The 57,671-nt window shown below is 29.7% G+C and carries 48 protein-coding genes (2 of these 48 only partly in view); 35 read left to right on the top strand and 13 right to left on the bottom strand.

From position 1 onward, the window contains the following. Positions 1 to 67 carry the 5' portion of a glutamate--tRNA ligase gene (gltX, locus tag FHR24_RS01460; protein ID WP_167182816.1) on the bottom strand. The gene continues 1,448 nt to the left of window position 1, outside the view, so only the first 67 of its 1,515 coding nucleotides appear in the window; it begins with the start codon at positions 65 to 67; its stop codon lies off the left edge, out of view. A gap of 141 nt (positions 68 to 208) precedes the next feature. On the opposite strand from gltX, the gene ybeY reads away from it, so the two are divergent. The 4 genes from ybeY to FHR24_RS01480 all read left to right on the top strand — a co-directional run bounded on the left by ybeY (position 209) and on the right by FHR24_RS01480 (position 4,298). After that, positions 209 to 622, top strand: coding sequence for an rRNA maturation RNase YbeY (gene ybeY, locus FHR24_RS01465; RefSeq protein ID WP_167182832.1), 414 nt, complete (start codon positions 209 to 211; stop codon positions 620 to 622). Between the two features lie 73 nt (positions 623 to 695). After that, positions 696 to 2,573, top strand: a complete 1,878-nt coding sequence (gene mnmG / locus FHR24_RS01470) for a tRNA uridine-5-carboxymethylaminomethyl(34) synthesis enzyme MnmG (RefSeq protein WP_167182835.1) — start codon at positions 696 to 698, stop codon at positions 2,571 to 2,573. A gap of 96 nt (positions 2,574 to 2,669) precedes the next feature. Then, on the top strand, positions 2,670 to 3,293 hold the full coding sequence (locus FHR24_RS01475) for a SanA/YdcF family protein (RefSeq protein ID WP_167182838.1): 624 nt from the start codon (positions 2,670 to 2,672) through the stop codon (positions 3,291 to 3,293). Continuing rightward, positions 3,294 to 4,298: a class I SAM-dependent methyltransferase gene (locus tag FHR24_RS01480; protein ID WP_167182842.1), complete on the top strand. Its 1,005-nt coding sequence runs from the start codon at positions 3,294 to 3,296 to the stop codon at positions 4,296 to 4,298. A 309-nt stretch (positions 4,299 to 4,607) separates the two neighbouring features. Here FHR24_RS01480 and FHR24_RS01485 read toward each other — a convergent pair whose 3' ends face one another. The 3 genes from FHR24_RS01485 to FHR24_RS01495 all read right to left on the bottom strand — a co-directional run bounded on the left by FHR24_RS01485 (position 4,608) and on the right by FHR24_RS01495 (position 7,713). Continuing rightward, a complete protein-coding gene (locus FHR24_RS01485) occupies positions 4,608 to 6,614 on the bottom strand; it encodes a hypothetical protein (protein WP_167182845.1) in 2,007 nt (668 codons plus the stop codon). Positions 6,615 to 6,663: 49 nt separating this feature from the next. Beyond that, positions 6,664 to 7,029, bottom strand: coding sequence for a hypothetical protein (locus FHR24_RS01490; protein WP_167182848.1), 366 nt, complete (start codon positions 7,027 to 7,029; stop codon positions 6,664 to 6,666). Between the two features lie 90 nt (positions 7,030 to 7,119). Further along, entirely contained in the window at positions 7,120 to 7,713 is a 594-nt protein-coding gene (locus FHR24_RS01495; RefSeq protein ID WP_167182851.1) for a hypothetical protein, read from the bottom strand. A 146-nt stretch (positions 7,714 to 7,859) separates the two neighbouring features. Between FHR24_RS01495 and FHR24_RS01500 the strand changes: the two genes are divergently transcribed. From FHR24_RS01500 to FHR24_RS01515, 4 genes are all read left to right on the top strand, one after another. Then, complete coding sequence (locus tag FHR24_RS01500; RefSeq protein WP_167182854.1) at positions 7,860 to 8,375, top strand: RNA polymerase sigma factor; 516 nt, start codon at positions 7,860 to 7,862, stop codon at positions 8,373 to 8,375. Between the two features lie 51 nt (positions 8,376 to 8,426). After that, positions 8,427 to 9,332, top strand: coding sequence for a FecR family protein (locus FHR24_RS01505; RefSeq protein ID WP_167182857.1), 906 nt, complete (start codon positions 8,427 to 8,429; stop codon positions 9,330 to 9,332). Between the two features lies 1 nt (position 9,333). Next, positions 9,334 to 11,910, top strand: coding sequence for a TonB-dependent receptor (locus FHR24_RS01510; RefSeq protein WP_167182860.1), 2,577 nt, complete (start codon positions 9,334 to 9,336; stop codon positions 11,908 to 11,910). 260 nt (positions 11,911 to 12,170) lie between these two features. Further along, complete coding sequence (locus FHR24_RS01515) at positions 12,171 to 14,231, top strand: hybrid sensor histidine kinase/response regulator transcription factor (protein WP_167182862.1); 2,061 nt, start codon at positions 12,171 to 12,173, stop codon at positions 14,229 to 14,231. Positions 14,232 to 14,509: 278 nt separating this feature from the next. On the opposite strand, the gene FHR24_RS01520 is transcribed toward FHR24_RS01515, so the two are convergent. Then, a complete protein-coding gene (locus FHR24_RS01520) occupies positions 14,510 to 15,637 on the bottom strand; it encodes a DNA polymerase III subunit (protein WP_167182864.1) in 1,128 nt (375 codons plus the stop codon). Between the two features lie 94 nt (positions 15,638 to 15,731). On the opposite strand from FHR24_RS01520, the gene FHR24_RS01525 reads away from it, so the two are divergent. The 6 genes from FHR24_RS01525 (at position 15,732) to FHR24_RS01550 (ending at position 24,739) form a co-directional block, all read left to right on the top strand. Further along, a complete protein-coding gene (locus tag FHR24_RS01525) occupies positions 15,732 to 16,412 on the top strand; it encodes a hypothetical protein (RefSeq protein ID WP_167182866.1) in 681 nt (226 codons plus the stop codon). A 130-nt stretch (positions 16,413 to 16,542) separates the two neighbouring features. Further along, the gene (locus tag FHR24_RS01530) at positions 16,543 to 17,730 is read left to right on the top strand and encodes a phosphoglycerate kinase (RefSeq protein WP_167182867.1); all 1,188 of its coding nucleotides are present in this window, start codon (positions 16,543 to 16,545) and stop codon (positions 17,728 to 17,730) included. A 97-nt stretch (positions 17,731 to 17,827) separates the two neighbouring features. Further along, a complete protein-coding gene (locus FHR24_RS01535; RefSeq protein WP_167182869.1) occupies positions 17,828 to 18,865 on the top strand; it encodes an aldo/keto reductase in 1,038 nt (345 codons plus the stop codon). Positions 18,866 to 19,024: 159 nt separating this feature from the next. After that, the gene (locus FHR24_RS01540) at positions 19,025 to 21,520 is read left to right on the top strand and encodes a glycoside hydrolase family 2 TIM barrel-domain containing protein (protein ID WP_167182871.1); all 2,496 of its coding nucleotides are present in this window, start codon (positions 19,025 to 19,027) and stop codon (positions 21,518 to 21,520) included. Between the two features lie 104 nt (positions 21,521 to 21,624). Beyond that, the gene (locus FHR24_RS01545; protein WP_167182873.1) at positions 21,625 to 23,898 is read left to right on the top strand and encodes a TonB-dependent receptor; all 2,274 of its coding nucleotides are present in this window, start codon (positions 21,625 to 21,627) and stop codon (positions 23,896 to 23,898) included. Positions 23,899 to 23,902: 4 nt separating this feature from the next. Continuing rightward, entirely contained in the window at positions 23,903 to 24,739 is an 837-nt protein-coding gene (locus FHR24_RS01550; protein ID WP_167182874.1) for a DUF4249 family protein, read from the top strand. A gap of 53 nt (positions 24,740 to 24,792) precedes the next feature. On the opposite strand, the gene FHR24_RS01555 is transcribed toward FHR24_RS01550, so the two are convergent. Beyond that, complete coding sequence (locus tag FHR24_RS01555; RefSeq protein ID WP_167182876.1) at positions 24,793 to 25,986, bottom strand: hypothetical protein; 1,194 nt, start codon at positions 25,984 to 25,986, stop codon at positions 24,793 to 24,795. A 63-nt stretch (positions 25,987 to 26,049) separates the two neighbouring features. Then, complete coding sequence (gene trpS, locus FHR24_RS01560) at positions 26,050 to 27,018, bottom strand: tryptophan--tRNA ligase (RefSeq protein ID WP_167182879.1); 969 nt, start codon at positions 27,016 to 27,018, stop codon at positions 26,050 to 26,052. A 144-nt stretch (positions 27,019 to 27,162) separates the two neighbouring features. Here trpS and trhA point away from each other — a divergent pair, with 144 nt between their 5' ends. Beyond that, the gene (trhA, locus tag FHR24_RS01565; RefSeq protein ID WP_167182882.1) at positions 27,163 to 27,807 is read left to right on the top strand and encodes a PAQR family membrane homeostasis protein TrhA; all 645 of its coding nucleotides are present in this window, start codon (positions 27,163 to 27,165) and stop codon (positions 27,805 to 27,807) included. A 1-nt stretch (position 27,808) separates the two neighbouring features. On the opposite strand, the gene FHR24_RS01570 is transcribed toward trhA, so the two are convergent. Further along, positions 27,809 to 28,282 carry a CYTH domain-containing protein gene (locus FHR24_RS01570; RefSeq protein WP_167182885.1) on the bottom strand — a complete coding sequence of 158 codons (474 nt, stop codon included), beginning with the start codon at positions 28,280 to 28,282 and terminating at the stop codon, positions 27,809 to 27,811. A gap of 190 nt (positions 28,283 to 28,472) precedes the next feature. Between FHR24_RS01570 and FHR24_RS01575 the strand changes: the two genes are divergently transcribed. The 9 genes from FHR24_RS01575 to purD are packed head-to-tail and all read left to right on the top strand — an operon-like array spanning position 28,473 to position 40,330. Beyond that, positions 28,473 to 29,735 (top strand): MBOAT family O-acyltransferase, encoded by a 1,263-nt coding sequence (locus FHR24_RS01575; protein WP_243846484.1) that lies wholly within the window; start codon positions 28,473 to 28,475, stop codon positions 29,733 to 29,735. A gap of 2 nt (positions 29,736 to 29,737) precedes the next feature. Continuing rightward, positions 29,738 to 30,844, top strand: coding sequence for an alginate O-acetyltransferase AlgX-related protein (locus tag FHR24_RS01580; RefSeq protein WP_167182891.1), 1,107 nt, complete (start codon positions 29,738 to 29,740; stop codon positions 30,842 to 30,844). Then, positions 30,844 to 33,219, top strand: coding sequence for a type IX secretion system anionic LPS delivery protein PorZ (gene porZ / locus FHR24_RS01585; RefSeq protein ID WP_167182894.1), 2,376 nt, complete (start codon positions 30,844 to 30,846; stop codon positions 33,217 to 33,219). The genes FHR24_RS01580 and porZ overlap by 1 nt, the downstream gene beginning before the upstream one ends. Continuing rightward, on the top strand, positions 33,219 to 33,941 hold the full coding sequence (recO, locus tag FHR24_RS01590; RefSeq protein WP_167182897.1) for a DNA repair protein RecO: 723 nt from the start codon (positions 33,219 to 33,221) through the stop codon (positions 33,939 to 33,941). The genes porZ and recO overlap by 1 nt, the downstream gene beginning before the upstream one ends. Beyond that, entirely contained in the window at positions 33,941 to 36,370 is a 2,430-nt protein-coding gene (locus tag FHR24_RS01595; protein ID WP_167182900.1) for a TonB-dependent receptor plug domain-containing protein, read from the top strand. The genes recO and FHR24_RS01595 overlap by 1 nt, the downstream gene beginning before the upstream one ends. Before the next feature lie 41 nt (positions 36,371 to 36,411). Continuing rightward, complete coding sequence (rnpA, locus tag FHR24_RS01600) at positions 36,412 to 36,795, top strand: ribonuclease P protein component (protein ID WP_167182903.1); 384 nt, start codon at positions 36,412 to 36,414, stop codon at positions 36,793 to 36,795. A gap of 27 nt (positions 36,796 to 36,822) precedes the next feature. Beyond that, on the top strand, positions 36,823 to 38,469 hold the full coding sequence (locus FHR24_RS01605) for a DUF6909 family protein (RefSeq protein WP_167182906.1): 1,647 nt from the start codon (positions 36,823 to 36,825) through the stop codon (positions 38,467 to 38,469). 7 nt (positions 38,470 to 38,476) lie between these two features. Further along, entirely contained in the window at positions 38,477 to 39,052 is a 576-nt protein-coding gene (locus FHR24_RS01610; RefSeq protein WP_167182909.1) for a sugar transferase, read from the top strand. 3 nt (positions 39,053 to 39,055) lie between these two features. Continuing rightward, the gene (gene purD / locus FHR24_RS01615; protein WP_167182912.1) at positions 39,056 to 40,330 is read left to right on the top strand and encodes a phosphoribosylamine--glycine ligase; all 1,275 of its coding nucleotides are present in this window, start codon (positions 39,056 to 39,058) and stop codon (positions 40,328 to 40,330) included. A 70-nt stretch (positions 40,331 to 40,400) separates the two neighbouring features. Here purD and FHR24_RS01620 read toward each other — a convergent pair whose 3' ends face one another. Beyond that, positions 40,401 to 40,736 carry a single-stranded DNA-binding protein gene (locus FHR24_RS01620; RefSeq protein ID WP_167182915.1) on the bottom strand — a complete coding sequence of 112 codons (336 nt, stop codon included), beginning with the start codon at positions 40,734 to 40,736 and terminating at the stop codon, positions 40,401 to 40,403. A 157-nt stretch (positions 40,737 to 40,893) separates the two neighbouring features. On the opposite strand from FHR24_RS01620, the gene FHR24_RS01625 reads away from it, so the two are divergent. After that, positions 40,894 to 41,241, top strand: a complete 348-nt coding sequence (locus FHR24_RS01625; protein WP_167182918.1) for a hypothetical protein — start codon at positions 40,894 to 40,896, stop codon at positions 41,239 to 41,241. A gap of 4 nt (positions 41,242 to 41,245) precedes the next feature. On the opposite strand, the gene FHR24_RS01630 is transcribed toward FHR24_RS01625, so the two are convergent. The 3 genes from FHR24_RS01630 to FHR24_RS01640 are packed head-to-tail and all read right to left on the bottom strand — an operon-like array spanning position 41,246 to position 43,847. Then, on the bottom strand, positions 41,246 to 41,722 hold the full coding sequence (locus FHR24_RS01630) for a threonine/serine exporter family protein (protein WP_167182921.1): 477 nt from the start codon (positions 41,720 to 41,722) through the stop codon (positions 41,246 to 41,248). A gap of 1 nt (position 41,723) precedes the next feature. After that, complete coding sequence (locus FHR24_RS01635) at positions 41,724 to 42,488, bottom strand: threonine/serine exporter family protein (protein WP_167182924.1); 765 nt, start codon at positions 42,486 to 42,488, stop codon at positions 41,724 to 41,726. After that, positions 42,489 to 43,847, bottom strand: coding sequence for a serine hydrolase domain-containing protein (locus tag FHR24_RS01640; protein ID WP_243846485.1), 1,359 nt, complete (start codon positions 43,845 to 43,847; stop codon positions 42,489 to 42,491). Positions 43,848 to 43,964: 117 nt separating this feature from the next. Here FHR24_RS01640 and FHR24_RS01645 point away from each other — a divergent pair, with 117 nt between their 5' ends. The 3 genes from FHR24_RS01645 (at position 43,965) to FHR24_RS01655 (ending at position 46,673) form a co-directional block, all read left to right on the top strand. After that, positions 43,965 to 45,179 (top strand): aminotransferase class V-fold PLP-dependent enzyme, encoded by a 1,215-nt coding sequence (locus FHR24_RS01645; protein WP_167182927.1) that lies wholly within the window; start codon positions 43,965 to 43,967, stop codon positions 45,177 to 45,179. A gap of 34 nt (positions 45,180 to 45,213) precedes the next feature. After that, a complete protein-coding gene (locus FHR24_RS01650; protein WP_167182930.1) occupies positions 45,214 to 45,672 on the top strand; it encodes a DUF1569 domain-containing protein in 459 nt (152 codons plus the stop codon). Positions 45,673 to 45,743: 71 nt separating this feature from the next. Beyond that, positions 45,744 to 46,673, top strand: coding sequence for a methylenetetrahydrofolate reductase (locus FHR24_RS01655; RefSeq protein WP_167182933.1), 930 nt, complete (start codon positions 45,744 to 45,746; stop codon positions 46,671 to 46,673). 84 nt (positions 46,674 to 46,757) lie between these two features. Here FHR24_RS01655 and FHR24_RS01660 read toward each other — a convergent pair whose 3' ends face one another. Continuing rightward, the gene (locus tag FHR24_RS01660; protein WP_167182935.1) at positions 46,758 to 47,756 is read right to left on the bottom strand and encodes an aspartate-semialdehyde dehydrogenase; all 999 of its coding nucleotides are present in this window, start codon (positions 47,754 to 47,756) and stop codon (positions 46,758 to 46,760) included. A 418-nt stretch (positions 47,757 to 48,174) separates the two neighbouring features. Between FHR24_RS01660 and FHR24_RS01665 the strand changes: the two genes are divergently transcribed. The 7 genes from FHR24_RS01665 to FHR24_RS01695 all read left to right on the top strand — a co-directional run. Then, entirely contained in the window at positions 48,175 to 48,837 is a 663-nt protein-coding gene (locus tag FHR24_RS01665) for a succinate dehydrogenase cytochrome b subunit (protein WP_167182938.1), read from the top strand. A 12-nt stretch (positions 48,838 to 48,849) separates the two neighbouring features. After that, entirely contained in the window at positions 48,850 to 50,862 is a 2,013-nt protein-coding gene (locus FHR24_RS01670; RefSeq protein ID WP_167182941.1) for a fumarate reductase/succinate dehydrogenase flavoprotein subunit, read from the top strand. Positions 50,863 to 50,876: 14 nt separating this feature from the next. Beyond that, the gene (locus tag FHR24_RS01675; RefSeq protein ID WP_167182944.1) at positions 50,877 to 51,617 is read left to right on the top strand and encodes a succinate dehydrogenase/fumarate reductase iron-sulfur subunit; all 741 of its coding nucleotides are present in this window, start codon (positions 50,877 to 50,879) and stop codon (positions 51,615 to 51,617) included. A gap of 163 nt (positions 51,618 to 51,780) precedes the next feature. After that, positions 51,781 to 53,022 carry a SulP family inorganic anion transporter gene (locus FHR24_RS01680; RefSeq protein ID WP_167182947.1) on the top strand — a complete coding sequence of 414 codons (1,242 nt, stop codon included), beginning with the start codon at positions 51,781 to 51,783 and terminating at the stop codon, positions 53,020 to 53,022. A 218-nt stretch (positions 53,023 to 53,240) separates the two neighbouring features. Continuing rightward, complete coding sequence (locus tag FHR24_RS01685; protein ID WP_243846486.1) at positions 53,241 to 53,798, top strand: RNA polymerase sigma-70 factor; 558 nt, start codon at positions 53,241 to 53,243, stop codon at positions 53,796 to 53,798. A 130-nt stretch (positions 53,799 to 53,928) separates the two neighbouring features. After that, entirely contained in the window at positions 53,929 to 55,110 is a 1,182-nt protein-coding gene (locus FHR24_RS01690; RefSeq protein ID WP_167182950.1) for a FecR family protein, read from the top strand. Positions 55,111 to 55,311: 201 nt separating this feature from the next. After that, a protein-coding gene (locus tag FHR24_RS01695; protein WP_243846487.1) for a TonB-dependent receptor crosses the window boundary here: on the top strand, positions 55,312 to 57,671 show its 5' portion. Its footprint extends 910 nt past the window's final position; only the first 2,360 of its 3,270 coding nucleotides appear in the window; its start codon is at positions 55,312 to 55,314; its stop codon lies off the right edge, out of view.

A 57,671-nucleotide genomic window follows, 5' to 3' on the forward strand; every position in this document is an offset into this window, starting at 1 on the left:
TTCTTACTCCTCCAATATGTAAAGGACCTGTAGGGCTTGGTGCAAATCTTACACGTACATTTTCCATGGTTACTTTTTTAGAATTTTATATTTGTTTTAATTGCTTGCAAATATACTTTATCTACCCATTAATATGATTGATATACTTTAATTTATTGTCTTTCAATGTACCAAGTTATTTAGTACCTTTGCAAATCAAATTTTTACAATGATAGATTTTACTTACGAAGCTGATTTTGAATTGGTTAATACAAAGCAACATGTAGAGTGGATACAAAATGCTTTATTAGAAGAGGGTTTTGAAGAGGGAGATATTAATTATATTTTTTGTGATGATGAATATCTTCATAAATTGAATGTAGAATTTTTAAAACATGATACTTTAACAGATATAATTAGTTTTGATTATACGATGGGTAAATTAATTTCTGGTGATATTTTTATATCTGTAGAGCGTGTTTTTGATAATGCAAAAGATTTAGGTATTGAGTTTAGTGAAGAAATTAATCGTGTTATGATTCACGGTATTTTACATTATTGTGGTTATAAAGATAAACAAGAAGACGATGTAAAATTGATGCGTAGCAAAGAAGAATATTATATATCTAAAATTGCTAAATAGTTCCACGTGGAACAAATATAAAAAGATAAATAAGATTGAATTTTGATTCGGTTTTTTAATAGAAAATAAATATATGAGTTTATTTACGGATACTTACGATGTAATTGTTGTTGGAGCAGGTCATGCTGGTTCTGAAGCTGCGGCAGCTTCTGCTAACATGGGTGCTAAAACTTTGTTGGTAACTATGAGTTTACAAAACATTGCTCAAATGAGTTGTAATCCTGCTATGGGTGGAATTGCAAAAGGACAAATTGTTAGGGAGATAGATGCATTAGGTGGATATAGCGGAATTGTTACTGATAAAACAGCTATACAGTTTAAAATGTTAAATAAGTCTAAAGGTCCTGCAATGTGGAGTCCAAGAGCACAATCTGATAGAATGCGTTTTGCGGAGGAATGGAGAAATATGTTAGAGCAGACAGATAATTTAGATTTTTATCAAGATATGATCAAGGGTTTGATTATTGAAGATGGAGAAATTAAAGGTGTAAAAACAGGATTGGGTTTTGAAATTAAAGCAAAATCTGTAATTATTACTGCGGGTACTTTTTTAAATGGATTGATTCATATTGGTGAAAAATCTTTTGGAGGAGGTAGGTCTGGTGAAAGTGCTTCTACAGGAATAACCGAAGATTTGGTAAAAGTTGGTTTTGAGGCTGGAAGAATGAAAACAGGAACACCACCAAGAGTAGATGCTAGATCTTTAGATTTTTCTAAAATGATAGAACAACCTGGTGATGAAAATCCTGAGAAATTTTCTTATTTAGAATCTACCAAACCTTTAGTGGAGCAACGTTCTTGTTATATGAGTTATACTTCTCAAGAAGTGCATGATTTGTTGCGTACCGGTTTTGATAGATCTCCTATGTTTAATGGTAGAATTCAATCTACTGGACCTCGTTATTGTCCATCTATAGAAGATAAAATTGATCGTTTTGCAACAAAAGATAGACATCAAATTTTTGTAGAACCAGAAGGTTGGAAAACAGTTGAAATTTATGTGAATGGATTTTCTACTTCTTTACCAGAAGATGTTCAAGATAAAGCACTTCGTAAAGTTGCTGGTTTTGAGAATGTAAAATTCTTAAGATATGGATATGCAATAGAGTATGATTTCTTTCCACCAACTCAATTAACACATTCTTTAGAGACTAAGTTGGTAAAGAATTTGTTTTTTGCTGGACAAATTAATGGTACTACTGGTTACGAAGAAGCAGGAGCACAAGGTTTAATGGCAGGAATAAATGCTGCTTTAAAAGTTCAAAAGAGACCTCCTTTTATTTTAAAAAGAGATGAAGCTTATATTGGTGTTTTGATTGATGATTTGATAACGAAAGGTACAGAAGAACCTTATAGGATGTTTACTTCTAGAGCAGAATATAGAACTTTATTACGTCAAGATAATGCAGATATTCGATTAACTCCATTGTCTAACGCAATTGGTTTGGCTTCTGATGATCGTTTAGAAAGAGTAAAAGAAAAAGTATTAAAATCTGATTTATTGGTTCAGTTTTTACACGATACAAGTATAAAACCGGAAGCTGCTAATCCTATTTTAGAAGCTAAAGGATCGGCAATAATCAATCAATCTGTTAAAATGTTTAAGGTAGCTTCTCGCCCTCAAATAGATTTTAAAGACGTGATTACTTTTCCTGGAGTATCAGAATTTGTAGCGCAAAATAATATTAATGCAGATGCTCTAGAGCAGGCAGAAGTAAAGGTTAAATATGCAGGTTATATAGAAAAAGAAAAGAACAATGCAGATAAGTTACAGCGTTTAGAAAATATATCTATCCCTAAAACTTTTGATTATTATAAAGTTAAATCATTATCTACAGAAGCTCAACAAAAACTAACTAAAATACAACCTGTAACTATTTCTCAAGCGAGTAGAATTAGTGGTGTTTCACCATCTGATGTTTCAGTTTTATTGGTTTATATGGGAAGATAATATATAAAGTTCCACGTGGAACAAATAGATAATTAAAACCAATATTTTTATAATAAAATATTGGTTTTTTTGTTTCTTTAGTATGAATTATTTAAGATGAAAAGAAAACTTATATTTTTAGCCATTGTTATAATTACATCTGTTTTTTTACCTAATTACATTGTTAATATAAAAACAGAAAATGAGGTTTATAATGATGTGAATATAATTCCAAAAAACAAAGTTGGACTTGTATTAGGTACTTCTAAGTGGAGTAAAGGAGGGGGTGTTAATTTGTTTTTTAAATATAGAATAGATGCTACTGTAGAACTTTATAAAAAAGATAAAATAGATTTTGTTTTGGTTAGTGGAGATAATGCATTAATGGAATATAATGAACCAATTTTTTTTAAAAATGAATTGGTAAAAAGAGGAATACCTGCAGATAAAATCTATTTAGATTTTGCAGGATTTAGAACTTTAGATTCTGTTATAAGAGCTAATAAAGTTTTTGGACAAACATCCTACACTGTAATTTCTCAAGAATTTCATAACAAAAGAGCTATCTTTATAGCTTCATTAAATAACATAGATGCAATAGGATATAATGCAAAAGACGTAAGTAATGATTATGGTTTTAAAGTATATTTGCGTGAGTATTTAGCAAGAACTAAAGTTTTTGTTGATGTGTTGTTTAATGTAAAACCTAAATTTTTAGGACCTAAAATTGAAATAAAATAAATGGCATTAGAAACTTATATAAAAACTAAAGATTTTTCTGTTTCAAAAGAAAATTTTGATTTATTATTAGATGATAGAATTGATTTGTTAATAACAAACCCAAGGCCTGAAAAAGAAAAACTAGGGAAATACTACGAAACTGAAAACTATATTTCTCATACAGATCGTATAAAATCGGTAACAGAAATTGTATATAGTTTGGTTAAAAAATATACATTAAATAAGAAGTTACAACTATTAAACTCTTTTACTACTAAAGAAAAAAAACTTTTAGATATTGGTTGTGGTACCGGAGATTTTTTAAATGTTTGTCAAAAAGAAGGATGGAAAGTAACCGGAATTGAACCTAGTGAGAAAGCAAGACAAAAAGGTTTAGAAAAATTAGATAAAGGAACTTATATTTATTCAGATGTGCATGCTTTTTTTGAAGAAGACTTTGCTGGTGAAGAAAAAGATTTGGATTACAAACAAAGTTATAAGCAAACAAAACTATATCATCATTCTGAACATGAAACTAAAAATGTTGAAAAAGAAATTTTAAAATTTGAGGAATCTTATACTCCAGAAAATAAACCTTATCAATTTGATGTAATAACCTTATGGCATGTTTTAGAGCATGTACATGATTTGGATATGTATATTTATAGATTAAAACAATTGTTAAAACCAGATGGGGTATTGGTAATTGCAGTTCCTAATTATAAAAGTTACGATGCAGAAATTTATAAAGAACATTGGGCTGCTTTTGATGTACCAAGACATTTGTGGCATTTTTCTCAAACTGCTATTCATAGATTGTTTGCAACCGAATTAATGAAAGTGGTAAAAACTATTCCTATGAAATTTGATGCCTTTTATGTTTCTTTATTAAGTGAAGAATATAAATATGGAAAAAAGAATTTTATAAAAGCTGTAATTAACGGAATGAAGTCAAATAAAGAAGCAAAACGAACAGGAGAATATTCTTCTCTAATATATATATTAAAAAACATGAAAAAAGAATAATAAAGACTTTTAAGCGTTTATTAAAAATATATAAATAAAAACCCTTATTAAAAATAAAACCCCTCTTAAAATTGTTTTAAGAGGGGTTTTATTTTATGATACAATCTATTGTGAAAATAAAAATAATCAATTTTTCTTATAGTAGATAAAAAGCGATCGAAGAAGTATATACTATATTAAAACCATGTTATTTTTTAGAATTACTATTTCTTAAAATAAATAAATTTTTAAATGAAGTTTATTTAGCAATCTATTTTTTGCTAAATATTTAGATATTATTTATTCATTTTAAAATGTTTATAATTCTTTTTAATCTACTAAAAATTTATAGCTAAGTCCCTTTTTGGTTGTAAGTATATAAATTCCGTTAGTTAAGTTTTTAATAGAAATCTTATTACTTATTTCGCTGTCAAAATCTATAATTTTTTGTCCTGTTATCTTGTAGATATTTCCTTTTAAAGGTGAATTAGTTTTGTTAAATAATATATAATCGTTCTCAATTTTAAAAATATTATTTGATAGATTATCTATATAACTATTAGATAAAGTCTCATTATTAAAACTTACAATTTTATTAGAAATAGATGCATATGCTGTGTTTGTATCTACTGTAAGACCATTAAAAGAACTACAATAGGTGGTGTTATAAGTGCTTTGTTCAAAAACACTTCCATTAACAGCAATTTTTTCTATACTAGCGTTTGGATTTATACTGTTTAAGTTAACTTTTTTAATTTCTTGATTAATTGATAAATAAAGAATACCATCATTAATAGTATAATGTTGTATGTATTGATTGTTTGCATTTAAAAATACAGAAGGAGTATTTGTTAAATTATTTAGGTCTCCTTTTAAAATTTGATTGTCATCATCATTAGTGTAATAAATATCATCTCCAGTTATAGCAAACTCTTCTATGTAATAATTAAAACTAAGACCAGTATCTGTAACGGTATTGTTTGTGGTGTTTAGTGTATGTATTGTTACAATAGGATCATCATTGGTATCATCTATTTTACTAAATAAAATATCAGTTCCATTAATTTCTAGAGCCTGTATGGTTTCTGATTCTAAGCTAGAGCTTAATATAGTTGTTGCAGTAAATGGAGTACTAGATAAATTTATTTTTTTAATATCAGAAGAAATAAAATCGAAGGTAGAAACATTTATTGTTCTTGATGTAAAATAAAGGTTGTTATTAAGAATTATAAACCTTTGTAAAATTTCATAATTATTTCCGGTTTTTAACGCTGTGTATATTTCTGTTTTAGCTTTTGTGTTGATGTCTATTTTAGAAATACCTTTTATTTGCTCTATTAAATAAAGATCATTATTATGCTTTGTTAATTGCCTAGGACCCTCTAAATTATTTACAAAATTATTAAGTGTTGAGCCTGAATTTTCACAATTAGAATCACTTGATATTTCTTCTGTTTTTACAATTAGGCCACTGTCTGCAATAGTCATATAAGCAACACCTTTGTAAATAAAAACATCATTAAAATTTTTATTATTTACTCCATCTTTATAAGTGGTGTTTTCTATAAGTGCATATATGTCTATGTTTACATTTTTATCGTATAAATAACCTTCATAAATTTTATTGTTAGCAGCTATAAATAGCCCATCATTTATTACTTGTATACCTGTATTTCCATTTATGGTTTCTCCTAAATTTAAAGGTAAATAAGAAGGAGTATTTGCTGTGATATCTACAAAATTAACACCTCCATTTCTGGTAGAAATAAGAATTAAATTTTTAAATATATCGATACTGGTTACCACACCATTAAAGCTTGTAATATTGCTGTAGCTTGATGCTGGAATAGCGGTGTCTCTAACAGATAATATACTAAGATCATTTATTTCATCTTCAGTAATTCTATAAAGTAAACTGCCATTAAAAGTTGCAGCACTTACATAATTATTTTCTGTTTCTAAAAGAGTGGTGTTTGCTAAGTTGCCTAGCTCAATTTTTGTTATTTTACTTGCTACAAATACATCATCTACAAAGTTTACTTTTTCATGACCCACATAAATAAAACCATTATTTATGTTAAAAAAAGTAATATATTCTTCAGTAGTTTCTGTAGCGCTAGGTGCAGTAAAAATAACATTAGCACTTGGGTTTTCTGTAGTTATATTATAGCTTAATATTTGTGTTTCTGTAGCTACATATAATATGTCATCTAGAATATTTAAGTCGTTAGGACTGTTTAAATTAGTAACAATTTCTGTTAGGTTGCTGTATTCAGTTTGCGCTTTTATAAAACCTGTTGTTAAAAGCATTAAAATTAAAAGTAGTGTTTTTTTCATAAAATGGGATTTATCATTTTATGCGAAATTTAAGTATTAATATATTTACTTATATAATACTTAAGTACCATCCTAAAATTGTTAAAATCATATAAATTCCTAGGTTGGCTGCTCCTTGAAAATCTCCAGCGATTCTTTGACCTAAAAGTAAAATTAAAATGGTGATGGCACTTATTTTAAAATTAATAACAATTGGAAATAAATAACAATTTAGCAAAGTAGAAAAGAGTCCTGTAAATAAAACAATAGTTGTTACAGAATTTATACAAACTAAAAACCACCAAAATAGATTTGCTAATTTTTTGTTTTTTAAGTGATTTGCTAAAAATAAAGTATAGCCCTTTTTATCTTTTAATTTTTCGAAAAGAGAGTAGCCAAAAGAAATAAATAAAAAGCATAAAAGAGATAAAGTCATTACATGTGTTTAATGCAAATTTGACTAAAAATAAAAGGGCTTGCAAATTTTTTAAATTTACAAGCCCTTTTTATTCTAGCAGTTAAAAAATTATTTTTTCTCTGGTTTTTTACCTTCAAAATAAGCTTCTAAATCTTCTTGACTTTCAATTTCTACAACTGTTTCGTCTTTTTCTTCAATAGAAATAGGAAATTCAAAAGCGGGTTTAACTCCTTCTTCTAAGGTTTCACGATACGCTTTCATTGCTTCTCTATCTTCAATAACTGTGGTTGTTTCATCAGAATTAATAATATTTATAGGAAACACTAAATGTAATGGGAACCTTCTGTGTTTTCTTTTATTAAAAAGTATCATTAATTCCTTTTTAGATTCAATTATAACTTCTTCTCCGTTTATTGTAATGGTAATAGGAAATTCTATTTTGGGTTCATTTGTTGTTTCTCCATAATCATTTAATTCTTCATCAGAAGTAATAATTTCATCTTCACCATTATCATTTACCGTAGTAATTGGGTAACTAATACTTAATGTTTCAACTACAGATGTTAAATCGTCTTGGGTAAGATCGTCGCTTAATTGAGAACTAATTTCTGATTCATTTTCAATAGAAGAATCGTTGTTTTCACAACTAGCAAATAATAAAGTTGCTGTTGCAATTGCTAAAATAGATTTTGATAATTTCATTATATAAATTTTTTTGGGTTATATATCTTAAACCGATTAGTTTTAAAATACCCTACCCTAATTTTAATATTTTTTAAATAATTACTGTTATTATTAAACTTATTCTAATTTTAAATGATTTATTTTGGATAATATAATTATATAATATGTTAAAAAAACCTTCAGTTTGTGAAGCTAAAATTTATGAATCTCTCTATAAAAAGTACAGTAAATCTTTATATAGCTTTATGTATTTTAAGTGTGGAGATAAGGATAGAGCAGAGGATTTAGTACAAGAAGCTTTTATAAAATTATGGAATAATTGCGCAAAAGTAATTTATAACAAAGCAAAATCTTATTTATATACCATAGCCAATAATCAGTTTTTAAACGAAGTAGCTCATTTTAAAGTAAAATTAAAATATCAGCAAAATGCGAATGGTGAAGATGCTAATATAGAAACTCCAGATTTTGTTTTAGAGGAGAAAGAATTTATGAATAAACTTGAAAAAGCAATAGATAATTTAACTCCTGGTGAGCGTGAAGTTTTTTTATTAAATAGAATAGAAGATGCTAAGTACAGAGAAATTGCTGAAATGTTAAATATATCGGTAAAAGCTGTAGAAAAAAGAATGCACGGAGCTTTGGTTAAGCTTAGACAAACTATAGGAAAAGATATTTAAATATAAAGTAGGGTAAAAGACTTGTAATTGGTTATATATATAAAGCACGGAATGAATAAAAATTACCATATAGACGATACTTTTTTAGCCAAATGGTTAAATAATGAATTAACAGAAGAGGAATTAACAGCGTTTAAAAAATCTGAAGATTATGCGTTGTATCAAAAAATTGCTGATAAAAGTAGACAGTTTAAAGTTCCTGTTTTTAATCAAAATAAAGTATATCAAAAAATACAAAATCAGTTAGAGCAACAAAATTCTGTTAAAAAATTAGTGCCTATCTGGTTTTATGCAGTGGCAGCTTCTGTCCTAATTTTATTAGGAACAACATTCTTTTTTACAAATAAAACCAATTATAATTCTGCAATAGGTCAACAAATTTCTTATGTTTTACCAGATGGATCTAATGTTCAATTAAACGGAGAATCTTCTATTAGTTTTAGTAAAAGACAATGGGAAAAAGGAAATAGAAACTTAGAATTAGATGGAGAGGGGTTTTTTAAAGTTAAAAAAGGATCTGTATTTTCTGTAACAACCAAAGAGGGGGTAGTTACAGTTTTGGGGACTCAATTTAATGTACAAACAGTAAAAAAATATTTAGCTGTAGAGTGTTATGAAGGAAAAGTTAATGTAAAAAGTGACTTAGCAGAATTTGTATTAACACCAGGTAAAGGAGTTAGATTTTTAGATAATAACACAAAAAAATACAATACAGTAAATACAGAACCTAATTGGTTAACAAAACAATACCAATACAATGCAATTCCGTTGTCTGTGGTTTTTAAAGATATAGAAAATGTATATAAAGTTAAAATTATAAATAAAGGCGTAAATTTAGAAAATAAATATTCTGGGGTTCTTATTAAAAAGGATTTAGAAAAAGCTTTAAACGTTATTTCTAAGTCTATGAATTTTAAGTATGTTGTTAAAAGAAATGAGGTAATTATTTCTAACTAAAATGAAACATTTTTTATGCTATTTTTTATTTTTTACACTAGGTGTTTTTTCACAAGAAAAAACAAGTTTAAAAAATGCTTTATTTCAACTTTCTACAAAGTATAAAATACAGTTTTCTTACAAAGATAGTAGTGTAGAAAAATTTAAAAATATTTCTTTTAATAACTCACAATCTATTGATAGTATATTACTTAGTTTGTCTTTACAAACACAGTTAGTTTTCGAAAAAATAGACAATAAAAACTATGTTATTCGTTTTTTAAATACTAAAAAAAAATCGATATGTGCTTATGTAGTAAGTTCAAAAAAACACACAAAATTACCATTTGTAACCGTTTATTATAACGCTCAAAACAAGTATACAAACGCAAGTGGTTTTTTTAAAATAAAAAACGTTATATCAGATGGATTTATCACTTTAAGCTCAGTAGGATATCAATCTAAAACAATAGCAATAAATACGTTTACTAAGGAGTGTAATATAATTGTTTTAGAAGAAGAAATAAACTATTTAAACAAAATTGTAATTACAGATTATTTAACTAAAGGATTCTTAAAAAAGAAAGATGGAAGTATTACGTTAAATTCTAAAAAAATGGGAATTTTGCCCGGTGTTATAGAACCAGATGTATTACAATCTTTACAATTAATACCAGGAGTACATAGTCCTAACGAAACCGCATCTGGAATACATATAAGAGGAAGCACCCCTGATCAAAATTTGGTGATTTTTGACGGGATGAAAATGTATCATTTTTCACATTTTTTTGGATTTATTTCTGTTTTTAATCCCTATATAACCAATCAGGTAAAGTTATATAGATCTGGAACCCATGCAAAATACGGAAACAATGTAGGTGGAGTTTTAGACATTAGTGTAGACAATCCTTCTCTCCAAAAAACAACTATCGGTTTTGGAACTACTTTTACACATTCTGATTTTTTTATTAAAACACCTTTATTTAAAGACAAGGTAGGTATCGTTTTTTCTGCCAGAAGATCTATTACCGATTTTATAAACAGCATTACTTATCAAAAATATTCAGAAGTTGCATTTCAAAACAGTAAAATTTCTGAAGGTTTAGATGATGAGAGTTTAAAAATAGTAAATGCAAAGAATAATTTTTATTATGAAGATTATCACACAAAAGTGATGGTTCAGCCAAGCCAAAACAGTAAAATATCTTTCAGTTATTTGTACAATTTAAATGATTTAAATTTTACAGGAAATACACCAAATATCAACCAAAATTTTGAGGATGATATTCGCATAAAAAATCAGGGTTTTAGAATAGATTGGAAACAAGGATTGCTTAAAAACGGAATACATCAAATAGGATTTACATCGACCAATTTTGATAAAAATTACCAAGGTTTTAGAGATAGAACATTAAGAAACGGAAATAGTGAAATAGCAAATTATGGAAAAGAAAATGGAGTTAAAGAACATAGTTTTGAATATCTTTTTGAAAAATTAACGACTAAAAATAATAGTTGGCAATTAGGATATCAATTTCATAAATACCATGTAAATTATCTTTTTTACAGAGAAATTCCAGGTGATAGTAATACAATAAATGACCTTATTGATGAACAAGCCAATAGCTCTGCTTTTTTTACAGAATACCAATATAACAACAAGCATAATTGGCTGTTAAATTTAGGTATAAGATTACAGCGTTTTAACAAACCCAGTAAGAGCTATTTAGAGCCAAGATTAAATGTAAATTATAAACTAAATAAAAGTTTAAATGTTAGTTTTTCTACAGAAGTAAAGCATCAATCTATAAGCCAAGTAGTAGATTTTAGAGAGGATGGTTTAGGAGGTGTTTTTGATCGTTTTTGGACCTTATCTAACACTCAAACATTTCCTGTTTTAAAAAATACTCAAATAAGTTTTGGAGCTAATTATCAAAAAAATAACTGGACTTTTGATTTGGAATTTTATCAAAAAAATATAGAAGGTATTGTATTGTTGATAGATGAAAATATAAAATCAGAAAAATATTATAGTGGAACAAATATCGTTTATGGAATTGATTTTTTGATAAAAAAACAATGGAATAATTATAATACTTGGGTTAGTTATACCTGGTCTAATAGTCAATATCAATTTAAAAATTTAAACAATTCTAATAAGTTTGATGGGTCTTATGACATTCCCCATAATTTTATTTGGTCTCACACATATAGTAAAAATAAAATGCAGTATTCTTTAGGATGGAGATTTAGATCTGGATTGCCTTATACTGTAAAAACAGCTGTTCAAAACAAGAAAAATGAAGGACTTAAAATTAATTTTGAAGATTTAAACACAGAAAGATTATCCAATTATCAAAGAATAGATTTTTCTACAGCCTATAAATTTTACATAGGAAAAAAGAAGAAATACAACGGTGTTTTAGGATTAACACTTCAAAATTTATTAAACAAAAGAAATATTTTAAGTAAAGATTACGAAATACAAACCGTAATTATAGAACAAGGAACTAGTAGAGAAGAAAAGCAAGTTTTGGTAGAAACCAATAGTCTTTCTATGGGGTTTGTACCTAATGTTATGTTTAGAGTAAATTTTTAAAAAGAGTCCTACGCGTATTAATATACCCCTATATTTGCGTAGGACTTAAGGTATCCCTTTTTTCACTTAACACCCTTGCAGGTTTAACAACATAATTAAGCTGTATATTAGTAAGAAAATAATCCTAACTAATTATTAAACAAATTAACTATTTATCTTAATCATTAATCATTCAATTTTAATCACAAATTGGTCAAAAAATAGAAATAGATAAAAAGGGTTGTTTGTGAAAAATAATTGTCAATCAGATGTTTAACCGTATGATTAAAAATATTTCTATCATAAATAGACTTTTTATAGACAGTAATATGTCTAAAACTACTTTAAAAAGGGTAAACCTTTTATTGCTGTTTTCTTTTGTTTGGATGCTAGAAGCTTTGGTGTCAATTCCACTATCCTCTACTCAAAGCAATCCAGAATTGGTTGTTAAAGGACATGTGTTTAATTTAATTACAGTAAGTATTGTTTTGGTTTTTTTATATTTTAAAAAATACAATTGGGCTCTTGTTGTATTTATGCTTTCGGTGGTTTTAACCATTTTATTATTCACAAATTTTATTACACCAGGAACTTATTCAGAAATTCATTACTTGCATGTTCCTTTGTTAATGCTTGTGTTAACAGATAATAAAAAGTTAATATTTATAAGTTTAATAATATCTTATTTAGGTTTTGTGTTGCCCAATAAATATTTAAATATTTATTCAGATTCAAATTATATGGATCCGTTTTCTAGCTTTATTTTCTTTTTAATTTCATTTTTATTAGTTTACTTTTTTAAGGTAAATAATCTTAAAAACGAAAAATTATTAGAAGATAAAAAAACAGAATTAGAAGAATTAAATAAATTTCAATCTCAATTTTTTATCAATATTTCTCACGAAATTAGAACACCATTAACAATTATAAAAGGGGAGGTTGATAAGTTAAAAGAAATACCATCAGCTAAAAAAATAGAAGAAAAATTAAACCAACAAATAGATAGAATTAAAAATATTGTAGATGATGTTATAGACCTTTCTAAAATGGACAACACTTCTTTTAATTTAAATTTAGAGTTGGTAGATTTAAAAGATATTATCACCAAAGTATTTGTGTCTTTTCAGCCTTTGTTTGATCAAAAAAAAATACAATTTAAGTTTATATCTTCATTAGAAAGTTACATCATTAATGGAGATGAAGTATACTTAGAAAGAGCCATTAACAATTTGGTGTTAAATGCATATAAATTTACAGACTATAAAGGAACTGTAACATTAGAACTTATTACAAATGATGATACGGTGTCTTTAATGTTAACGGATAATGGAATAGGAATATCTAAAAAACACATTTCAAAAGTATTTAAAAGGTTTTATCAGGTAGATAATGATATTAATAAAAGTGGAGGTAGTGGTGTTGGGCTGTCTTTTAGTAAGGAGATAATAGATTTACATAACGGAACATTTGTAATAAATAGTAAGCCTTGTGTAGGAACCAATATAGAGTTAAAATTTATAAAAGAAAACACACCTGCAAATGCGAATTATAAAGTTGTTATAAACACAGAAAAGACAATAACGCAGCAGTTAGATTTACAAAACGAAACAAGTAACAACTACACCGTTTTAATTGTAGACGACTCTTATGATTTAAGAATTTATTTAAAAGAAATTTTAAACAATTACAATTGTATAGAAGCTAAAAACGGAATGGAGGCTTTGTCCATATTAAGAACTTCTAAAATTAAATTTGATTTGATTATAAGTGATTATATGATGCCTAAAATGGATGGTTTAGAACTGTTAACCAACATCAAATCTTTTTTGCATACAATTCCCGTGTTAATGCTTACAGCAAGAACAGATCAACAAAGTAAAATAGATCTTTTAACGTTAGAGGTAGATGATTATTTAAACAAACCTTTTGAAAAAGAAGAGTTTTTAATAAGGGTTAAAAACCTATTAAAACAAAACAAAAAAAGAATTCAGTATTTAGAAAAAGAAAACATATCTAAATCAGAAATAAAAGTAAATAGTGTTTGGGTAAAAAAGTTAAAAACTTACATAAAAGAAAATTACTCAAACCCTAAGTTAAATCAAGAAGAAATAGCAGAGCATTTTAATTTGTCTAAAAGTTCTTTTTATAGAAAAGTAAAAATAGAAACAGGTTTAACTCCTAATGGATTTATTACAGAAATTAAATTGCAAGAAGCTAGAAGTATTGTAGAAAATAAAAAAGAAATTACGTTAAAGGAGCTTTCATTACAGGTAGGATATTTGCATACCTCTTATTTTGTAAATAAGTATGAAAAAAGATTTGGTAAACACCCCTTAAAATAAAGTTATTCCTTTTTTGGTAGACAAAAAGACCGATTCATTAATTTAGAAAAGTAATATTTTTCATTACAATTTGCACACCTGTAAACAGCTACTAATATTAAAGAATGATAAGCTTTTCTCTTCCTGCTTTTATATCTTTGTAAAGATCCACAAGAGGGACATTTTTTTTTTCGCAACATTATTACCTTAAATTTAGGGTGGTAAAACATTACAAAGATAAACATAAAATTACTTATGTATTTACTATTAACACATTAAGTAATTATAAACAAGTTGGTTTATTCTTTTGCATGTAAAAGTCTAGTTAGTTTTATAGAGGTGTCTAGTAATATTAATTTTGCATTACCATTTCTTTCAACATGGTAAATAGCATCATTTAATTCTTTGTTTATAGCTTCTATATTTGCACTATGAATAAAAGGAGCAAACTTATCAATACTAAATCCACTAGTTTCTGGCTGCATAAAGACCAATTCCTTCGCTCCGTAATTCCATAATAACGCTTGTCTAAAAAATTGCAAACAAAAATTTAAAAATTGTTTTTGTTTTTCTCTACCCATAGCACCAATAGTGTCGGACCAAGCAATTAAATCTTGAATTACACTTGCGTTACCTTTTGCTTTAAAAGCAGCTCTAACCCAAAGAATAAATAATTGTTCAAACTCTAAATCATCTCCTTCTTTTTTTAAAAGTTCTAAAGCTTTTTTATAATTTCCTTCTGCTCTATGTGCAATTTTTTGAGCTTCTGCCGGAAAAGAATTTTGTCTCTCTATCAAAGCATCAGCAATATTTTCTTCACTTAATAATGGAAACTCTAAAAGTTGACAGCGAGAAAGAATGGTGTTAATTAACAATTCTTTTTGTTCTACCACCAAAATAAAAATGGTTTTTGCAGGTGGTTCTTCTATTAGTTTTAACAATTTGTTGGCAGCAGCGTTGTTCATTTTTTCTGCCATCCAAATAATCATAATTTTGTAACCACCTTCGTAAGATTTTAACTTTAAAGATTTTACAATTTCCTCAGCTTCATCTACCCCAATTTGACCTTGTTTGTTTTCTATTCCTAAATGTTGATACCATTGAAACAAACTTCCATAAGGTTGTTCTTTTACAAAAGACCTCCAATCTTCTAAAAATAGTTTACTAACTGGGTGTTTTTTAACTTTATCATTAATAGCGGTAGGAAAAGAAAAATGCAAATCAGGATGTTGTAATTTTTCTGTTTTTAGGTTGCAAGTTTCATCATTATTACACAAAATATATTGTGCATAAGCAATTGCTGTAGCCAAGGTACCAACACCTTCTTTACCCACAAAAAGCTGAGCGTGTGCAATTCTACCATTATCAACCGTAGTTTTTAAATGGTTTATAATATGTTTCTGACCAATAATTTTGTTAAAAAGCATAAGCAAATATAGTAGATTCTAAATTCTTACAATAGATATACAACTGACAAGAAAAAATTAAAAATCTTTTTTATCTTTAAGTTAAATTAATATCATGAAATACAATGTTTTATGTTTTTTGTTAATGTGGCTTACTCTCTGTTTTTCTCAGAAAAAAGAAGTTAAAGGTACCGTTGTTACTTTTAAAGAATATCCGCTAAATAATGTAAAAATAAAATCTAGCAAAACCAATCATGTGGTGTATACAGATAGTTTAGGTCATTTTAGTATAAAATGCAAAAAGAAAGATTATCTATACTTTTATGCCGATGGGTTTTTTCAAGATAAAATAAGAATAGATTCAGACGTGCAAAGTCCAGTAGATATTAACCTCTATTATGATGAAAATAGTAGTGGTTCATTTTTAAGAGCAACCAAATCTAAACACGTTGCAACAAAAATATTAACGCACGCTTTAGAATACAAAAGAGCACAAAATAATATTTTAGAAACACTAGCCTCTATATTTGATATTATTCAATACAAATACCCCGGAGCCAAACTAATGGACTATAACGGAACCACACAAGTATTGTTAAACGCTAGAGGAGAAAATTCTTTATTTGCAGACATTCATGCACTATTAGTTATCGATGGATATGTTGTAAATGACATTTCAGGAGTAATGCCTATGGAGGTTAAAGAGGTAAAAATCCTTTTAGGAAACCAAGCAGCACACTGGGGAATGAGGGGAGGAAATGGAGCAATAGAAATTAGTACAAAGTACAGTCCTTAAATTAAAAAAATAATAAGGTGATAAGAATTTTTAACGCTTATTATAACGTTTTAGTTAATTTACTTATTAAGTAAATTTATAAAAACAAACAAGTATTATATTTGTAATCAATCAACTTAGATTTGACAATATGAAAACAATTAAAGATTTTAATTTTCAAGGTAAAAAAGCCTTAGTAAGAGTAGACTTTAACGTTCCTTTAGACAAGGATTTTAACGTTACAGACACAACAAGATTAAAGGCTGCTAAGCCAACAATTATTAAAATTTTAGAAGACGGTGGTGCTGCTGTATTAATGTCTCACTTAGGACGTCCAAAAGGAGTAGAAGATCAATTTTCTTTAAGACATATTGTTAAAACTACTTCAGATATTTTAGGAGTAGAGGTTAAGTTTGTACCTGCAACAGTTGGAGCAGAGGCAGAAGCTGCAGTTGCTGCCTTAGAGCCAGGAGAAGTGTTGTTATTAGAAAACTTACGTTTCTTTGCAGAAGAGACTAAAGGAGATGTAGCTTTTTCTGAGCAATTATCTAAACTAGGAGACGTTTATGTAAACGATGCTTTTGGTACTGCTCACCGTGCACACGCATCTACAACTATTGTAGCGCAATTCTTTAAAGATAAGTTAGCTGGTTTTGTAATAGAAGCAGAATTGGTAAATGCAGATAAAGTTTTAAAAGGAGGAGTTAAGCCTGTAACAGCAATTATGGGAGGTGCTAAAGTTTCTGATAAAATTTTAATTATCGAAAAATTATTAGACGTTGCTGATAACATTATTATTGGAGGAGGAATGTCTTACACATTTGCAAAAGCAGAAGGTGGTAGTATTGGTAACTCTTTATGTCAAAACGATTTATTAGACTACGTTTTAGAATTAGAAGAAAAAGCAAAAGCAAAAGGAGTTAAATTAATTTTCCCTATTGATAACTTATTAGGAGATGATTTTTCTAACACGGCAAATACACAAGTTGTATTAAGAGGAAACATTCCTGATAATTGGGAAGGATTTGATATTGGACCTCAAACAATAGAATTGTTCTCTAAAATTATTAAAGAATCTAAGACTGTAATTTGGAATGGACCAATGGGAGTTTCAGAAATTCCTTTATATGCAACAGGAACTATAGAAGTTGCTAAAGCGGTTAAAGCTGCAACAGAAAATGGTGCATTCTCTTTAATTGGAGGTGGAGATTCTGCTGCTGCAATTAACAACCTAGGTTTTGGAGATGATGTATCTTACGTATCTACAGGTGGTGGAGCATTATTGGAATACATGGAAGGTAAAACATTACCAGGTATTGCTGCTTTAATGGAAGTTTAAGAAAGTTAACATACTTTTATAAATAAAATCAAAAACGTTTCGAATTTTTCGAAGCGTTTTTTTTATGTAATTTTAATCACTTAAATTTAAGATGAATATGAAGTATACAAAAATCCCTAATACAGACATTAAAGTTTCTAAAATTTGTTTAGGAAGTATGACTTGGGGGGAGCAAAATACCGAAGCTGAAGGTCACGAGCAATTAGACTATGCTTTTGATAATGGAGTTAATTTTATTGATACTGCAGAATTGTATTCTATTCCAGGTAGAAAAGAAACTCAAGGAAATTCAGAAAGAATTATAGGGACTTGGTTAAAAAATCAAAAAAGAGAAGAGCTTGTTATTGGAAGTAAAATTACAGGACCTAACCCTGGGCTTTCATACATTAGAGAGCCACAACAATACACAAAGAAATTAATTCTAGAAACTGTAGAAAATAATCTTAAGCGTTTACAAACGGATTATATAGATGTGTATCAGTTGCACTGGCCAGACAGAAATGTTAACTTTTTTGGAAAGCTAAATTACAAGCACAACCCAGAAGAAAAATGGGACGACAAGATTGCTGAAATAGTAGAAGCAATGAATATTTTAATCAAAGAAGGAAAAATTCGTCACTATGGATTGTCTAACGAATCTCCTTGGGGAACAATGAAACATTTAAACGAAGCAGATCAAAAAGGACTGTCTAGATGTAAAACGATGCAAAACCCATATTCGTTACTAAACAGAAGTTATGAAGTAGGAATGGCAGAAGTAGGAATGAGAGAAAATGTTGGTTTATTAGCATATTCTCCTTTAGCTTTTGGAGTGTTAACAGGAAAATACTTTAACAATAATTTACCAAAAGGATCTAGAATAGAAAAATTCCCAAACTATAACAGATATAGCAATCCACAAGCTATGTTTTTGGCCGAAAAATTTAGCGAATTGGCTCAAAAACACAATTTAAGTTTAGCAGAACTATCATTGGCTTTTATAGAACATCAGCCTTTTGTTACTTCTACAATTATTGGGGCAACCAAAATGAGTCAGTTAAAAGAAAATATAGATACTATCAACATTAAACTAGCTAAAGAACTTTTAGAAGAAATAGATGAGGTTCATAAACTGCAACCTAATCCAGCTCCATAACAAACCATAAAAAGCACCTTAATTAAGGTGCTTTTTCGTTTAAAGAGAATAAAGTGTAATTATCAGTTAATAAAAATTAAGATATTGCTCTGTTAATAATAGATTTTTGAGGTTCTGATGTTATTATGATAATTATAAGACAACAAAACCAAAACCATTATGAAAAGTTTATACACACTACTTTTTTTATTTATGAGCTTTACAAGCTTATTTTCTCAGCAAATAGATCTTTTAAAAAATTGGAAATTTTCCAATTATGATTACGGAGCTGCTTTTCAAGAAAATTTTAACGATGCCGATTGGGAAACTGTAATCGTGCCCCATGATTGGGCTGTAAAAGGAGATTTTGATTTTGCCAATGATTTGCAATTAACCATGGTGGTGCAAGATGGAGAATCTAAACCAAAATACAGAGCAGGTAGAAGTGGAGCTTTGCCATATGTTGGTATTGGCTGGTATCGTACTAAATATAAAGTTACCGCTGCCGAGTTAAAAGAAAAAGTACAGTTACTTTTTGATGGTGCCATGAGCAATGCAAAAGTATATATAAACGGAAGTTATGTAGGGGAAAGACCTTTTGGATACATATCTTTTTACTTTGATATTACTCCATTTTTAAAAGAAGGAAAAAATAGTATTGCTGTTCGTTTAGAAAACTTTAACAGTCAGTCTCGTTGGTACCCAGGAGCTGGTTTGTATAGAAAAGTATCGGTAATTAAAACCAATAAAACACACGTTAAAACTTGGGGAACTTTTGTGTCAACACCTCTAGTTACCAAAAGAAAAGCCATTGCAAATCTAAATTTAGAGTTGTTAGGAAATGGAACTTATACTATCAAAAATCAAATTGTAAACCCTAAAGGAAAAGTAGTTACTACCAAAGTACAAAAAGTAATTATTAAGGGAGAAACTAATGTTAAAGAAGATTTTAAAATAACCAGACCTGCATTGTGGAGTATAGAAAAGCCTAATTTATACAAATTAAAAACGTCCATTTTAAAAGGTGATACAGAAATTAATACCTACACAACTACTTTTGGAATTAGAGATATTAATTTTAAGGTGGATGGTTTTTATTTAAACAATAAAAAAGTAAAGTTTAAAGGAGTAAACATGCATCATGATTTAGGTCCTACTGGAGCAGCATTTTACAAAAATTTGTTTTTAAGACAGATGGTAAAAATGAAAGAAATGGGGGTAAATGCGATTCGTTTTTCTCATAATCCACCAGCACCAGAAGCTTTAGATATTTGTGATTCTATAGGTTTATTAGCTATTGACGAAGCTTTTGATGAATGGCAAGTGGGTAAAGTAACCAATGGTTATGCAATTCATTTTGATAAGTGGGCTAAAACAGATTTAACAGATATGATTTTAAGAGATCGTAACCACCCAAGTGTAATTATGTGGAGTATTGGAAACGAAATTTTAGAGCAATACAAACAAGATCCTAATCACATAACAAAATACTTAAACGATATTGTAAAATCGGTAGATACAACAAGAGCTACCACAGCCGGTTTTAACGCTGCAAAAGGAGCTTTAGTAAGCGGAATGGCTAGTATTGTAGATGTTGCAGGTTTTAATTACAAGCCGGGAATTTACGGAGCTATTCGTAAAGAATATCCAAATTTAAAATTTTATGCTAGTGAAACAGGTGGAACTGTAAGTGTGCGTAATGCATATAAGTTTCCTGTTGTTTTTGATACGCTTCATAACAAGAGAGGAAATTCACTAAATACAAAAGTATTTGCTGATGGTCTTCCTGGAAATTTTGAAACGACTCAAGTTCCGTGGGGATATCCACCGTTTAAAGAATTTGCATCGCAAGAAAAAAACACCACGGTGTACGGAGAGTTTGTTTGGACAGGTTACGATTATTTAGGAGAACCATCTCCATACCATGAAGCAAAGTCTAGAAGTTCTTATTTTGCTCCAGTAGATTTTGTAGGTCTAGAAAAAGATAAATTTTATTTATATCAAACACAATGGAAAAAAGAGAAAGAAGTACTTCATTTCTTTCCGCATTGGACATGGCCAAAGTTAGAGGTAAAATCTTTTCCCGTAGTTTGTTATACATCTTATGAAAAAGCAGAATTATTTGTTAACGGTAAGAGTTACGGAGTACAGACTAAAAAGGCTTTAAAAGATTTAAAGTTTGAAAACAATACAATTGACATTCCTGCTTCTGGAGGTGGAAATTGGGATTTACTAAAAGCTTATGCTATTGTTTGGGATGATGTGGTGTATGAGCCTGGAGAAATAAAAATAGTGGCTTATAACAAAAGAGGTAAAAAGGTTGCAGAAAAAATAAGAGTAACTGCAGGAGCTCCTTATGCAATAAAAATAGAACCAGAAATTAAAACCATTAAGAATGGAGAGGTTGGAGTTTATGTAATTTCTGTAGTAGATAAAGACGGTAATCTTTGTCCGCATTACAACAAAAACATGACGATTGATGTAGATGGGGCGGCTATGTTTTTAGCTTCTGGAAATGGAAATCCTACCAACATGCAAAACTTATCTATACCTAAAAGAAAGTTCTTAAATGGACAAGCGGTTGTTTTTGTAAAAGCAGTTAAACAAGGAAATGTGATAATAAAAACAGTTTCTGATGAATTAAAACAAGAAAACAATAGTTTAAAAGTTAAGTAATATTTACGATGGTAGTATGTAAAAAAAGAGCAGATTCTAATTAGAATCTGCTCTTTTTATGTAGTTTTAAAACCTTAAAACAAACAGACTAGATACTTGTTAAAATGAAATTATTAAAATTGTTTTTATTGCTTCCTTTTTTAGCATATAACCAAAATTTTAATTTTTCTGGAAATCTTTTTTCAGACAAAACTAAGGAACCTATAGCTGGAGCAATTGTTAAATTTAACAATAAAGAAAGATTAGTAGTAACTAATCTTAATGGTGTTTTTAAAATAAAATCAGAGTCTAATAAAATAGAAATTACTTGTGTTGGATATGCTACTTCAGTTTTTTATTTACATAATGGAAATAATACACTGTATTTAACACCTAATATTGAAGTTTTAAATAAAGTTATATTAAAAAATACACTTAAAAGTTCTGGTTCAAAAGTGGTTTCTGGTCAAATAGTGTTGGATGAAGGTTATATAGAAAATGCTCCTGTAACTTTAGGAGAAAAAGATGTTTTTAAAGTTTTACAATTAACACCAGGGGTTCAACAAGGTAGTGAAGGACAATCTGGTTTGTTGGTTAGAGGTGGTAATCAAGGAATGAATTTGGTTTATATAGATGAAGTATATTTACATAATTCATCACACTTAGGGGGACTGTTTAGTTTGATTAATTCTGATTTTGTACAAAAAATAACCTTTTTTAAAACAAGTTTTGATGCTTCGTATGGAGGTAGAATTTCATCAGTTACAAATGTAGACACAAAAAACAATTTTAATAATTTCTTTTTAAAAGGAAGCTTAGGTCTGATAACATCAAAATTAACATTAGGAATACCTATAAAAGAAATAAGGACTAAAGTTTTAGTTTCTGGAAGAAGAACCTATTTAGATCTGATACAACCTTTGTTTGAAAATAGTATTGATACTGAAAATGAAAATTCTGCTTTAGGTAAAGGAAAGAGTTATTTTTTTTATGATTATTTAATAAAAACATCAACAAGGCTGAATAAAAAACATGAAATAAATTTTTTGTACTACAACACAGTAGATAAGTATACAGATACAGATGGAATAGATAAAAGTAATTCCTCTTGGCAAAATAATATTTATGGATTTAACTGGAAATATAAACTAAACAGTACTTTTAGAAATGAATTTTATGTTTCTAAGAGCGATTATCAATTAAACTTTAAGGGAGCTTTTTTTCCTATAGACTTTAAAGTAAGTTCTTTTTACAAACAAAATACTATTAAAAATCAGATACTGATTCGTAAAAATAAACACTTTATAAAAGTAGGAATAGAGTACAAGCAAATAGAAAACTTGCCTAAAAAACTAAATGCAAGTCAAAATAATATTGACTATGATATTCCTAATCAAGAAAAATACAGCTATGCTTTCACCAGTTTGTATATAGATGATAAATTTAGGTTAACAGACAATTTAAATTTAAAACTAGGATTAAGAAAAACATTTTTTAATTTAAAAGAATCATCCATTTTTAAAGACTATTCAAATTCTGTTTTAGAACCTCGAATTAGTGTTAATTATGAATTTAAAGAAGATGAATATTTAAAATTTGCTTACCAAGATTTGTATCAATTTATACATCAATCTCATATAGCATCATATAGTACTCCAGTAGATTTTTTTATTCCTAGTCAAAATAATTTAAAGCCACAAAGAGGTTTTCAATACTCTTTTAGTTATGCCAGAGATTTAGAAAATTTAAATTTAGAAATAGCAGTTTACTATAAAAAAGTTAAAAATTATTCAGAGTTTGTAAACGGTTCTATCAATACCTTATTTTTAGAAAATATTTATGATGATATTATTACAGGAGAATTAAATTCTAAGGGAATTGAATTTTCTACAAGTTTTCGATTTTCAGATAAGTTAAAAGGAAATTTAAACTATACTTTTTCTAAAACAGAAGCACGATTTAAAGAATTAAATAAAGGAAATCGATTTCCTGTAATTTTTGATCGTCCACATAATATAAATATGGGTTTAAATTATGATTTAAATAAGAAAATAGAATTAGGAACAAATTTTATTTTTACAAGCGGACAAAATTTTACTCCACCTATAGATATTAGAATTGTTGACGAGACCCCTATTATTACCTATGGAGAGAGAAATAGTGTAAGGTATCCTAGTTATCATAGAATGGATGTATTTGTTTCATATCTTTTTAGAAACACTGAAAAGTACAATTCTAAATTAAGTTTAACATTGTATAATATCTACAACAGACAAAATCCATTTTTTATAAAGTATCTTGTGGGTGATTTTGAAGAAAGTTCAGAAGGTGTTAAAGCTGAAGTAGAAACACTTTTTCCTTTTGTTCCATCTATTAGTTGGTCATTTTCATTTCAATAAAATTATGAGGAAAATAATTTATTCTATTGTATTTGTTTTTTTAAGTTGCAATACTGACAATTTAGAGTTTTTAGATATAACTAAAGAGGGCTTAACTGTTGAGGCATATATTGAGGCTAATAAAACTCCAGTTGTTTATCTAACAACAAGTTTACCTTTAAATGGTTTTAAAGAAATAGATTTTTTAAAAGCAATAGAAAGTACTGCTAAGGTTGAAATCTTCGAGAATAATAAAAATGAAATTGCTGTTTTTTCTAAAGATAACTCTAGATATCCTTCAAGATATTATGGTTTTGAGGAACTAAAAGGTAAAACAGGAGAGTTGTATACTTTAAAAATTACTGTTGGAGATAAAGTATATACTTCTGAGGCTAGTGTGCCAGAAAAGCCTATTATGTCTAAAATTACAATAGTAAAGCAATCTGCTCTTAAAAAGGGTACTTACAATCTTAAAATTGATTTAATGAACCCTAAAGTAGATAGTTATTTTAAGTTTTATATAAAGAAAAGTAAAGATGATGTTTATAAAAAAACATCTCTTTTTGTAGTCTCTAATGAGTTAATTAATGCTCCTGTTTTAACTATTTATAACGATTTTTTGGGTCTTGATGAAAATGATAAAACAATTAGTTTGTTAGAAAATAATGAATCTTATGATTTAAGAATTGTATCCATAAGCAAATCAGAATTTAGATTTTGGGATAAAATTTTAGTTTCTCAAACTCAAATAGTAAATTTACCTAGTACGGCAAAAGAGGTGCCTACTAATATTTCTAATGATGCTTTTGGTTTTTTTAGTGGAAATTCTGAAGTATTTAGTTTGATAAGAATTGAAAAATAAAAAAGCCCACTTTAACTAAAGTGAGCTTTTTTATTTGGTGCTTAGAGTGCTAATTATTCGCTATATGCATTTAATGTATTGTCAGCAGTATCCATCATATCTTCAAAACCAAATTCAAAATAAGCTTCTAAAGTAGATTTACTTCCATCCTTAAAAACCAATCTAACATCTGGTGTTTCATATTCTACTTCTTCGGATACATATCCATTACCAGTATAGTAATATTCCATTTGAGAGTATGTTCCTATGTAAAACTCTCCATCAGCAATTTTATTTTTTCCAGATTTAATAGTAATATCAAATGTTTCGTTTAAAATTGAAACTTCATTCTCAACTGTTTTAATTTCTTCGTTTAGTTTATCAGATATTTTAGCATCAACTGATAAAGAAATTTCACCAACATATAAGGTGGCATTTGCAGAGTTAAGTAATAAATCAATTGTTTTATTGCTCTCACCAGAATTGTTGATTTCTGCATAATTCCCTTTACCACTAAGGTCTAATCCTAAAACTTTAGTATTTCCAATATTTAAAGATTGATTGACAGAACCATCAGTATTATTGTTAGTTACTACAGCATTGTAAGATAAAACTCCTAATGATAATGAACTAGATACTTTGGTAGGAATGTATTCATTATCAGCAATGGTTGCGCTATAATCTATTCCCATTATTTTATTGTTATTAACTTTCAGTTCAACTTTAATAGATTTTGGAGCTTCTTCCCCTGAAGCGTGTTCGTATGCAGAGAAGTTAGAAATAGTTAAAACTGCTGTTTTATTATTTTGAGTTACAGAAAAATTGATTTTCCCATCATTTGATTCTGAAAAATCAAAATCATCACTATTACTATTCCAAGTGTGTGTCCCAACAGATTCGTTAAACTCTTTTTCTAGTTCTGTTTGACTAGGAGCCGAAATTGCTGCGAATAATGTACTAGGATAGTTAACAGTAGAAATTTTATTTTGTTTTACTTGAGTAGAAATATAAAGAGTATTTTTTACTTTTTTTAAAATCTCTTTATTTTTGGTGTTTTCTTCAGTTGTTAAAAACTCTAAAAATTCTTCTATTTCTTGTAAAGCAGAATCATTTCTAAATTCTTCAAATTTATTTAAAACAGCAATACTATTGTCTTCTAAACTTTGTTTTCCTTGATCTTCACTTAAAGCGTTGTCTTTTTTACTAGATTTAGAGCAAGATGTTAATAACGAGATACATAGTAATAATAATCCTAATAATTTTTTCATAGTTTATTTTTTTAGACAAAAATAATTATAATTTACTGACAAATGTTATTTAAAGATTAATTTTTAATAACCTAGTTTGGTTCTAACTCTATTTAAAGTCTCGTTGGCTATTTTGTTTGCTTTTTCTGCTCCTATAGCTAAGGCTTTGTCAATTTCTTCAAGGTTTTCTATGTAGTAATTATATTTGGCTCTTTGTTCTTTAAACTCTTCAATTAGCAATTCATAAAAAGCTTGTTTAGCATGTCCGTAACCATAATTACCTCCTTCGTAATTGGCTCTCATTGCTGCAATTTGTTCATCAGAAGCAATAATTTTATACAAGGCAAATAAGTTACAAGTATCTGGGTTTTTAGGCTCTTCTAGCGGAGTACTATCCGTCTCAATTTTCATGACTTGCTTTCTCAATTTTTTATCATCTTGAAAAAGGTTTATAATGTTTCCTTGAGATTTACTCATTTTTCCACCGTTAGTTCCGGGTACATACTTTGTTCCTTCTTGAATTTTGGCATCTGGTAACACAAAAGTTTCTCCCATTTGATGGTTAAATCTACTGGCTACATCACGAGTTATTTCTAAATGTTGTAATTGATCTTTTCCTACGGGTACTACTTCGGCATCGTATAATAAAATATCGGCAGCCATTAACATTGGGTAGTCAAATAAACCAGCGTTAACATCTTCTAATCTGTCTGCTTTGTCTTTAAAAGAATGTGCAAGCGTTAATCTTTGATAGGGAAAAAAACAGTTTAAATACCAAGTAAGTTCAGTAGTTTGTGGTACAGAGCTTTGACGGTAAAAAACAGTTTTGTTTATGTCTAAACCAAATGCCAACCAAGCAGCCGCAGTACTATATGTGTTTTCTTTTAATGTTTTTCCGTCTTTTATTTGGGTTAATGAATGCATGTCTGCTATAAACAAAAAGGATTCATTTACAGGATTATTTGCCATTTCTATAGCTGGTATAATTGCTCCTAATAAGTTTCCTAAATGTGGAGTTCCTGTACTTTGTACACCTGTTAAAATTCTTGCCATATTCTTAAAAAAATAATGTTTTGCACAAAAGTACACTTTCATTAAAAATAAGCGATGATACGCTGTAGTTTATTTAGTAAATACAGAATATAACAGTAGTTAATTGGTCTGTTTTTTTGTAAATTATAGAGTAAAATATAAATAATGGACTTTAAAGTGAAATATTACGAAGAAGTTGAGGAAAAATGGAATGTATGGTCCCATGCAATTGGTTTTTTTTTAAGTCTTTTTGTATTTCCTTTTTTAATGTATAAGGCCATTGTGTCTAAAGACACCAACACAATTATAAGTTATGCTGTTTACGGAATTAGTATGATGTTGTTATATGCAGCATCTACTTTATACCATAGTGCGGTGAACAGAAAAATACGTTACTATTTAAATATTTTAGATCATTCAGCTATTTATGTATTAATAGCAGGGTCTTATGCACCAATTTGTTTAATAGTGTTAAACGGAAAGTTAGGTTGGCTTGTGTTTGGTGTTTCTTGGACAGTAGCTATATTGGGGGTTGTTTATAAAATCTACTTTATTGGTAAATATAAGTTACTGTCGGTCTTATCTTATTTAATAATGGGATGGTTGATTCTTTTTTTTCTAAAACCCTTAATGCAAAATTTACCTCTTTGGGGACAAAGGTGGCTGCTATTTGGTGGGATTTTTTATTCTGTTGGTGCCTTTTTTTTTGCGTCGAATAAAATAAAATACAACCATGCAATTTTTCATATACTAGTTCTGTTAGGGAGCCTGTGTCACTTTATTACCATTTACTATCACACAATAAAGTAATTTACCAGTTTTTAAAGGGGTTTTTACTTAGTTGAGAGTTGTAGTATTTTACCTGACCTGTAACCTCATCACCTAGCCAGCTTGGTTTTGTAAAAATTTCGTTTTCACTACTTAATTCAATTTCGGCAACAATTAATCCTTTGTTATCTCCATCAAAAACATCAACTTCATACGTATGCTGATTGTTTTTTACTAAATATCTAGTTTTACGAATAACACCGGATTCACAAATTCCTAACAATTGAGTAGCTTCTGATACAGGTATTTCTTTTTCCCATTCAAACCTGGTAGTTCCTGCTTGGTTAGATTCTCCTTTAATGGTTAAATATCCTTGCTCATTTTTTATTCTAACTCTAACAGCTCTTTGTTTGTGAGAATTTAAATACCCTTGTTCAATTCTGTTGTTATCAAAACTCTCTTTTATAAAGTCAAGATTGTTTACTAAAAATTTACGTTCTATTTCTTTGTAATTCATTGGTAATCTTTTATTACTGTTTAGGTATATTTGTGTATCAAAAATACTATTAATGCTTTTTAGCGATCCTATTTTTTTGTTTCTTTTTTTGCCTTTGGCAATACTGCTATTCTACTTAGTACCTAAAAAATTAAAAAATATTATTTTATTAATTTTTAGCTTGGCATTTTACGCTTGGGGTGAAAGAAAGATGGTTTTATTATTAATAGTATCTTCTTTTGTTGATTATATTTCAGGAATTTTAATAGATAAAAAACACAGAAAATTGGGCTTATATTTTTCTGTGTTTTTTAATTTAGGAATACTTATTTATTTTAAATATTCAAATTTCATCATTCAAAACCTGAATGAGATGTTAAGTTTTACGGGGGCTTCTGTAAGTTTAAAACCAATGAATGTTTTAATGCCTTTAGGTATTAGTTTTTTTACTTTTCAAACGATGTCTTATACTATTGATGTTTACAGAGGAAAAGTAAAAGCATGTTATAGCTTTTTGGACTTTATTACCTATGTTACATTATTTCCTCAATTAGTTGCAGGCCCTATTGTTCGATATGAAGAGATTCAGGAACAATTAAAAAATAAAAATGTATCAATTTCAAGGTTTTCTTACGGAATAGAAAGGTTTGTTAAGGGGCTTTTTAAAAAACTATTTATTGCAAATAATTTAGTTCTAGTAGCCAATATAGCATTTGAAACTCAAGAGGGTTATGGTACATTATTTAGTTGGATAGGTATTATTTGTTACACGTTATATGTTTATTATGATGTTTCTGGATATGCAGATATGGCTATTGGTTTGGGGAAGATTTTTGGATTTGATTTTCCAGAAAACTTTAACTATCCCTACATAGCAAATTCTATAAGAGATTTTTGGAGAAGATGGCATATAACAATGTCTACATGGTTTAGAGATTATGTATACATATCTATGGGTGGAAATAGAAAAAGCAAAAATAGAGTATTATTTAATTTGTTAGTTGTTTTTGGTGTTACTGGACTTTGGCACGGAGCAGCTTGGAATTTTCTAATATGGGGACTTTGGCATGGAGTGTTTTTGTTATTAGAAAGGCAAGGGGTTTTAAACTTTGTACCTAAAAAAATTAGACATATTTATGTAATTTTAGTAGTAATTTTAGGGTTGGTAATATTTAGAGCCAATAATATTACTCATGCTATAAATTATATAGAACAAATGTTTGTTTATAAGCCATTAGAAGATTTTAATTTGATTCGTTTTTCGTTTAGATATGAGACGATAGTTGCTTTTATTTTTTCACTTTTATTTTCGTTTCCACTTTATAAAAAATTAAAAATTCTTATAAAGAAATTAATAAATAAACAGGAAATTATATCCGTACTTAGAATTGTTACAATAACAGTAATGTTGTTAGTTTGTTATACATATATAGCTATAGGAGCTTATAATCCATTTATTTACTTTAAATTTTAAAAATGAAAGGTAAAATTGTACTTATTTCTTGTTTTATGTTAATGTTGCTAGCTCCAACAGTTCTTATGTTTACAAGTTTTGAAGATTCTTTTAAAAAAGATGAAAATAGAGAGTTAACATCATTCAATGTAAGTTCGTTACGAGATATAAAAAAAACTATAATAGACTTAAAGAATTTTTATAAAGATAATTACGGAACAAAATTCATATTGTATAACTTATATAAGAATAAAATAAGTGATCCTTTAAACGAAAGTCCTAGTAACAATAAAGTAATATATGGTAAAGAAAATTGGTTGTTTTTAGGAAATAATTATAATGATGCTTTTTCTGAAGCCAAAGGAGAGTTGGTTTTTAATAAAGAAGAAATTTATAAAATAAATAAAAATTTAAACATTATTAAAAGTTGGTGTACAACTAAAAATATACAATTGTATATATGTGTCGTGCCAGGAAAACACACAATTTATAAAGAGTATTTACCTTATAAAATAAAGCAAAACAAAACAAAACTAGATCAATTTATAGAAATTTATCCTGCTACAATAGATTTGAGAGCTAGTTTAAATAAGGCAAAAAAAAAGAATCAAATATATTTTAAAAAAGACACACATTGGAATCACATAGGGGCTTTTGAAGGGTACTTAAAAATGATGGAAATGATTAAGGTGAATAATAAAAACCTTAAAAGTTTAACAAATAGTGATATTTTATCAATAACTTATAATGGATCAAAAGTTGGAGACATTAGTGGTATTTTAAACGAAAATGAAAAAGAAATAAGACCAGAAGTTATCTTAAAAAATAATATAGGTAAAAAAGGAGTTAAAAAAATAAAAGTCCCTTATTATCATAGGTTAAGCAAAGACTCGTATGAAAAAAGGTATATAAATCCAAATGCACTTAATCAACAAAAAATACTTTTATTAAGAGATTCTTTTTCAAGTTCTTTAATACATTACTTTAGAGCAACTTTTAAAGAGGTTGTATTTGTATACAATCATTGTTTTGATGAAAAAATAATTTTAGACGAAGCACCAGATATATTACTATACGAAATTGGAGAAAGGGTTTTGGATAGTTTTTTAACAATACAAGAAGATAAGTAATGAAGAAAGTAATAAGTATATTAATTTTATTTTGGAGTATAAATTTAATAGCACAAAAAGACTACTCTAGTCAATGGGAAGATTTATTTTCTTATAACGAAATTATAGATTTTGTAATTCAAACAGATATTATATACGCTGTTACCGAAAACGCAATGTTTATTTACAATCTTAAAAACCAAGAAATTCAAAAAAAATCATCTATTAATGGTTTGTCAGGAGCTAAAACTTCAACAGTGTTTTTTGACGAGAATTCAGAAAGTGTTTTTATTGGTTATGAAAATGGTTTGATTGATATATTGGATACAAACCAAGATGTATATCCTGTAACAGGAATTAATCAAAACATAATTTTAGTTAATAAAAAGGTTAACGGTTTTTATAATGATGGAGATAAAACATACGTTTATGGTAGCTTTGGAATTTTAGAGTTTGATATAGAAAATAAAGAATTTGGAGATTCGTATAAATTGTCTAATTCAGAATCTCCACTAGAGGTAAATGCTGTAAGTGTGTATAATGACAATTTATACGCTGCCACTATTGACGGACTATATAGCATTAATGTATCAAAAACATCGCAAGTTAGCCCTAATAAGTTTTCAAATTGGACACAAATTAGTACAGGAAATATTACTGGTCTTTTAATGGTAGACACTGCTCTTTATTTTTATAAAGAAAATGTGGTTAGAAATATAAACTCCCCCAATGATAACAGTATAAGTTTTCCTGAAACAATTATTAATTTAGATAAAACAGATACTGTAAATCAAATAACAGTTAGTAGTTCTAAAAGAATTAAAATATATACTATAAATGATTTTAATGCTTTAACGGAATTAGATTTCAGTCAATCCTTAAGTCATACGTTTACTGCGAGTAAAACTCTATATGATAAAAATAATTTTTACGTTGCAACAACAACTAATGGTATTTTATCAACAAAAATATCAGATAATAATCTATATACCGAAATTCACCCTGAAGGACCTAGTAGGAATGATACTTTTTCTATAACAGCCAGAAAAGGAGATTTATGGATTTCCTACGGAAGCTATAACAATATCTATAACTTTGGAGGAAAAACAGTAGGAATATCGGGTTTTTATAACAATCAATGGTATTCCATTCCTTATTCAGAGTTCAATGCTCGTGATATAATTAAAATAGAAGTAAACCCTTTTGATTCCTCAAAAATATACCTTGCATCTTATTTTAATGGTGTAAATGTATTGTCATTTGATGAAAAGTCTAAACTATGGAAAACAACAGATAAATGGACAGATAAAACAACAGACAATGGACTTGCAGGTTCTGGTGCAACTTCAGAGCCTATTATACCTTATCTAATTATAGACAATAATGATAAACTATGGGTGCCTAACACTTACGCTAAAGAAAATAAAAACTTTAGCAGCTATAATTTTAAAAGTGAAACTTGGGAAGCTTTAATAGATTACTCTTCTTATGCAAATAGATTAGATGTTAGAATGAATAATATGTATGTGCATAACGACGGAAATATTTTTGCGGGTACGTCTGCCAACGGATTATATGTTTTTAAAGAAACATACGATCAAAATTTATCTATAGATAATTCTGATAATAAAATTACAGCTATTAATGAGCTAAGTGACAGTGGGAATTTACCATCAAAAATGGTTAGAGCAGTTGTTGTTGATAACAATGATAAGGTTTGGATAGGAACAGATATTGGTTTGCTTGTTTTTGACGATTATGAAAATTTATATAGTAAAACAAAAGGTGCAGCAAGTAAAATTATTATAGAAGAATCTGGGGTTCCTAGTGAATTGCTAGGAAACACAAAAATAAATGATATTATTATAGATAAAGCCGGTAGTAAATGGATTGCGACAGATGGAGCGGGTATTTTTAATGTATCATCTGATGGACAAACTACATTTAATATTTTTAATATAACCAATTCTCCATTGTTATCAGACAATGTTATTGATTTAGAGTTGGATGAAGATACTGGTTCAATTTATATGGTAACAGATAAAGGAGTTTTAGTATATACTAATAACTCAGAACCTTTTGGAACTAGTATTACCTCTGTTATTGCTTATCCTAATCCTGCGATTAGAAACCAAGTTGGTCATGAAAAAATTACTATTGTAGCCAAAGACGGTAACGGAATTCCTGATGGAACCAATGTGAAAATTATGGATGTTTCCGGAAGGTTGGTTTTTGAAACAAATGTATCAGATAGCGGAGATTCTCAAGGAGGTAGAATAGTTTGGAATAAAAAAAATTTAAGAGGAAATTCCGTGGCCTCAGGTATTTATATTGTTTTATTATCTAATGCTGATGGAACAGAAAATACAACCACAAAAATTGCCATCGTAAATTAATGCAAGTAGCCACAAAAGCAATTGTAATAAGCTCTGTAAAGTATGGGGACACTAGTTTAATTGTAAAGTGTTATACGTATACAGAAGGAATTAAAACGTATTTGCTTCAAGGAATTTTAAGCAAAAAGAAAGCAAAAATAAATAAATCTCAGTTTTTTCCTTTATCCATATTACAAATTAATGCTTCTCATAACAACAAAGGAAGTTTAAATAGAATTAGCGAAGCCAAAATTTTACATCCTTTTAAAACGCTGCATGTCGACCTATTAAAACAGTCAATTGTTTTTTTTCTATCCGAATTTTTAACAACAGTATTAAAAGAAGAAGAAGGAGAAAATGATGTGTTGTTTGATTTTTTAGAAAACGCAATCGTTTGGTTAGATTACCACGATCAAGTAGCCAATTTTCATTTAAAATTTATCATAGAATTAACAAAATCTCTTGGGTTTTATCCAGATGAAACAAACAAAGAAAGTAGTTTGTTTTTTGATTTGTTAGAGGGTAAATACGTAAATCATCAAGGAGCAAACGTAATTCAAGGAGAGCAACTAGATCTTTTTAACAAAGCATTAGGCATAAAATTTGATAGATTAAACAAGACGTTGTTTAATAAAAATCAAAGAACCATTATTTTAGATCTTTGGTTAAAATATTACCAACTTCATATGGTCTCTTTTCGAAGACCAAAATCTTTAGATATCTTATCAAAAGTATTGGAATAATGTTTAGAATTTTAGTAGCCTTTTTGTTAATTTCTATTAGCTCATTTTCGCAAAAAATTAGAGTAATAGATTCTTATACTCAAGAAAGAATAGAGGGGGTAGAAGTGTTTGATGTAGACAATCAAAAAACTAAAATATCTAATGCCAGTGGAGAGGTACAAGTTTCTTTAAAAAACGCAACATCAACATTTATTTTTAAACATAAAGATTATTGTGAGCTAACGGTATTGGGACAAGATATTGATAAAGAAATTTTGTTAAAACCTAGGTATGAAGGTTTGCAAAGTGTTGTGCTTTCGGTAGCTAGAGTTGCCGAAAAAAAACAAAGAATTCCCGAGAAAATAGAAATTATAACCAAAAAAGAAATAGAGAATTTATCACCACAAACATCTGCAGATATGTTGGCAAATACACCCGGGGTTAGGGTGCAAAAATCTCAGTTTGGTGGGGGATCTCCGGTAATTAGAGGTATGGAATCTAACAGAGTACTTTTGGTGGTAGATGGTGTTAGAATGAACAATGCTATTTATAGAAATGGTCACTTACAAAATTCAATAACAGTAAGTCCGTTTGCTATAGAAAGAGCTGAGGTTGTTTTTGGACCTACCTCTGTAGCGTATGGTTCTGATGCTTTGGGAGGTGTGATTCATTATTACACAAAAAGCTTAAATTATAGCACTAAATTGTACAATAAAAATGAAGTTTTTTACAGACACAGTACTGTAAATAATGAACAAACGGTTGCTTTTTCATCTTCATCTTCTCATAAAAAATGGGCTTCTTTTTCCAATATTTCTTATAGTAGTTTTGACGATTTAAAAATGGGAAAAAACAGAACTCATGGGTATGATGATTGGGGAAAAGTTTATAAATATTCGCAAAACACAGATAATAAATATTATCCAACAAGTTCTGAAAACAAGAATCCAAACATTCAGAAAAACACAGGATATCATCAGTTAGATATTTTACAAAAATTTAAATTACCTATTAACGATGCTATTGATGTTGTTTTAAATGGTCAGTTTAGCAAATCTAGTGACATTCCAAATTTTGGAAAATTAAATGATGAAAAAGGAGGGGATTTAAAGTTTGCTGAATGGTATTATGGACCACAGCAACGTGTTTTAGTTTCAGCTCAAACGAAATTTAAAGATTATAAATCTTTGCTGCAAAATGGAAGTATTACACTGGCTTATCAAAATATTTTAGAGTCTAGAATTAACAGACAAATGAATTCTTTAGACAGAACATCTAGGTTTGAAGCAGTAGATGTTTATTCTTTAAATAGTGATTTTTACAAACTATTAACAAAAGACGGAAATAGAAAATTGTTTTATGGAATAGAGTTGGTTCACAATGATGTAAATTCAACAGCAAAAGGAGAAACACTAGCGGTTAATGGCAATAAAATTCTAGGGGTTCAATCAAATTTTAATGCGGATACTCGTTATCCTGATGGAGGAAGTACCTATAGTAGTGCAGCAATATATACATCTTATAGACAATTATTAGACAAAAAAAACACGTTAAACCTAGGGGTTAGATTAACCAATACGTTGTTAAAAGCAAATTGGAATAACAATGTAGCTATAGCCATTCCAGATAATGCTATTAAATTACAAAACACAGCTTTAACGGGTTCTATAGGCTACATTCACAGACCTAAAAATAACGATAAAATAAGTGTTGTTTTATCCAAAGGGTTTAGAGCACCTAATGTTGACGATGTTGGTAAAATAAGATCAAAATCAGGAAAACTAACAGTTCCCAATACAAAATTAAAACCAGAACACTTGTATAGTTTAGAGGCTGGTTACGATAAATGTTTGTTTGACAAACGATTAAAATTAAATATCAACACTTATTATACCTTATTAGATAATTATATAGCAAGAGCTACATCATCAGAATTTGGAACCACAATTAATTACGATGGAGACGTGTTTGAAAACGAAGCGATTTTAGCAAATACCAATCAAGGACAAGCCTATATTTATGGAGGAACCTTTGGAATGCAAGCTGAAATTGCAAACCATCTAAAGTGTCATATGAGTATTACTTATACCCAAGGAAAATCTTATGATACGCATCAGCCATTATCATCTATTCCTCCAATGTTTAGCAATGCATCGTTAGGTTGGTACAAATCAAAATATGATGTTATTCTTAATTACAGAATGTCTTTAGCTAAAAAATTAAGTGATTATAATATAATTGAGGGAATAGATAATTTAGATGAAACACCTAATGAAGAAGGAACTCCAGCCTGGCAAATAGTAGGTTTAAGTTCTAATTATAGAATTACAAATTATTTAAAACTTCAACTTCAATTACAAAACATTTTTGATATTCATTACAAAGAATTTGGTTCTTCTATTAGCGCTCCCGGAAGAAATTTGGTAGCTGCAGTAGCATATTCTTTTTAAAAGAAGGTTTGTAGCCTATTGTTTGCTTATTTTTGCAGCGTATGAAATTCACGTTAGGTAAAAATCAAAAATTAAAGAGTAGAAAAGCAATAGCACAATTGTTTATAGAAGGACAATCTGTAAAGGAATTTCCTATAAAAATGATTTATTTACCTGTTCCCAAAGATCAAGAACAAATTACAAAAGTTGCATTTTCTGTACCTAAAAGAAATTTTAAACTTGCTGTACACAGAAATAAAATCAAAAGATTGCTAAGAGAAGCTTATAGATTACATCAACATGAGTTTTTTGAGAATCAAGATGCAGTTTATAATATCATGTTTATTTACATGCAACCTAAAATGCCAAACTATCTACAGGTGGAGTCTAAGTTAAAAAAACTGTTCTTAAAGTTTAAATCTTTAACACCTTCTTCTAATTCTTAATTAGAATTGTTACCTTCCATAGCGCATATGGACAGACAAGAAAAATTACACGCACAAAAATCTAAAAGAGCTATAGAAACAATGTACATTACCATGTTGCATTTGTTTAATAGAGGCCACTACAAGCCAATGGGCTTATCTGGTCAATCGTTAAGAAACGCACTTTTAGAATTACAACCAGAAATATATGGTTCTATAGCCGACCCTAAAAAGTTTGAACTACAAGGATTGCTATATGTTTTAGATAGGTTACCTAAAGGCATAGAAACCTGTCGTTTTATAAATCTTACAGCTACAGAAGGACTAGACGAGGCTCATTTTCATAAAATAGTTCCGCCTAAAAGAAGACGTAATTGTTATAGAATTGATAAGGAACAAATGAATATTGAAATTACCCGAGGTCGTTCCGATATTTATGATGTGCTTACCCATTTAACATTTATGTATTTAGAGTCTCATAAACTATTAAATAGAATGTTTGTTGGGTACAAATCAGAAGTGTCCCACGAATGGGAAAAATTAGAAGCTTTAGTACTGTCCGAAGAAGAAATTTCTCAAGAAGACAGAGGAGTGTTATTTGTGTATTTATCTAATTTATTAGGTAGAGGTTTTGATGAGGTTAAAACAATATATTACGAACTTTCTACAGAAAAAAATCAAGATAGGTTTTTTGATATTATTTATTGGTTGGGGAATTTAGCAGCTAAAGAAAGGATTGATAATGAATATAGATTGATTCGTTTTAGCGATGCTTTAATAGATCAAGTAGGAAAACATGTGTACGGAACTATTTGGGCAAAAAACATAAAAAATGTGCTGTACAACAAAGGGATGCTCAACAGACCTATACACATTATAAGTTCTAATATGCACTCGGTTTTAAATGTTTTATATGCAAAAGAAGCTTTAAAATACAAAGGAAATAATAATTTTGAATTGTATAAAAAGCTAAGTAATGTAACAGCTACAAAAGAAAGAAAACAAGTTATAGAATATGCTTTAAAAAATGGTCTTACAGAGGTAGATGATAGCTCTGGAGCTAATATAGATGTTCAAATTATAGACGTTAGTTATTTTTCTAAACATGAAAAAGCTCCTGTAGTAGTTGTAATGGATTATGCTTTTGGAGAACAAGCATACGAAACTATGGATGAATTGTTAAAACCTTACAATCACAAAGAAGAAGAGGTCATAAAGCTAGATGTACAATCTATTTCTATCATGGGAAAAGCAGGGATTCTGTACGGAGATAAAGGAGATATTATGATTCCAACAGCTCATATTTCTGAGGGAACAGCAGATAATTATTTTTTTATCAATGAATTAGATGAAAATCAATTCAAAAAATTAAATTTGAAAACTTTTACAGGGAATATGATTACAGTGTTAGGAACTTCATTACAAAATAAGTTCATCCTTAATTATTTTAAAAGTACTACTTGGGAATCTATAGGGTTAGAAATGGAAGGTGCACATTACCAAAAAGCTATTCAAATAGCTTCAAAAATAAGAAATCATATTTCCAAAAATGTAAAAGTAAGATATGCCTATTACGCATCCGACAATCCATTGCATTCCGGAAGTACATTAGCATCTGGAGGTTTGGGTATGAAAGGAGTTGTTCCAACATACGCTATTACCGAGGCCATTATTGAACAAATATTTAATAGTTAACAAATTCATGTTTAAACGAATATTCGATATTCTGTTTTCTTTTATTATTCTAATCACCGTGTTAAGTTGGTTGGTTCCAATTGTTGCTGTTTTAATTTTTGCAACAACAGGTGAAAAACCTTTCTTTTTTCAGAAAAGAGTAGGGCGAAAAGGAAAATTGTTTAATATATATAAGTTTAGAACTATGAAAGGTTTTCCTCCTGTAAACGATCCATTGTTGTCCGATGAAGAAACTCACAGAATTACCAAACTAGGAAAAATACTTCGTAAATATAGAATTGATGAATTTCCTCAGTTTTTAAATGTTTTAAAAGGAGACATGAGTGTTGTGGGACCAAGACCCGAAAGACAAGAGTTTTTAGATAATATTCTTAAAGAAATACCAACGTATTCTTGCTTACAAAGATTAAGACCAGGGATTACTTCGTTAGGGCAAATTCGTTTTGGATATGCAGATACATTTGCTCAAATGAAAATTAGAGCTCGGTACGATTTAGTTTATTTAGATAACTTATCTTTGTGGACTGATATTAAAATAATATTACTAACCGTATTGGTAGTAATAAAAGGAAAAGGTAAATAAAAGATGAATATTCTTATTTTAGGTTCTGGAGGTAGAGAACACGCATTTGCAAAAAAATTAGCAGAAAGTAAAAAATTATCAAAATTGTTTATAGCACCTGGAAATGCAGGTACTGCTAGTATTGCTACCAATGTTGCTATAGATCCTACAGATTTTGCTGCCGTAAAAAAAACGGTTTTAGAAAACAATATTGAAATGGTAGTGGTGGGACCTGAAGCTCCTTTAGTTGCAGGTGTTCACGATTTCTTTTTGGCAGACAATGACTTAAAAGGTATTCCTGTTATTGGACCTAAAAAAGATGGTGCTGAGTTAGAAGGTTCTAAAGAATTTTCTAAAAAGTTTATGTTTAAGCATGGAGTTCCTACAGCAAAATACCAAGCTTTTACCAAAGAAACAGTAACAGAAGGACAAGCATTTTTAGAAACTTTAAAACCACCGTTTGTGTTAAAAGCAGATGGATTGGCTGCTGGAAAAGGAGTTTTAATTATAGACAACCTACAAGAAGCTAAAGATGAATTAGCAGATATGTTAACCAATGAAAAATTTGGTGCAGCATCTTCTAAAGTAGTCATAGAAGAGTATTTAGACGGAATTGAATTGTCTGTTTTTGTATTAACAGACGGAAAAGATTATAAAGTTTTACCATCTGCTAAAGATTACAAAAGAATTGGAGAAGGAGATACAGGATTAAATACAGGAGGTATGGGAGCTATTTCTCCAGTCCCTTTTGCAGATGATGCTTTTTTAGCCAAAGTAGAAGAAAAAGTAGTAAAACCAACCGTTGATGGTTTGCAAAAAGATGGAATAGATTACAGAGGTTTCATTTTTATTGGATTAATGAATATCGATGGAGAGCCGTTTGTAATTGAGTACAACGTGCGTATGGGAGATCCAGAAACAGAAGCGGTGTTGCCACGTATTACTTCGGACTTGTTAGATTTATTTGAAGGAGTTGGTAATCAAACATTAGCTTCTAAATCTTATGAGGTAGATCCTAGAACGGCTACTACAGTAGTTGTAGTTGCTGGTGGATATCCTGAAGCGTATGACAAAGGATATGTGATCACAGGAACAGAAAACGAACAAGATTCTATTGTTTACCATGCAGGTACAACATTAAAAGACGGAAATATAGTAACTAACGGAGGTCGTGTATTGGCGGTTACTTCTTTTGGTGATGATATTCCTTCTGCATTGGCAAAATCATACAAAACAATTGATAAAATTAAGTTTGATAAAATGAATTATAGAAAAGACATTGGGTTTGACTTAATGTAAACGTTTCTAAACATCATAAAAAACGCTTTGATTTATATATAATCAAAGCGTTTTTTGTTTATAGTAGTTCCTACTTACTCCCTAACATCATCAATTCACTAACCATAATTTTGGTAGTATAGCGTTTGTTTCCATCTTTGTCTTCCCATTCATCAGTAGATATTTTTCCCTCAATAGCAATCTGACTTCCTTTGTCTAAATATTGATTGGCAATTTCTGCAGTTTTGTTCCAACAAACCAAATTATGCCATTGTGTATCCTCTTTACGCTCTCCGTCTTTGGTGTAAAATGTTTCTTTAGTGGCCAAAGAAAAATTCGCTACTTTTTGATCTTTACCAAATGTTTTCATAGTAGGTGCTGCACCTAAATGTCCAATTAACTGTACTTTGTTTCTTAAATTACTCATAACGTTTTTTTTAAAAGATTTATAATTGTTGGTATTCAACAGTGCAAAGATGAGAAGTGATCAAAGTTTTAATCGGTTGCTAAGTAGTTGTTTTCGGATGTAAACGGTTGTAGTCGTTTACAATCGGTTTTGTATATTTGATATATAATTAAAAATTATGGAAGTAAAAGAGTGTTTAGAGTGTGGAGAAAAAGTGATAGGAAGATCAGACAAAAAGTTTTGCAACGATCATTGTAGAAATGCGTTTAACAATAAGTTAGAGGTAGGGAACAAAAGCTTGGTTAGGAATATTAACAATGCACTTAAAAAGAATTATAAAATACTGTGTGAGTTAAATACAACCGGAAAAACAAAAGTGTCTAAAACTGTTTTAGATGAAAAAGGATTTTACTTTAACCTTTTTACATCAATTTATACGACCAAAACAGGCAATCAATATTTTTATTGTTACGATGAAGGCTACCTAGTGTTGGAAAAAGAACAGGTTTTGTTGGTTAAAAAATAGAGGATTACTTTAGTTTCATTGTTTTTATAGATTCTTTTCTACTAATAAGCATAGGGAAAGAAACTCCAGCCGTAAGAGCTAACAAGATAAAGGCTGCTATTATTCCATTACTAATCGTTTCGTTTAAAGCAATATCATAGGCTGTTTGACTAGTGTTTTCGGTAAGTTTTATAAACCCCAACATAGCTTTATAGGCAAAAGCACCAGGAATCATAGGGATTACAGCAGGTATAGAAAAAACCAACGGTGGTGTATGCTTATTGTGCGCAGCAGGAATGCTTAACAATCCAATAAGTAAAGCCCCAAAAAAAGTAGCAATTACAATATGAATGTTATAATTGATTAAAATTAGTTTACAAGAACCTCCTAAAGAACTAAGTAATGCAATTACAACTAAAGTTCTTTTAGGAACATTAAATAAAACAGCAAATCCAAGAGATGCTACGGCTAGCCATATGGCCATTTCTAGTTGATGTATCATCTTAAAAATTATAAATATATAGTGTTCCTAACATTCCTAAGGCTATAGAAAATGCAATTAACATTGCATTGATACCTCTTACCAACCCATTGGTTACGTTGCCATCAATTAAGTCTGTAAAAGAGTTGATTAACGGAATTCCTGGAATTAAAAATAACACACAAGTAGCAAAGGCTAAATTAGGATGTACACCAAATTGTAAATAAACAGCAAGTCCAGAAATAAAACAAGCTGTAAACGATACGATAGTGGTACACAAATAAAAATTGAATTGATTTTTTAATAAAAGGTGTCTCACATAAAAAGCAACACAGGTTGCCGTAAAAGCAATCGCCATATCTACATAGGCACCACCAAACAGTCTGCAAAAAGCAGCATCAGCCATACTTACCATAAATAGTGTTAGTAAAAAAGGATATCTTGTAGCTGTTTGCAAACGCTTAATTTCTTGATTTACCTGATCTGTATTCCAGTTCTCTTCTACAACTCTCCAGCTCATTCTACTAATACCAGATACCAATTTAAAGTTGGCACCATGTGGGGCAGTTTTTTTAAATCGATTAAAAACTTTCTCTGTTTTTTTATTTTTTAAAAGAAGTAATACGGTTTTATGAGTGACTAATATTTCGGTTTCGTAACCTAAGGTTTCTGCAATTCTTTCTATAGTTACTTTTATTCTATTGGTGCTGGCACCAGATCCCATTAAAAGCGAACCTACTTCTAGTAGACAGTCAGATACAATATTGTTTTGTTTTGATGGTTTCATTTATTTAATTGTCTTGCAAATATTACCAATTAATTTATCAAATAAAGGATAAAACCCAACTCTTCCTAATTGTGTAACTCCAAAACGAACAATTACCAAATCTTTAGAAGGAATTACAAAAATACGTTGTCCTTGGTAACCATCTGCATAAAAACAATCTGCAGGAACATTGGGCATAAAATTCCCTTTGTTTAACCACCATTGTCCTCCATATTCACCTTTAGATGTTTTGTTGGGGGTGCTAATGTATTTTATCCAGTTTGGATGTAAAATTTGTTCGTTATTCCAGATTCCTTTGTCTAGCATTAATTGCCCAAATTTAGCCCAATCTCTAGTGGTTGCCCAGCTGTAAGATGATGCTACATAATTATTTTTTAAATCCGTTTCTAAAACCATAGAATGCATTCCTATTTTATCAATTAACTCTTTGTATGGAAAATCCATATATGATTGTTCTGATGCAAATTGTTTTTTTAACAAAGCAGATAAAATATTACTGGTTCCAGAAGAGTAGTTAAACATGGTTTCTATAGGATATTCTAATGTTTTGCTTAAAGGCCTTTTGGTAAGGTCAACATCATCAAAAAGCATTTGGGTCACATCGCAAATTGTCTTATAGTTTTCTTTCCACTCCAATCCACTTTCCATTCTTAATAAATGATTGGTTGTAATCTTCTTTCTGTCATCTTGTAACCAATCAGGAAAATCGGTAATAGGTTTATTAATATCAAATAAATTCTTGTTTTCTAAAACTCCAAAACAAGTAGTTAGTAAGCTTTTGGTGATGGACCAACCTTGCAAAAGAGAGTTTTCATCAAAACCAGAGGCATATTTTTCTGAAATAATTTTTCCTTTGTAAAGCACTAAAATAGATCGGGTTTGTTTTATTCCGTCTGGATGATTCTCTACAAAACAATTACTTGTTAAACTGTCTAAAGTTTTTGTATCTATATTAGAAAATATGTGTTTTTCTGGAGCTAAATTTCCGTAAGGATAAGGTTTGTTAATTGGGGTTAAATTTCGATTTGGTACTAAATAATCTTTGGTGAAATCTTTATCAGAATGAATCAATACAGCACCTACTCCTTTTCTGTAAACAGCTTTTTTAGAAGACATTCCTAGTACGGTGGCTAAAGAGGAGTTATATGTTTTGTCAACAACAGTAGTGGCAAGTTTAGTTAAAGGACCATGGTTGTCTGTTTTATTAGTGTAGTCAACATTTCTATGTGCTAAAAAATAACTACTAGCCATGTTTTTTGCTGTAAATCCAGATATCAATTTAAGTTTTGAATAATTAAATGCAAAAACGATTACAATAATTAAAAGAAGACCAATTCCTGTCATTTTTAAGATTTTCATTTTAAAAACTTTTTTAAACAAGTTACTAATTTATAATGAGTACATAACTAAAAGAGTTGGTTGAGGTTTTTAAGTTTAGGACTTAAAAAAGTACCTTTGTTACAAAGATTTATATCTATGATACATATTGATAAAGTAAGAGCAGATTTTCCAATTTTACAACAACAAGTAAACGGAAAACCTTTAGTGTATTTTGACAATGGTGCTACCAGTCAAAAACCACAAGAGGTGATAGATGCAATTACAAATTATTATACCACTATAAACTCTAATGTTCACAGAGGTGTACATACTTTAAGTCAATTAGCTACAGATGAATTTGAAGCTACTAGACGTAAATTAAAAGCACATTTTAATCCTACTCACGAACACGAAATCATTTTTACTCGTGGAACTACCGAAGGAATTAATTTAGTAGCTAGCACTTTAACCTCTTTGGTAAAAAGTACAGATGAAATTATTATTTCTGCTTTAGAACATCACTCAAACATTGTTCCTTGGCAATTGTTGTGCGAGAGAACAGGAGCTACACTAAAAGTAATTCCTATGAATGATAAAGGTGAGTTGCTAATGGATGTGTATGATGAGTTGTTAACAGAAAACACAAAAATTGTAGCTGTAAATCATATTTCTAATGCATTGGGAACACTAAACCCTGTAGAAGAAATTATAGAAAAAGCACACAAAGTAGGAGCTTGGGTGTTAATAGATGGAGCACAATCTTGTCCGCATTTAAGAATTGACTTACAGGCTTTAAATTGTGACTTTTTTACGTGTTCTGCTCATAAAATGTGTGGACCTACAGGAATAGGATTTTTATATGGTAAAGAAACTATTTTAAACCAATTACCACCCTACCACGGTGGAGGTGAAATGATTAAAGATTGTTCTTTTGAAAAAACTACCTATGCAGAATTGCCTCATAAGTTTGAAGCTGGAACTCCTAATATAGCAGATGTAATTGCATTTGGAACCGCCATAGATTACATCAATAAAATTGGTTTAGAAAATATTGAAGCTTATGAACATGAGCTTTTAGAATATGGAACAGAACAATTAAGTAAAATACCTGGTTTAAAAATTTATGGAACTGCAAAAAATAAAGCGAGTGTAATTTCTTTTAATATTGGAAATTTGCATCCTTTTGATGTAGGAACTATTGTAGATAAATTAGGAGTAGCAGTAAGAACAGGTCACCATTGTACACAGCCTATTATGACTCGTTTTGATATTCCTGGAACCGTTAGAGCTTCTTTTGCTTTCTACAATACAAAAGAAGAAATAGATGTTTTAGTAAGTGCTTTGCAAAAAGCAGTAATGATGTTGTCATAAAGTTTATATTTACAAGCTCAAAAAAAACCTTGATATGTCTTATCCAAGTATTTTTAAAGTTGAAACTTTAGCAAATAATAAAAAACGCTTAGATAAATTAACGACAAAATCTAAGCCGTTATGGGGTAGAATGAATGCTGCTCAAATGTTGGCTCATTTAAACCTTACATACGATACTTCTAGAGGAAAAGTAAGAATAGAGCTACAGCCGTTTATGCATTTTTTTGTAAAAACTTTTTTAAAAAGAACTATAGTAGGAGACAAGCCTTACCCTAAAAATGCTAAAACTGCTGCTTATTATGAAGTGGTTGATGATAAAAATTTTGAAGAAGAAAAATCAAATTTATTACAGAATATGCAATGGGCTTTTGAAAAAGGAGAGCATTATTTTGAAGGGCGATTAACAGGATCTTTTGGAAGGTTAACGGCCAAAGAATGGAGTAACTTATTTCAAAAACATTTAGATCACCATTTTCAACAATTTGGACTGTAATAAACAAGGTGTTCAATATCCTGATTTATAAATAAGGTATTGGAGAATAAACCATTTGGATACAATAAATTATGAAGTCAAAAAAATTAAAAGATAAAATAGAAAATAGAGAAGGAGGTTACCTTTTTTATGGATTAACACCTCCAAAAAAATCTACAGATAACCAAAAAATAGCTGGAATTGCACAACGACAAATGGATCGTTTACAGGGTTTAGATATTGATGGTTTAATTTTATACGATATTCAAGATGAGGCTTCTAGAAATAACAACCCTAGACCGTTTCCGTTTATGTCTACTTGGGCACCAGATGAATATGCAAATACCTATTTAAAAGATTTAAAAGTTCCTAAAATTATCTATAAAAGTGTAGGTAAGTTCACCAAAGAATCTTTAAAAAAGTGGTTGGTAGACAATGAAAATTCTATTGATTTAACGGTGTTTGTAGGAGCACCTTCAAAAGAGCAGCACGTATATTTGTCTTTACAAGATGCATATAAAATTAAAAAAGAATCGGACTCTACTATTAAAATGGGTGGAGTTACCATTCCAGAACGTCATTTTATAAAAGGAGATGAACATATAAGGTTGTCTAATAAAATAGCAAACGGATGTTCTTTTTTTATATCGCAATGTGTTTATAATTTAGACAATGCAAAAGACATGTTGTCTGATTATTTTTTTTATACTAAAGAAAATAACATCGAACCAAAACCAATTATTTTTACGCTAACACCTATAGGTTCTTTAAAAACATTAGAGTTTACTAAATGGTTAGGTATTGATATTCAACGTTGGTTAGAAAATGAGTTAAAAGTATCTTCAGATATTTTAAATGCATCTATTGGTATTTGTAAATACATAGCCAATGATTTGATTAATTTTGCCAAAGAAAAAAATATGCCAATAGGTTTTAATATTGAATCTGTTGCTATTCGTAAAGCAGAAATTGATGCCTCTATAGAGTTGGTGAAAACCATTAAAGAAATGATGAAAGCATAAGTTTTAGGATCTTCTAAAATAGAAAACCCCATCAAAATTTAAAATCTTGATGGGGTTTTTATATAAATTTTTTTTACTTAACTATTATGCAGGTAACAAACCTTTAGCTAATAAATATTCAGCAATTTGTACCGTGTTTGTGGCAGCACCTTTACGCAAGTTATCAGCAACAATCCACATATTTAGTGTATTTGGTAAAGATTCATCTCTACGAATACGTCCTACAAAAACCTCATCTTTATCATGAGCTAAAGCAGGCATTGGGTAAATATTGTTTGCCAAATCATCTTGTATAATTACTCCAGGAGTAGCTTCTAAAATAGCTCTTACTTCAGCCAAATCAAAATCGTTGGCAAACTCTACGTTTACAGCTTCAGAGTGACCACCAGCAGTAGGAATACGAACTGCAGTTGCAGTAACAGCAAAAGAATCATCACCTAAAATTTTCTTAGGCTCTTTTACCAATTTCATTTCTTCTTTAGTGTATCCGTTGTCCATAAAAACATCACAATGTGGAATTGCGTTACGGTTAATAGGATAGTTGTATGCCATCTCACCGTCAGTAATTCCGTTTTGCTCGTTTTCTAATTGTCTAACCGCAGCAACACCAGTTCCAGAAACAGATTGATAGGTAGAAATTATCAAACGCTTCATTTTATATTTTTTATGCAAAGGAGCCAAAGCCATTACTAATTGAATAGTAGAACAGTTTGGGTTTGCTATAATTTTATCTTCAGCAGTTAATACATCACCATTAATTTCTGGAACTACTAATTTTTTAGTAGGATCCATTCTCCATGCAGAAGAATTATCAACAACTGTAGTTCCAGCTGCAGCAAATTTTGGAGCCCATTCTACAGAAGTATCTCCACCTGCAGAAAATAAAGCAACATCTGCATTCATTTTAACAGCATCTTCTAAGGTTACTACCGTGTAGTTTTTACCTTTATATTCTAATTGTTTACCTGCAGAACGTGCCGATGCAACAGGAATTAATTCTGTTATAGGAAAATTTCTTTCTGCTAATACTTTTAACATTACCGTACCTACCATTCCGGTAGCTCCTACTACTGCTACTTTCATATTTATATTGTTTTAATTTCTAGTTTGTTCAAAAATTGAATTTGCAAATATGCTAAAAATGTATGTTGCAAAAGAATGCTTAACCTAAAATGTATACGATTTGTTAAATTTTCATCTAATTTTAGTTTTTTAGAAGATAATTAAACGTGATTTATGGCTAACATATTGTAAAGTAGTTGGTTGAAGTGTCTTTTTGGTGTTTGAGTATAAGAATGTAGTTGAAGATTGGTTTTTAAAAATACTTAGAAATGGAGGAATTTGGTGTTGAAATTTTTAATTAAAATTAGAGATTTGATAATTCTTTAAACTTTAGCTTGTAATCTCTCTAAATTAAGGTTGAAAATGATGTTTATCATAAAAAAATCAATCAAATACTTTAAATTTGTTTAGCGTTTATTAACAAAATAATTTCAAACTAATGAGTGGATTTTTATCTTCTTCTATCGGAAGAAAAGTAGCCATGGCCCTTTCGGCTTTTTTCCTGATGTTTTTCTTGATTATGCATATTGCAATCAACTTAACATCTTTATTCAGCGAGGACCTTTTTAATCAATTGTCTCATTTTATGGGAACCAATCCTTTGGTACAATTTGCATTACAACCAGTGTTAATTTTGGGTGTTGTATTTCACTTTGTAATGGGGTTTGTTTTAGAGGCTAAAAATAAAAGTGCTCGTAATATTAAGTATGTAAAAAATAATGGTGCTGCGAACTCAACTTGGGTAAGTAGAAACATGATTTATTCTGGATTGGCAATTCTTGCTTTTATTGTATTACATTTTGTTGATTTTTGGTTTCCAGAAATTAACCACAAGTACATTGCACATTTACCTACAGATCCTAATAGATATTTTGGTGAATTGGTACACAAGTTTCACTCTCCAGTTAGAACAGGTGCTTATGTAGCTGCTTTTGCGTTTTTAGCATTACACTTGTTACACGGGTTTAAATCTGCATTCCAATCTAGTGGAATGAGTGCTAAACGTGCTGTTAAATTAGAGACTGCATCAAAAATTTATGCAATTGGTATTCCTGTAGGATTTATCATTATTGCTTTGTTTCACCATTTTAATCAACACTAAGACATTTTAACTATGGCATTAGATTCTAAAGTACCACAAGGTCCTATCGCTGATAAATGGACGGACTATAAAAATCATATCGATTTAGTAAACCCTGCTAACAAACGTAACATTGATGTTATTGTTGTAGGGACAGGTTTGGCAGGAGGTTCTGCTGCTGCAACTTTGGCTGAATTAGGATATAACGTAAAGGCATTTGCATACCAAGATTCACCTCGTAGAGCGCACTCTATTGCTGCTCAAGGGGGAATTAACGCAGCAAAAAATTACCAAGGAGATGGAGACTCTACTTACAGATTGTTTTACGATACTGTAAAAGGAGGAGATTACCGTGCTCGTGAAGCTAACGTATATCGTTTGGCTGAGGTATCTGCAAATATTATTGACCAATGTGTAGCTCAAGGTGTCCCTTTTGCTCGTGATTATGGAGGATTACTAGACAACCGTTCTTTTGGTGGGGTATTAGTATCTCGTACTTTTTATGCAAAAGGACAAACAGGACAACAATTGTTATTAGGGGCTTATTCTGCCATGAACCGTCAAATTGGTCGTGGAAAAATTAAAATGTACAACCGTCATGAAATGATGGATGTTGTTTTAGTTGATGGAAAAGCAAGAGGAATTATTACTCGTAACTTAGTTACTGGAGAGGTTGAAAGACATTCTGCACATGCAGTTGTAATTGCATCAGGGGGTTACGGAAACGTATTTTTCTTATCAACAAATGCAATGGGTTCTAACGTTTCTGCATCATGGAAAATCCATAAAAAAGGAGCGTATTTTGCAAATCCTTGTTATACACAAATTCACCCAACATGTATTCCAGTTTCGGGAGATCATCAGTCTAAATTAACGTTGATGTCTGAATCTTTACGTAATGATGGACGTATTTGGGTTCCTGCTAAATTAGAAGATGCACAAGCAATTAGAGAAGGTAAGAAAAAACCTACTGATTTATCAGAAGCAGACAGAGATTATTATTTAGAAAGAAGATATCCTGCATTTGGAAACTTAGTACCTCGTGATGTTGCATCAAGAGCTGCTAAAGAACGTTGTGATGCTGGTTTTGGTGTAAATAAGACAGGAGAAGCTGTTTATTTAGATTTTGCTGCTGCTTTTGTTCGTTATGGAACGGAACAAGCTTTAATTCATGGAGATCATAATCCTTCTGCAGAAAAAATAGATAAGTTAGGTAAAGAGGTTGTAAAAGCTAAATACGGAAACTTATTTCAGATGTATGAAAAAATTGAAGATGAGAATCCTTACGAAACTCCAATGAAGATTTACCCAGCCGTACACTATACAATGGGTGGTACTTGGGTAGATTATAATTTAATGACAACCATTCCTGGATGTTATTGTATTGGAGAAGCAAATTTCTCTGATCATGGTGCGAACCGTTTGGGAGCTTCTGCATTAATGCAAGGTTTAGCAGATGGATATTTTGTATTACCATATACTATTGGAGATTATTTATCTGATGATATTAGAACTGGAGCAATTCCAACAGATTCACCTGAGTTTGAAGAAGCTGAAAAATCAGTGAAAGATCAAATCAATTTCTTTGTAAATAATAATGGAACTAAATCTGTGGATCATTTCCACAAACGTTTAGGTAAAATTATGTGGAACAAAGTAGGTATGGCTCGTAATAAACAAGGTTTAACAGAGGCAATGGCTGAAATTAAAGCTTTACGTGAGGAGTTCTGGAAAGATGTAAAAGTTCCAGGAAAGGGAGATACTTATAATGAAGAGTTAGCAAAAGCTGGACGTGTAGCAGATTTCTTAGAATTAGGAGAGTTGTTTGCAAAAGATGCTTTGGTAAGAGAAGAATCTTGTGGAGGTCATTTCCGTGAAGAATCTGCTGAAACTGAAGGTCCACAAAAGGGAGAAGCTAAAAGAGATGATGTAAACTTTGCTTTTGTTTCTGCATGGGAATATAAAGGAGAGCCTGCAGATGCAGTTTTACATAAAGAAGAGTTAGAGTTTAACGATATTGAGTTAAAAACAAGATCATATAAATAAGAAAGACCATGGATATGAATTTAAAACTTAAAATCTGGCGACAAAATGGAGCCAACGATGAAGGTAAAATGGTAGACTATAGCCTTAGTAAGGTGTCTCCAGATATGTCTTTCTTAGAAATGTTAGATGTATTAAATGAGCAAATAATTAACGAGGGTGGAGAGCCTATCGCATTTGATCACGATTGTCGTGAAGGAATTTGTGGTATGTGTTCTTTATATATTAATGGTGAAGCGCACGGACCTGATAGAGGAATTACTACTTGTCAGTTACATATGCGTAAGTTTAAGGACGGAGATACTATTTATATAGAGCCTTTCCGTGCTAAAGCTTTTCCTGTAATTAAAGATTTAGTAGTAGACCGTACTGCTTTTGATAGAATTCAGCACCAAGGAGGATTTATTTCTGTAAATACTTCAGGAAATACACAAGATGCAAACTCATTGCCAATTTCTAAGCATGCTGCTGATGAAGCAATGGATGCTGCAACTTGTATTGGTTGTGGAGCTTGTGTGGCAACTTGTAAAAATTCATCAGCTATGTTGTTTGTTGGAGCAAAAGTATCTCAATATGCTTTGCTACCACAAGGACAAGTTGAGGCTGCGGATAGAGTACGTAACATGGTTGCACAAATGGATGCGGAAGGTTTTGGTAACTGTACAAACACTGGAGCTTGTGAGGTAGAATGTCCTAAAGGAATTTCTTTAGATAACATTGCTCGTATGAACCGAGAATTTTTTAAAGCAAACATCTAGTCATATAAAATCTTTAATAAAGATCAATTTAAACCTCTTTCTGTATATAGAAAGAGGTTTTTTTATGCTGTTTTCTCATAAATAACGTTTTCGGTAAAAATACTATTTAGTCTTTTATTTGATTGATGTATAAAATACCTTTAGTGTATAAAAGGTTAAGGTTATGTTTAAAAATTTTAAAGGAGATTTGTTAGGAGGAATAACTGCCGGAATTGTAGCACTTCCATTGGCTTTGGCATTTGGAGTTCAATCTGGATTGGGAGCTTCTGCAGGATTATATGGAGCCATTTTTATTGGTTTTTTTGCAGCTCTGTTAGGTGGTACATCTACACAAATTAGTGGACCTACCGCTCCTATGACAGCTGTAAGTTTATTGGCCGTAGCAAAAATTGTAAGTGAACATAATGGAAATGTGTCAGAAGCTCTACCTTTTATTTTGTTTGTGTTTTTTGCAGCGGGAGTCTTTCAAATTATTTTTGGAGTTATTCGTTTAGGTTCTTTAATCAAACACATTCCATCTACTGTGGTTTCTGGTTTTATGAGTGGTATTGGTTTTATTATTCTAATAACCCAACTTCCTAATTTATTTGGACACAAAGCAGGGGGTGTTTTGGGAGCTGTAAAGGCAATACCTAATGCGATTGCTCATATAAATATTACAGAGTTGTCTTTGGCAATGCTTACCATTCTAATTATATACGGATTTAAAAGAATAACAAAAGTAATTCCTAGTACATTGGTTGCTTTGTTGGTTATTAGTACGGGTTCTGTTTTTTTATTAGAAAGTGGTTCTTATGGTATTATAGGAGAAATTCCGGAAGGTTTTCCAAAACCAAACATAGCAATGTTTACATTATTTTCTTTTAGAGCTTTTAGTCCTTATATTTTAACAGCATTTTCTTTGGCTTTGTTGGGAACTATAGATTCTTTGTTAACCTCTGTAGTTGCAGATAATATGACAGATACAAAACACAATAGTAACAAAGAATTAATAGGACAAGGTATAGGAAACTCAATAGCATCTATATTTGGAGGTATTCCTGGAGCAGGAGCAACTATTCGTACAGTTGTGAATATTGATGCAGGTGGAAAAACCAAATTATCGGGGATGGTTGCAGGAGTTTTATTGTTGGTCATATTAATGGTTTTGGGGCCATTGGCTTCTTTAATTCCAAATGCAGTTTTAGCAGGTGTTCTAGTTACTGTTGGGCTAGGTGTTATGGATGTTAAAAGTTTAAAAACAATGCATAAACAATCTTTGTCTGATGTAGTAGTAATGTTGTTAGTTTTAACACTAACCGTATTTTGGGATCTAATTTTTGCTGTAGCAATTGGTGTACTAGTTCATTATGCAGTCAATACAGTAAAGGTTTTAAGTTTTAAAAAAAGTTATAAAGTAAATTGAAAGGGAACTTTGAAATAAAACAAAAATTAAATATTAAAGAGTTTTAGGTCTATTTTATGAAAGATTTCTTTAGTTTGATTACAGAAACCATAACGTTTAGAACCATTTGTTGTTTAGATTAAACGTTACTTGTTGTTGTTCATGATAGGTTGAAATTACATTTTAGGTATATTTGATTTTCTAGATTTTAATTAGAGAATTAAATTTTACTTATAAGATTGAAAAAGTTAAAATCAAATAAAACAACTACTACAAAAAACACATACAACGAATTGTATAATTTGTTGTATAGTTCTTTGTGTGTTTTTTCTAATAAGTATGTAAATAATTTAGAAAAGTCTAAAGACATAGTTCAAGAGGTGTTTGTTAAACTTTGGAACCATAAAATTCTTTTAGAAAAAGAAGAAGCGATCAAAGCTTATTTGTATACTAGTGTTCGAAATAAAAGCTTAGATTATTTAAAAAGTAAAGAGTATAGGGTAAAAAATAGTGCTTCTAACATAGATCTAACACACTTAAAATCTGAAACATATTTTGAAAAAGAAGTGTTAATAGAAGAAGTGTCTAGGTTGGTAGATAAAGCTTTACAAACATTACCCGATAAATGTAGAGGAATTGTGGAACTGAGTATGAAGGGCCATCAGAACCATGAAATTGCAGAAGAATTAAAGATTTCTGTAAATACTGTTAAAAGTCAAAAAAAGATAGCTTATAAAAAGTTACGTCCTTTATTAAAAGATTCTTATGCTTTTTTACTCTTAATGCTACTTAGTTAAATTGATAAATATCTAATATTTTTGGATTTATTTATTAATAATTCAAAAAAAACATATTTTTTTTACACCCTTGTTTGTAATTGTGTCGTTTTGTAATAAATGCCTTGTGCATAGTTGTTAAAAAAGAGACATGAATAGATTAGAAAACTTATTTATTATAGCTAAAGATTTAGCAAAATCTATCTTTAAGAATAAAGATATTAAACCCAAAAAGATAGAGCCTTTTTTTGATGATGGTCAAAGTCAACAAATTATTCATCGATTAAAAAATACAGAAGAACAGCAACATAGAAATTATTTGCTCAAAAAAATAGATGAACATAAAATAGAGGACTGGAATAAAATTCAAAACCAACTTTACCCAACGTCAAAAGTTCGTTATTTAAAATGGATTAGCGGAGTGGCTGCCGTATTTATGTTAGGACTAGGATTGTCTTATTTATACACTTCTAAAAACACATCTACAGAAATTCCGTTGGTTGCTAATATAACATCAGAAGACATTACTTTAAAACTTGCCGATGGAAATATTCAGATAATTAAAGCAAATGGGGAGGGTGAAATTGTAAATAAGAAAGGAAAAGTTTTAGGGAGTCAAAAGGGAACCCTGCTAAATTATAAAAATCAATTGTCCTTTAATCATGTTCAGAAATTGATGTATAATGAGCTAGTGGTTCCCTATGGTAAAACATTTCAATTGGTTTTATCGGATGGTACTTCGGTTCATTTAAATTCGGGAACTACCTTAAAATATCCTGTAAAATTTATCAAAGGAAAAAAAAGACAAGTGTATTTAACGGGAGAGGCCTATTTTAATGTAGCTAAAGATAAAAGTCATCCTTTTATAGTAAATGCAAATAACTTAAATGTTAGGGTTTTAGGAACTCAATTTAATGTGTCTTCCTATCCAGAAGATGGTCATATAAAAACAGTTCTGGTAGAAGGATCTGTTGCTTTGTATGACAAAGATAAAACCTATAAAAAACAAAATATAGCTTTATTAACACCAGGGCACAAAGCTGTTTGGGGAGTTAAAAATAAACATATTACTATTAGAAAGGTAGACACATCTATTTACACAAACTGGATAAACGGAGAAATTGTTTTTGAACACATTAAGTTTAAATACATTATAAAAAAATTAGAAAGACATTATAATATAAAAATTAAAAACAAAAATAAAGAATTAGAAAATCAGGTTTTTACAGCAACTTTTACCACAGAAACACTGCAAGAAGTATTAAATTCTTTTAAAGCAAATTATCCTTTTGAGTATATAAAACAGGGGAATACTATAACTATTAACAACTAACCAAAACTAACATTATATGATTTGACTACTGAACAACTAGAAAAACCTTATAATATGAAATCGGGAAATGCTGGCACATTCCCCGATTAGAATAAGGTGATTTAACCAAATTTATTAAACCACGAAAACTTATACAAAAGTATGAAAAATCCAAAGAAATTAAGGGAATGGAATTTCTATACCCTAAAACTAGACCTAAAGATGAAATTGACTATTTATCTGTTCTTGTTTTCACTTTTTAACATTCACGCAAGCACCTATTCACAAAAAGCTAAAGTAACCTTAGATTTAAACAATGTAAGTGTAGAAAAAGTGTTTAGGGAAATAGAATCTCAAACAGAATTTAAAGTGTTGTATAACGACAACGATTTAAATTATAAAAAATTAGTATCTATTAAAGTTAGAAATGAACTAGTAACAAACGTATTAAAGAATTTATTTAACAACACCAATATTCATTACAAAACTGTGGGGAAACAGATTGTAATGTTAAAGTCTAATGCAAAAAAAACAATAGCGCAACAAGTTATTGTAAAAGGAAATGTAAAAGATGACTTGGGAATGCCAATTCCTGGAGCCAATGTGGTTGTAAAAGGAACTACCAATGGTACAATTACAGATTTTGATGGTAATTATAGCATAACAGTAAAAAACAACAATGCTGTTTTAGTGTTTTCTTATGTAGGATACTTAACAAAAGAAGTTTCTGTTAATGGTAAAACAGTTGTAGATGTTGTTTTAGAAGCAGATGTTAGTGAATTAGATGCAGTGGTACTTGTAGGGTACGGAACTGTAAAAAAATCAGACCTTACAGGGTCTGTATCTTCTGTAAATACAGAGCAAATTAGTAAAACTCAAAATGTTTCTATAGCACAAGCTATTCAAGGTAGAGCAGCAGGAGTAACGGTTTCTAAAAGCTCCGGAAGTCCAGGTGCAGCACCTACGGTAAGAATTAGAGGTACAGGAACAGTAAACAATGCTAATCCATTATATGTAGTAGATGGAGTACCTGTAAATGATATTACCAATATTAACATGGAAGATGCAAAATCTATAGAAGTGTTAAAAGATGCATCTGCAACTGCTATTTATGGGTCAAGAGGTGCAAATGGAGTTATATTAATTGAAACTAAAAAAGGAACTAAAAACAAACCAACCATAACCTATAATACTTACACAGGGTTTCAGAATAAAATAGACAATTTAGAGGTGATGAATGCTCAACAATGGGCAGAAATTAGAAACGAAGCTAATACAAATGATGGGACTCCATTGGATCCAGAATTTTCAGACCCAGCTTCACTACCCTCTTATAATTGGAAAGATGCTGTGTATCAAACAGGTGTCATGACCAATCATCAGCTGTCTTTTTCTGGAGGTAGTGATAAATCTACTTATTATGTATCGTTAGGTCATATTTCTCAAAAAGGAATTGTAAAAGAATCTTCTTATAAAAGAACTAATTTAAGAATTAACAATACTTATCAGTTAAACAAAGCCATTAAAGTAGGGCATAACATACAGTATGCTTTTTCAGATAGGGTTAGTATTCCAGAATATGGACCCAACGTTTGGACAAGAGCTTCTTTTGTTGGATTTGCAGTAGATCCTGTAACACCAATTTATAAGGAAGACGGTTCTTTAAACGCTACATCTTATTCTTCAGCTATCAGCCCTTTAGGCTTAGCAAAATATGGTCAAAGACCTAATAAAAGAGAAAATTTTTTAGGAAATCTTTTTTTAGAGTTAGATGTTTTTAAAGGGTTAAAGTTTAGGTCTAATTTTGGATTGGATATAACCAATGTAAAGGTAGATTATTACATTCCTGCTTATTATGTAAGTCCTACTTACAATTCTGATGTAAGTACTTATAATTTAAATAGATCAGAAAACAGATCTATGGTGCTGTCTAATACATTAAATTATAACACAACAATAGCAAAAAAACATAGTATAAATGCTTTGTTAGGGCAAGAAATACAAGAGCTAGAAAACAACAATGTAAACACACAACGTAGTGGTATTCCAGAAAGTGTGGCAAAGCCTACTTTGGGTTCGGGTAGTATTTCTACTTCAACCAACTCAGGAGATATTTCTAAATCTAAATTGTTGTCTTTCTTTGGTAGATTAAACTACAATTATGACGATAGATATTTAATTACAGGAACGTATAGATTGGATGGGTCTTCTCGTTTTGGAGCTAATAACAAGTGGGGTAAATTTCCTTCTTTAGCATTAGGATGGAATATTCACAAAGAGAATTTCTACGATATTGAAGCTATCAACCAATTAAAATTTAGATTGGGTTGGGGAGAAACAGGAAACCAAAACATTCCAACTACAGCTATTGCAAACACCTTAAATTTAGGTTCTAATTATGTGTTTGGAAATGAGGAATCTACACAGGTAGGAGTAGCACCGTTTAGATCTGGAAATGCAGATTTAAAATGGGAAACAACCGTAACTAAAAACATTGGTGTTGATGTTGGTTTGTTAGAAAATTCAATCACTTTAACAGCAGATTATTTTATTAAAAATACAACAGATTTATTGTTAGCTGT

It is taken from the genome of Wenyingzhuangia heitensis (assembly GCF_011762155.1).
GTDB classification, from domain to species: domain Bacteria; phylum Bacteroidota; class Bacteroidia; order Flavobacteriales; family Flavobacteriaceae; genus Wenyingzhuangia; species Wenyingzhuangia heitensis.

What these genes read in the sequence shown, in the direction of transcription:
- ybeY (WP_167182832.1), top strand. Translation starts at nt 209, where the DNA reads ATGATAGATTTTACTTACGAAGCTGATTTTGAATTGGTTAATACAAAG.
- mnmG (WP_167182835.1), top strand. Translation starts at nt 696, where the DNA reads ATGAGTTTATTTACGGATACTTACGATGTAATTGTTGTTGGAGCAGGT.
- FHR24_RS01475 (WP_167182838.1), top strand. Translation starts at nt 2,670, where the DNA reads ATGAAAAGAAAACTTATATTTTTAGCCATTGTTATAATTACATCTGTT.
- FHR24_RS01480 (WP_167182842.1), top strand. Translation starts at nt 3,294, where the DNA reads ATGGCATTAGAAACTTATATAAAAACTAAAGATTTTTCTGTTTCAAAA.
- FHR24_RS01485 (WP_167182845.1), bottom strand. Translation starts at nt 6,614, where the DNA reads ATGAAAAAAACACTACTTTTAATTTTAATGCTTTTAACAACAGGTTTT.
- FHR24_RS01490 (WP_167182848.1), bottom strand. Translation starts at nt 7,029, where the DNA reads ATGACTTTATCTCTTTTATGCTTTTTATTTATTTCTTTTGGCTACTCT.
- FHR24_RS01495 (WP_167182851.1), bottom strand. Translation starts at nt 7,713, where the DNA reads ATGAAATTATCAAAATCTATTTTAGCAATTGCAACAGCAACTTTATTA.
- FHR24_RS01500 (WP_167182854.1), top strand. Translation starts at nt 7,860, where the DNA reads ATGTTAAAAAAACCTTCAGTTTGTGAAGCTAAAATTTATGAATCTCTC.
- FHR24_RS01505 (WP_167182857.1), top strand. Translation starts at nt 8,427, where the DNA reads ATGAATAAAAATTACCATATAGACGATACTTTTTTAGCCAAATGGTTA.
- FHR24_RS01510 (WP_167182860.1), top strand. Translation starts at nt 9,334, where the DNA reads ATGAAACATTTTTTATGCTATTTTTTATTTTTTACACTAGGTGTTTTT.
- FHR24_RS01515 (WP_167182862.1), top strand. Translation starts at nt 12,171, where the DNA reads ATGATTAAAAATATTTCTATCATAAATAGACTTTTTATAGACAGTAAT.
- FHR24_RS01520 (WP_167182864.1), bottom strand. Translation starts at nt 15,637, where the DNA reads ATGCTTTTTAACAAAATTATTGGTCAGAAACATATTATAAACCATTTA.
- FHR24_RS01525 (WP_167182866.1), top strand. Translation starts at nt 15,732, where the DNA reads ATGAAATACAATGTTTTATGTTTTTTGTTAATGTGGCTTACTCTCTGT.
- FHR24_RS01530 (WP_167182867.1), top strand. Translation starts at nt 16,543, where the DNA reads ATGAAAACAATTAAAGATTTTAATTTTCAAGGTAAAAAAGCCTTAGTA.
- FHR24_RS01535 (WP_167182869.1), top strand. Translation starts at nt 17,828, where the DNA reads ATGAAGTATACAAAAATCCCTAATACAGACATTAAAGTTTCTAAAATT.
- FHR24_RS01540 (WP_167182871.1), top strand. Translation starts at nt 19,025, where the DNA reads ATGAAAAGTTTATACACACTACTTTTTTTATTTATGAGCTTTACAAGC.
- FHR24_RS01545 (WP_167182873.1), top strand. Translation starts at nt 21,625, where the DNA reads ATGAAATTATTAAAATTGTTTTTATTGCTTCCTTTTTTAGCATATAAC.
- FHR24_RS01550 (WP_167182874.1), top strand. Translation starts at nt 23,903, where the DNA reads ATGAGGAAAATAATTTATTCTATTGTATTTGTTTTTTTAAGTTGCAAT.
- FHR24_RS01555 (WP_167182876.1), bottom strand. Translation starts at nt 25,986, where the DNA reads ATGAAAAAATTATTAGGATTATTATTACTATGTATCTCGTTATTAACA.
- trpS (WP_167182879.1), bottom strand. Translation starts at nt 27,018, where the DNA reads ATGGCAAGAATTTTAACAGGTGTACAAAGTACAGGAACTCCACATTTA.
- trhA (WP_167182882.1), top strand. Translation starts at nt 27,163, where the DNA reads ATGGACTTTAAAGTGAAATATTACGAAGAAGTTGAGGAAAAATGGAAT.
- FHR24_RS01570 (WP_167182885.1), bottom strand. Translation starts at nt 28,282, where the DNA reads ATGAATTACAAAGAAATAGAACGTAAATTTTTAGTAAACAATCTTGAC.
- FHR24_RS01575 (WP_243846484.1), top strand. Translation starts at nt 28,473, where the DNA reads ATGGTTTTATTATTAATAGTATCTTCTTTTGTTGATTATATTTCAGGA.
- FHR24_RS01580 (WP_167182891.1), top strand. Translation starts at nt 29,738, where the DNA reads ATGAAAGGTAAAATTGTACTTATTTCTTGTTTTATGTTAATGTTGCTA.
- porZ (WP_167182894.1), top strand. Translation starts at nt 30,844, where the DNA reads ATGAAGAAAGTAATAAGTATATTAATTTTATTTTGGAGTATAAATTTA.
- recO (WP_167182897.1), top strand. Translation starts at nt 33,219, where the DNA reads ATGCAAGTAGCCACAAAAGCAATTGTAATAAGCTCTGTAAAGTATGGG.
- FHR24_RS01595 (WP_167182900.1), top strand. Translation starts at nt 33,941, where the DNA reads ATGTTTAGAATTTTAGTAGCCTTTTTGTTAATTTCTATTAGCTCATTT.
- rnpA (WP_167182903.1), top strand. Translation starts at nt 36,412, where the DNA reads ATGAAATTCACGTTAGGTAAAAATCAAAAATTAAAGAGTAGAAAAGCA.
- FHR24_RS01605 (WP_167182906.1), top strand. Translation starts at nt 36,823, where the DNA reads ATGGACAGACAAGAAAAATTACACGCACAAAAATCTAAAAGAGCTATA.
- FHR24_RS01610 (WP_167182909.1), top strand. Translation starts at nt 38,477, where the DNA reads ATGTTTAAACGAATATTCGATATTCTGTTTTCTTTTATTATTCTAATC.
- purD (WP_167182912.1), top strand. Translation starts at nt 39,056, where the DNA reads ATGAATATTCTTATTTTAGGTTCTGGAGGTAGAGAACACGCATTTGCA.
- FHR24_RS01620 (WP_167182915.1), bottom strand. Translation starts at nt 40,736, where the DNA reads ATGAGTAATTTAAGAAACAAAGTACAGTTAATTGGACATTTAGGTGCA.
- FHR24_RS01625 (WP_167182918.1), top strand. Translation starts at nt 40,894, where the DNA reads ATGGAAGTAAAAGAGTGTTTAGAGTGTGGAGAAAAAGTGATAGGAAGA.
- FHR24_RS01630 (WP_167182921.1), bottom strand. Translation starts at nt 41,722, where the DNA reads ATGATACATCAACTAGAAATGGCCATATGGCTAGCCGTAGCATCTCTT.
- FHR24_RS01635 (WP_167182924.1), bottom strand. Translation starts at nt 42,488, where the DNA reads ATGAAACCATCAAAACAAAACAATATTGTATCTGACTGTCTACTAGAA.
- FHR24_RS01640 (WP_243846485.1), bottom strand. Translation starts at nt 43,847, where the DNA reads ATGAAAATCTTAAAAATGACAGGAATTGGTCTTCTTTTAATTATTGTA.
- FHR24_RS01645 (WP_167182927.1), top strand. Translation starts at nt 43,965, where the DNA reads ATGATACATATTGATAAAGTAAGAGCAGATTTTCCAATTTTACAACAA.
- FHR24_RS01650 (WP_167182930.1), top strand. Translation starts at nt 45,214, where the DNA reads ATGTCTTATCCAAGTATTTTTAAAGTTGAAACTTTAGCAAATAATAAA.
- FHR24_RS01655 (WP_167182933.1), top strand. Translation starts at nt 45,744, where the DNA reads ATGAAGTCAAAAAAATTAAAAGATAAAATAGAAAATAGAGAAGGAGGT.
- FHR24_RS01660 (WP_167182935.1), bottom strand. Translation starts at nt 47,756, where the DNA reads ATGAAAGTAGCAGTAGTAGGAGCTACCGGAATGGTAGGTACGGTAATG.
- FHR24_RS01665 (WP_167182938.1), top strand. Translation starts at nt 48,175, where the DNA reads ATGAGTGGATTTTTATCTTCTTCTATCGGAAGAAAAGTAGCCATGGCC.
- FHR24_RS01670 (WP_167182941.1), top strand. Translation starts at nt 48,850, where the DNA reads ATGGCATTAGATTCTAAAGTACCACAAGGTCCTATCGCTGATAAATGG.
- FHR24_RS01675 (WP_167182944.1), top strand. Translation starts at nt 50,877, where the DNA reads ATGAATTTAAAACTTAAAATCTGGCGACAAAATGGAGCCAACGATGAA.
- FHR24_RS01680 (WP_167182947.1), top strand. Translation starts at nt 51,781, where the DNA reads ATGTTTAAAAATTTTAAAGGAGATTTGTTAGGAGGAATAACTGCCGGA.
- FHR24_RS01690 (WP_167182950.1), top strand. Translation starts at nt 53,929, where the DNA reads ATGAATAGATTAGAAAACTTATTTATTATAGCTAAAGATTTAGCAAAA.